The organism is Pedococcus sp. P2_E4 (assembly GCF_056403935.1).
Genome location: NZ_JBFUEO010000027.1, coordinates 1 through 48,805, shown reverse-complemented (window position 1 = coordinate 48,805; position 48,805 = coordinate 1). Strand labels below are relative to the sequence as shown.

General features: G+C 71.9%; 50 protein-coding genes and 1 tRNA gene. 19 read left to right on the top strand and 32 right to left on the bottom strand.

The window, feature by feature from the left end; translation table 11 throughout:
- From AC1DV7_RS13120 to AC1DV7_RS13100, 5 genes are all read right to left on the bottom strand, one after another.
- Nucleotides 1-1,187: hypothetical protein (locus tag AC1DV7_RS13120; RefSeq protein WP_477597577.1), on the bottom strand; the 1,187-nt coding region annotated here is incomplete at its 3' end.
- A 112-nt stretch (nucleotides 1,188-1,299) separates the two neighbouring features.
- Nucleotides 1,300-2,067: a DUF998 domain-containing protein gene (locus AC1DV7_RS13115; RefSeq protein WP_477597576.1), complete on the bottom strand. Its 768-nt coding sequence runs from the start codon at nucleotides 2,065-2,067 to the stop codon at nucleotides 1,300-1,302.
- 15 nt (nucleotides 2,068-2,082) lie between these two features.
- A complete protein-coding gene (locus AC1DV7_RS13110) occupies nucleotides 2,083-3,192 on the bottom strand; it encodes a flavin-containing monooxygenase (protein WP_477597575.1) in 1,110 nt (369 codons plus the stop codon).
- A gap of 95 nt (nucleotides 3,193-3,287) precedes the next feature.
- The gene (locus AC1DV7_RS13105; protein WP_477597574.1) at nucleotides 3,288-3,896 is read right to left on the bottom strand and encodes a dihydrofolate reductase family protein; all 609 of its coding nucleotides are present in this window, start codon (nucleotides 3,894-3,896) and stop codon (nucleotides 3,288-3,290) included.
- Nucleotides 3,897-3,962: 66 nt separating this feature from the next.
- Nucleotides 3,963-4,388, bottom strand: coding sequence for an SRPBCC family protein (locus tag AC1DV7_RS13100; RefSeq protein WP_477597573.1), 426 nt, complete (start codon nucleotides 4,386-4,388; stop codon nucleotides 3,963-3,965).
- 47 nt (nucleotides 4,389-4,435) lie between these two features.
- On the opposite strand from AC1DV7_RS13100, the gene AC1DV7_RS13095 reads away from it, so the two are divergent.
- On the top strand, nucleotides 4,436-5,587 hold the full coding sequence (locus AC1DV7_RS13095; protein ID WP_477597572.1) for a winged helix DNA-binding domain-containing protein: 1,152 nt from the start codon (nucleotides 4,436-4,438) through the stop codon (nucleotides 5,585-5,587).
- 21 nt (nucleotides 5,588-5,608) lie between these two features.
- Here AC1DV7_RS13095 and AC1DV7_RS13090 read toward each other — a convergent pair whose 3' ends face one another.
- Together AC1DV7_RS13090 and AC1DV7_RS13085 are read right to left on the bottom strand one after the other, a co-directional pair.
- On the bottom strand, nucleotides 5,609-6,103 hold the full coding sequence (locus AC1DV7_RS13090; RefSeq protein ID WP_477597571.1) for a hypothetical protein: 495 nt from the start codon (nucleotides 6,101-6,103) through the stop codon (nucleotides 5,609-5,611).
- 142 nt (nucleotides 6,104-6,245) lie between these two features.
- Nucleotides 6,246-6,656 carry a LysM peptidoglycan-binding domain-containing protein gene (locus AC1DV7_RS13085; RefSeq protein ID WP_477597570.1) on the bottom strand — a complete coding sequence of 137 codons (411 nt, stop codon included), beginning with the start codon at nucleotides 6,654-6,656 and terminating at the stop codon, nucleotides 6,246-6,248.
- Between the two features lie 220 nt (nucleotides 6,657-6,876).
- On the opposite strand from AC1DV7_RS13085, the gene lexA reads away from it, so the two are divergent.
- Complete coding sequence (gene lexA, locus AC1DV7_RS13080; protein WP_477597569.1) at nucleotides 6,877-7,602, top strand: transcriptional repressor LexA; 726 nt, start codon at nucleotides 6,877-6,879, stop codon at nucleotides 7,600-7,602.
- 63 nt (nucleotides 7,603-7,665) lie between these two features.
- Here the strand turns inward: lexA and AC1DV7_RS13075 are convergent, their stop codons facing one another.
- From AC1DV7_RS13075 to AC1DV7_RS13065, 3 genes are all read right to left on the bottom strand, one after another.
- On the bottom strand, nucleotides 7,666-7,875 hold the full coding sequence (locus AC1DV7_RS13075) for a hypothetical protein (protein WP_477597568.1): 210 nt from the start codon (nucleotides 7,873-7,875) through the stop codon (nucleotides 7,666-7,668).
- Between the two features lie 70 nt (nucleotides 7,876-7,945).
- Nucleotides 7,946-8,362 (bottom strand): DUF4259 domain-containing protein, encoded by a 417-nt coding sequence (locus AC1DV7_RS13070; RefSeq protein WP_477597567.1) that lies wholly within the window; start codon nucleotides 8,360-8,362, stop codon nucleotides 7,946-7,948.
- A 75-nt stretch (nucleotides 8,363-8,437) separates the two neighbouring features.
- Entirely contained in the window at nucleotides 8,438-8,959 is a 522-nt protein-coding gene (locus AC1DV7_RS13065) for an N-acetyltransferase family protein (RefSeq protein WP_477597566.1), read from the bottom strand.
- 47 nt (nucleotides 8,960-9,006) lie between these two features.
- Here AC1DV7_RS13065 and AC1DV7_RS13060 point away from each other — a divergent pair, with 47 nt between their 5' ends.
- Entirely contained in the window at nucleotides 9,007-9,729 is a 723-nt protein-coding gene (locus AC1DV7_RS13060) for a class I SAM-dependent methyltransferase (protein WP_477597565.1), read from the top strand.
- A gap of 13 nt (nucleotides 9,730-9,742) precedes the next feature.
- Here the strand turns inward: AC1DV7_RS13060 and AC1DV7_RS13055 are convergent, their stop codons facing one another.
- The gene (locus AC1DV7_RS13055; RefSeq protein WP_477597564.1) at nucleotides 9,743-10,636 is read right to left on the bottom strand and encodes an NAD-dependent protein deacetylase; all 894 of its coding nucleotides are present in this window, start codon (nucleotides 10,634-10,636) and stop codon (nucleotides 9,743-9,745) included.
- 25 nt (nucleotides 10,637-10,661) lie between these two features.
- The gene (locus AC1DV7_RS13050; RefSeq protein WP_477597563.1) at nucleotides 10,662-11,924 is read right to left on the bottom strand and encodes a patatin-like phospholipase family protein; all 1,263 of its coding nucleotides are present in this window, start codon (nucleotides 11,922-11,924) and stop codon (nucleotides 10,662-10,664) included.
- A gap of 106 nt (nucleotides 11,925-12,030) precedes the next feature.
- Between AC1DV7_RS13050 and AC1DV7_RS13045 the strand changes: the two genes are divergently transcribed.
- Nucleotides 12,031-12,960, top strand: coding sequence for a LysR family transcriptional regulator (locus tag AC1DV7_RS13045; protein WP_477597562.1), 930 nt, complete (start codon nucleotides 12,031-12,033; stop codon nucleotides 12,958-12,960).
- Between the two features lie 12 nt (nucleotides 12,961-12,972).
- On the opposite strand, the gene AC1DV7_RS13040 is transcribed toward AC1DV7_RS13045, so the two are convergent.
- From AC1DV7_RS13040 to leuS, 5 genes are all read right to left on the bottom strand, one after another.
- Nucleotides 12,973-15,306, bottom strand: a complete 2,334-nt coding sequence (locus AC1DV7_RS13040) for a ComEC/Rec2 family competence protein (RefSeq protein ID WP_477597561.1) — start codon at nucleotides 15,304-15,306, stop codon at nucleotides 12,973-12,975.
- Entirely contained in the window at nucleotides 15,303-16,031 is a 729-nt protein-coding gene (locus tag AC1DV7_RS13035) for a ComEA family DNA-binding protein (RefSeq protein WP_477597560.1), read from the bottom strand. Before AC1DV7_RS13035 ends, AC1DV7_RS13040 begins: the two co-directional genes overlap by 4 nt.
- 446 nt (nucleotides 16,032-16,477) lie before the next feature.
- Entirely contained in the window at nucleotides 16,478-17,170 is a 693-nt protein-coding gene (gene plsY / locus AC1DV7_RS13030; RefSeq protein WP_477597559.1) for a glycerol-3-phosphate 1-O-acyltransferase PlsY, read from the bottom strand.
- A gap of 19 nt (nucleotides 17,171-17,189) precedes the next feature.
- Nucleotides 17,190-18,047 (bottom strand): DegV family protein, encoded by an 858-nt coding sequence (locus AC1DV7_RS13025; RefSeq protein WP_477597558.1) that lies wholly within the window; start codon nucleotides 18,045-18,047, stop codon nucleotides 17,190-17,192.
- A 39-nt stretch (nucleotides 18,048-18,086) separates the two neighbouring features.
- Nucleotides 18,087-20,984 carry a leucine--tRNA ligase gene (gene leuS / locus AC1DV7_RS13020; protein WP_477597557.1) on the bottom strand — a complete coding sequence of 966 codons (2,898 nt, stop codon included), beginning with the start codon at nucleotides 20,982-20,984 and terminating at the stop codon, nucleotides 18,087-18,089.
- A 267-nt stretch (nucleotides 20,985-21,251) separates the two neighbouring features.
- Here leuS and AC1DV7_RS13015 point away from each other — a divergent pair, with 267 nt between their 5' ends.
- The 6 genes from AC1DV7_RS13015 to AC1DV7_RS12990 all read left to right on the top strand — a co-directional run bounded on the left by AC1DV7_RS13015 (nucleotide 21,252) and on the right by AC1DV7_RS12990 (nucleotide 26,722).
- Entirely contained in the window at nucleotides 21,252-21,779 is a 528-nt protein-coding gene (locus AC1DV7_RS13015) for a hypothetical protein (protein ID WP_477597556.1), read from the top strand.
- Between the two features lie 91 nt (nucleotides 21,780-21,870).
- Nucleotides 21,871-22,578, top strand: coding sequence for a GAF and ANTAR domain-containing protein (locus tag AC1DV7_RS13010; protein ID WP_477597555.1), 708 nt, complete (start codon nucleotides 21,871-21,873; stop codon nucleotides 22,576-22,578).
- Nucleotides 22,579-22,720: 142 nt separating this feature from the next.
- Nucleotides 22,721-23,806 carry a glycosyltransferase gene (locus AC1DV7_RS13005; RefSeq protein WP_477597554.1) on the top strand — a complete coding sequence of 362 codons (1,086 nt, stop codon included), beginning with the start codon at nucleotides 22,721-22,723 and terminating at the stop codon, nucleotides 23,804-23,806.
- Nucleotides 23,794-24,858, top strand: a complete 1,065-nt coding sequence (locus AC1DV7_RS13000; protein WP_477597553.1) for a glycosyltransferase — start codon at nucleotides 23,794-23,796, stop codon at nucleotides 24,856-24,858. The genes AC1DV7_RS13005 and AC1DV7_RS13000 overlap by 13 nt, the downstream gene beginning before the upstream one ends.
- Entirely contained in the window at nucleotides 24,855-25,880 is a 1,026-nt protein-coding gene (locus AC1DV7_RS12995) for a glycosyltransferase (protein WP_477597552.1), read from the top strand. The genes AC1DV7_RS13000 and AC1DV7_RS12995 overlap by 4 nt, the downstream gene beginning before the upstream one ends.
- A gap of 20 nt (nucleotides 25,881-25,900) precedes the next feature.
- Entirely contained in the window at nucleotides 25,901-26,722 is an 822-nt protein-coding gene (locus tag AC1DV7_RS12990; protein ID WP_477597551.1) for a glycosyltransferase family 2 protein, read from the top strand.
- A gap of 31 nt (nucleotides 26,723-26,753) precedes the next feature.
- On the opposite strand, the gene AC1DV7_RS12985 is transcribed toward AC1DV7_RS12990, so the two are convergent.
- Both AC1DV7_RS12985 and AC1DV7_RS12980 read right to left on the bottom strand, forming a co-directional pair.
- Complete coding sequence (locus AC1DV7_RS12985; protein WP_477597550.1) at nucleotides 26,754-27,644, bottom strand: NAD(P)H-hydrate dehydratase; 891 nt, start codon at nucleotides 27,642-27,644, stop codon at nucleotides 26,754-26,756.
- Nucleotides 27,641-28,399: a histidine phosphatase family protein gene (locus AC1DV7_RS12980; RefSeq protein WP_477597549.1), complete on the bottom strand. Its 759-nt coding sequence runs from the start codon at nucleotides 28,397-28,399 to the stop codon at nucleotides 27,641-27,643. Before AC1DV7_RS12980 ends, AC1DV7_RS12985 begins: the two co-directional genes overlap by 4 nt.
- 219 nt (nucleotides 28,400-28,618) lie before the next feature.
- Here AC1DV7_RS12980 and AC1DV7_RS12975 point away from each other — a divergent pair, with 219 nt between their 5' ends.
- The 4 genes from AC1DV7_RS12975 (at nucleotide 28,619) to AC1DV7_RS12960 (ending at nucleotide 31,452) form a co-directional block, all read left to right on the top strand.
- Entirely contained in the window at nucleotides 28,619-29,488 is an 870-nt protein-coding gene (locus AC1DV7_RS12975; RefSeq protein WP_477597548.1) for a DUF72 domain-containing protein, read from the top strand.
- A gap of 106 nt (nucleotides 29,489-29,594) precedes the next feature.
- Nucleotides 29,595-30,464: a hypothetical protein gene (locus tag AC1DV7_RS12970; RefSeq protein ID WP_477597547.1), complete on the top strand. Its 870-nt coding sequence runs from the start codon at nucleotides 29,595-29,597 to the stop codon at nucleotides 30,462-30,464.
- Entirely contained in the window at nucleotides 30,461-30,877 is a 417-nt protein-coding gene (locus AC1DV7_RS12965) for a phage holin family protein (protein ID WP_477597546.1), read from the top strand. Before AC1DV7_RS12970 ends, AC1DV7_RS12965 begins: the two co-directional genes overlap by 4 nt.
- Nucleotides 30,874-31,452: a DUF3618 domain-containing protein gene (locus AC1DV7_RS12960; RefSeq protein WP_477597545.1), complete on the top strand. Its 579-nt coding sequence runs from the start codon at nucleotides 30,874-30,876 to the stop codon at nucleotides 31,450-31,452. Before AC1DV7_RS12965 ends, AC1DV7_RS12960 begins: the two co-directional genes overlap by 4 nt.
- Before the next feature lie 76 nt (nucleotides 31,453-31,528).
- On the opposite strand, the gene AC1DV7_RS12955 is transcribed toward AC1DV7_RS12960, so the two are convergent.
- From AC1DV7_RS12955 to AC1DV7_RS12940, 4 genes are all read right to left on the bottom strand, one after another.
- Complete coding sequence (locus tag AC1DV7_RS12955; protein ID WP_477597544.1) at nucleotides 31,529-32,167, bottom strand: lysoplasmalogenase; 639 nt, start codon at nucleotides 32,165-32,167, stop codon at nucleotides 31,529-31,531.
- Nucleotides 32,168-32,187: 20 nt separating this feature from the next.
- On the bottom strand, nucleotides 32,188-32,658 hold the full coding sequence (locus AC1DV7_RS12950) for a DUF4396 domain-containing protein (RefSeq protein ID WP_477597543.1): 471 nt from the start codon (nucleotides 32,656-32,658) through the stop codon (nucleotides 32,188-32,190).
- 103 nt (nucleotides 32,659-32,761) lie between these two features.
- Nucleotides 32,762-33,403 carry an FMN-binding negative transcriptional regulator gene (locus tag AC1DV7_RS12945; RefSeq protein ID WP_477597542.1) on the bottom strand — a complete coding sequence of 214 codons (642 nt, stop codon included), beginning with the start codon at nucleotides 33,401-33,403 and terminating at the stop codon, nucleotides 32,762-32,764.
- A gap of 5 nt (nucleotides 33,404-33,408) precedes the next feature.
- Nucleotides 33,409-34,341, bottom strand: coding sequence for a DMT family transporter (locus AC1DV7_RS12940; RefSeq protein WP_477597541.1), 933 nt, complete (start codon nucleotides 34,339-34,341; stop codon nucleotides 33,409-33,411).
- Here AC1DV7_RS12940 and AC1DV7_RS12935 point away from each other — a divergent pair.
- Nucleotides 34,340-35,764 carry an aminotransferase-like domain-containing protein gene (locus tag AC1DV7_RS12935; RefSeq protein WP_477597540.1) on the top strand — a complete coding sequence of 475 codons (1,425 nt, stop codon included), beginning with the start codon at nucleotides 34,340-34,342 and terminating at the stop codon, nucleotides 35,762-35,764. The genes AC1DV7_RS12940 and AC1DV7_RS12935 overlap by 2 nt on opposite strands.
- 116 nt (nucleotides 35,765-35,880) lie before the next feature.
- Nucleotides 35,881-36,900: an anti-sigma factor RsbA family regulatory protein gene (locus AC1DV7_RS12930; protein ID WP_477597539.1), complete on the top strand. Its 1,020-nt coding sequence runs from the start codon at nucleotides 35,881-35,883 to the stop codon at nucleotides 36,898-36,900.
- 115 nt (nucleotides 36,901-37,015) lie between these two features.
- Here AC1DV7_RS12930 and AC1DV7_RS12925 read toward each other — a convergent pair whose 3' ends face one another.
- From AC1DV7_RS12925 to AC1DV7_RS12900, 6 genes are all read right to left on the bottom strand, one after another.
- Nucleotides 37,016-37,480: a hypothetical protein gene (locus AC1DV7_RS12925; RefSeq protein ID WP_477597538.1), complete on the bottom strand. Its 465-nt coding sequence runs from the start codon at nucleotides 37,478-37,480 to the stop codon at nucleotides 37,016-37,018.
- A 188-nt stretch (nucleotides 37,481-37,668) separates the two neighbouring features.
- Nucleotides 37,669-37,741 (bottom strand) — tRNA-Ala (locus AC1DV7_RS12920).
- 100 nt (nucleotides 37,742-37,841) lie between these two features.
- A complete protein-coding gene (locus AC1DV7_RS12915) occupies nucleotides 37,842-38,486 on the bottom strand; it encodes a histidine phosphatase family protein (protein WP_477597537.1) in 645 nt (214 codons plus the stop codon).
- Nucleotides 38,483-38,857 (bottom strand): ribosome silencing factor, encoded by a 375-nt coding sequence (rsfS, locus tag AC1DV7_RS12910; protein WP_477597536.1) that lies wholly within the window; start codon nucleotides 38,855-38,857, stop codon nucleotides 38,483-38,485. The genes AC1DV7_RS12915 and rsfS overlap by 4 nt, the downstream gene beginning before the upstream one ends.
- 7 nt (nucleotides 38,858-38,864) lie before the next feature.
- Nucleotides 38,865-39,470 carry a nicotinate-nucleotide adenylyltransferase gene (gene nadD, locus AC1DV7_RS12905; protein WP_477597535.1) on the bottom strand — a complete coding sequence of 202 codons (606 nt, stop codon included), beginning with the start codon at nucleotides 39,468-39,470 and terminating at the stop codon, nucleotides 38,865-38,867.
- 2 nt (nucleotides 39,471-39,472) lie between these two features.
- Nucleotides 39,473-39,679, bottom strand: coding sequence for a hypothetical protein (locus AC1DV7_RS12900; protein WP_477597534.1), 207 nt, complete (start codon nucleotides 39,677-39,679; stop codon nucleotides 39,473-39,475).
- Between the two features lie 761 nt (nucleotides 39,680-40,440).
- Here AC1DV7_RS12900 and AC1DV7_RS12895 point away from each other — a divergent pair.
- Nucleotides 40,441-41,421 carry a glycosyltransferase family 2 protein gene (locus tag AC1DV7_RS12895; protein ID WP_477597533.1) on the top strand — a complete coding sequence of 327 codons (981 nt, stop codon included), beginning with the start codon at nucleotides 40,441-40,443 and terminating at the stop codon, nucleotides 41,419-41,421.
- Here AC1DV7_RS12895 and AC1DV7_RS12890 read toward each other — a convergent pair.
- Complete coding sequence (locus AC1DV7_RS12890) at nucleotides 41,375-42,070, bottom strand: class I SAM-dependent methyltransferase (protein WP_477597532.1); 696 nt, start codon at nucleotides 42,068-42,070, stop codon at nucleotides 41,375-41,377. The genes AC1DV7_RS12895 and AC1DV7_RS12890 overlap by 47 nt on opposite strands.
- Before the next feature lie 66 nt (nucleotides 42,071-42,136).
- Nucleotides 42,137-43,417, bottom strand: a complete 1,281-nt coding sequence (locus tag AC1DV7_RS12885) for a glutamate-5-semialdehyde dehydrogenase (protein ID WP_477597531.1) — start codon at nucleotides 43,415-43,417, stop codon at nucleotides 42,137-42,139.
- Nucleotides 43,418-43,497: 80 nt separating this feature from the next.
- On the opposite strand from AC1DV7_RS12885, the gene pdxY reads away from it, so the two are divergent.
- Together pdxY and AC1DV7_RS12875 are read left to right on the top strand one after the other, a co-directional pair.
- Entirely contained in the window at nucleotides 43,498-44,349 is an 852-nt protein-coding gene (gene pdxY / locus AC1DV7_RS12880) for a pyridoxal kinase PdxY (protein WP_477597530.1), read from the top strand.
- 121 nt (nucleotides 44,350-44,470) lie between these two features.
- Nucleotides 44,471-48,196 carry an ExeM/NucH family extracellular endonuclease gene (locus AC1DV7_RS12875; RefSeq protein ID WP_477597529.1) on the top strand — a complete coding sequence of 1,242 codons (3,726 nt, stop codon included), beginning with the start codon at nucleotides 44,471-44,473 and terminating at the stop codon, nucleotides 48,194-48,196.
- A gap of 97 nt (nucleotides 48,197-48,293) precedes the next feature.
- On the opposite strand, the gene AC1DV7_RS12870 is transcribed toward AC1DV7_RS12875, so the two are convergent.
- The coding region (locus AC1DV7_RS12870) for a PUA domain-containing protein (protein ID WP_477597528.1) at nucleotides 48,294-48,805 on the bottom strand (512 nt) is incomplete at its 5' end.

The window sequence follows — 48,805 nt, the reverse complement described above, 5'->3', positions numbered from 1 at the left end:
CGCACCGCCCCGGCTGCGTCGTGCGCCTCCGCGGTGACGGCCGCACAGCCGAAGGCCAGCGCGACCGTGCCCAGCTCGCCGGCACACTCCTGCGCACCGTCGATGTCGCCCGCCGCGAGCAGCACCTGCACGGCCGCTGGCAGCAGCCGCGAGCGACTCACCGCGCTCTGCTGCTCGGCGAGCATCCGGCTCACGGCGGCATGGGCGGCCTCGGTGCGACCCTGCGCGAGCCACAGCAAGGCCATCCCCGGCTGGGCCTCGTGGCCGTAGGTGCCGGCCTGCGCATAGGCGGCGTCAGCGGCGGCATACTCTCCGCGCAGCCGGAACAGGTCTCCCTGCTCGGCGAGGGCCAGGCCGCACGCCTGCGTGGCGTCGGCGACGACGTACCGGTCGACGGCCAGCCCGAACTCCTCGAGCGCCTCGGCCCACGCACCGCGCAGCGCCATGATCTGGCCACGGTGGACGGCGCACTGACCGGTGTAGAGCACGAGCCCAGGCTGACGGTCGCACCACTGCGTGAGCGCCTCGGTCCACTCGGCGGCCCGACCGAAGTCCGAGACCTCCTGGCAGCCCTCGATCATGAGGCAGTAGATGTCGCCCGCCCAGACCGGTGACACCTCCCCCGAGGCGACCGACGTCATCGCCTCGTCGAACAACGCCAGCCCTGCGGGGACCGATCCGGTGTAGAGCGTCAGCCTGCCCTGCGCAGCGAGCCCGAGTGCCGTGAGGTCGGCGTCGCCGAACCGCTTGCCCGTCGCGGTCGCCTCGACGGCGCAGGCGAAGGCGTCGGCCCACTCGTGCTGGCCGATGTGACGGTGCATCTGCAGGAACGTGAGGTAGCCGCGCTCGACGACGTCGCCCGCCTCGGCGAGCAGTCCCTGCGCTCGCGCCGCCCAACCGCCACCCACCGACAGCTCGCCGGACCGCGAGTGCACCATCGCGAGCCAGATCGCGCAGTGGGCGGCCGACGCTGCCTCACCCGCGTCGACCTCGGCCTTGAAGGCCCGTTGCAGCGCGGCGAGGCACTCCTCGCGACGACCGAGCAAGTATGCCGTGTAGGCCAGCCGGGTCTGGTCGGCGGCGTCGAGGGACCCCGGTTCGACCTCGGACCACGTCTGGAACGCGGCGACCCAGTCGCCACGCTCGTACGTCTCGCGGGCCCTGAGCAGCTCGTCCACGACGCCCATCGCGGGTACCTCCACTCGGAGGATACGCGCGACCCGTCGTCCGCGGGTCAGCCCTTCGGCTCCCGAGGGCGTCCGGCACCGACCCGACCCGTTGTCGCATCCATCCCGCCTGTCAGTGATCCGAGGCGGCGACTCGGTGCAGCCGGGCGGCGAGCACGACCAGGCACGGGAACGTGACGGTGACGATGACCACACGCTGGGCCACGCCGGCATACGGGTGCAGGGGCGCACCGTCGGGGATCACGAACGCGCCCATCACCACGAAGCCCGCGAAGGCCAGCAGGCCCGCGACCAGCGCGTAGCGCGGTAGCCGGCCGAACCGGGCGTCGCCGGCCAGGCCGCGCGACAGGGCCAGCAGGGCCAGCCCGGAGCTGAGGAAGAAGGTCACCCCTGCCACGAAGTGCAGACCCGGGTCGTACACCACCCCGTGCCCGTCCTGCTCCAAGGGGAATACCGCGGCGAGGAACAACCCGGCACTGGACAGGCCCAGGAGGGCCGGACCGACCCGGGGCAGCCACCCGCCGACCCCACCTGGCCTGCCCCCCGCCACACCCTGCGCCGTACCCGGCGCCCTACCCGGCGCCACACCCGACGCCCTGCCGGGCGCCATCGCCCGCGCCATCCCCACGGCGAAGGCGGCCATCAGCACGCCGAAGACCACGAAGTTCGCCTGCTGGACCCAACCGTGCGGGCCCGCCTCGAGGTTGCTCACCGGCTCGGCGACCCAGTCGTAGGTGTCACGTCGCGCCCACTGCTGGGCCAGGAAGGTGGCCGTAAACAGGACCGGACCGACGATGCCGGCCCGCGCCAGCCAGCGCAGGGTGGGGTCGTCGCCGCCGGTCCGGGTCAGGGCCGAGGTCGAGGTGCGGGTGGTGGTCATCGCAGACACCCCCACTCAGGCCGCGGCGCGCGAGTCCCGGACCGCCCGGGACGACCGTGCCGCGATCTGGCGGGCCACGTGGGCCGCATCGGCCCCGACCCCGCCGATGAGCATCGAGCGGAACGAGCTCTGCATCGACAGGCCGCAGAAGTACAGGCCCGACGCGTCGGCCACCACGCCCCGCTCCTCGCGGGGCCACCCGTCGTCTCCGACCACGCCCGGCACGTCGATCCAGCCGAACTCCTGGCGGAAGCCAGTGGCCCACACCACCGTCGCGACGTCGACCACCCGGTCGCCACCGAGCACTGGCCGGCCCCCGTCGACACCCGTGACCCGGTCCTCGACGCGCTCCACACCGCGACTCGAGAGGTCCTCGCTGCGCACCCGCAGAGCCGGTCCACCGTGGAAGCGGATCTCCTCCATCTCCTTGCGCCCCACCGGGTTCCGCCGGTTCAGGACATGGCCCCAGACGAACCAGATCGCGGGAAGCATGAGGTTGAACCGGCGCGACCCGTGCGGGACCGGGATCTGCCCGTGGCCGCGCCCGGCGAGGATCGTGGGGTGGTCGAGGGCGACCTCGTACGCCACGTCGAAGCCGGAGTGCGACGCCCCCACGACGAGGACGGGGCCGTCAGGGAGCTGCGACGGGCGCCGGTAGGAGCTGGAGTGCAGCTGGTGGATGCCGGGGTCGAGGTCGGCGGCGAAGCCGGGCACGTTCGGCGTCCGCCCGAACGTCCCCGTCGCGACCACGACGTTGTCGGCCAGGTAGTCGCCGGCCTGGGTCTCGACGAGGTACTCGCCGCTTGGAGCCACCGACAGCCGGCTGACCCGGGTGTCGAGGCGGACGGGCAGCGCGTGCTGGCGCGCATAGGTCTCGAGGTAGTCGGCCACCTCGTCCTTGCCCGGGAAGTGCCACGGGTCGCCGGGGAACGGCAGCCCGGGCAGCGAGTCGTAGCGCGCGGGGCTGTACAGCCGCAGGGAGTCCCACTGGTGCCGCCAGTGGTCGCCTACCCGGCTCGCGCCGTCGAGGACGAGGCAGTCCCGCCCCGCCTGCCCCAGCTCGTAGGCCGTGGCGAGCCCAGCTTGGCCGGCTCCGATCACGATGGTTTCGAGGTGTGTGCTCATGCCTCGACGCTAGGAACGCGGAGGGCCGCGCCGCGTCGGGAGAACCATCCACCCTGCCCCGGCGCCGCATGGGTCATCCGACCCATCGGGAGGGTTCAGCGCTTGACGGCGTAGTCGATGAACGTGGCGTACTGGGACTGGCGCACGCCCAGGTGCTCGAGCTCGAGGTCCTTGGTGAACCCCTCGAAGAGCCGCTTGCCACCCCCGAGCACCAGTGGCGCGATGACGATCGACAGGTCGTCGACGAGGCCGAGCTCGAGCGCCTGGCGGATCACGTCGGCCCCGCCACCGAGGCTGACGTCCTTGTCCCCCGCGGCGGCCCGGGCCCGTTCGACCGCCTCCGCGAGTCCGTCGACGAACACGAAGTCGTCGCCCTCCGGCTGGTCCTCGGGGCGATGCGTGACGATGAAGCACGGGACGCCCCACGGGTTGGTGTCGCCCCAGTGCCCGGCTGCCTCGTACATCGTGCGCCCGGCAACGGCCGCCCCCATCCGGCCGAACGCGGCGTCCATCCACTCCTTCTCGACCCCACCGAGCGTGGCGCCCGGCTCGCCCTCGGGCTCGGCGTCATACGACCACGGGCCGCCGAACACCCAGTAGTGCAGCCGCTCGCCGCCCTCGCCCAGTCCCTTGCCGGGGCCGTCGTCGGGTCCGGTGACGTAGCCGTCGACCGAGGTGGTGATGCTGGCGAAGACCTTGCTCATGTGGTGCCTCCTGGTGGGCTGTTCCCTGCTGGCGTCACCCCTACCGACCCGACCAGTGGCCGGAACTCATCGCTCGCCCTCGCTGCGCGCCTTCAGCCCGGCGGCCTCGTTCGCCAGGTAGCGGTCGGTCAGCCCGCGGTAGAACCGGCCCATCACCGACCCGAGCCAGCCACTCAGCTCGACAGCCAGCCGCACCCGGCTGCCCCCGCCCGCCAAGGCTTCGACCTCGTGCCGAGCCGTCGTGGTCGTCCCGGGTCCGGTGGCGACCCAGGTGAACGACCGCCCCGGCTCGAGCTCCGTGACGACGTACTCGGTCTCCGGGATCTTGGGCTGGAGGATCCTGGCCCGCGACCCCTGTCGCAGGGGGCCCTCGTCGAGCCGGCGCACCCAGGTCACCGTCTCGGTCCACTCCGACCAGTACTCCACATCGGTCAGCACCTCCCAGACCCGCTCCGGTGGTGCCGCGATGTCGACCGTGACGCTCTGCTCCATCCCTCCATCGTCGCGCACCTGTCGGTGGACTTCGAGAGGATGCCGCCATGGACACCGCACGAGTCCTCGCCCAGCGCCTCGGCACGCAACGGCTGTCCTCGGCTCGCCTGCCGCGGGCAGCCGATGCCGTACGGCTGCTCACCTGCGTCCAGAGCCAGGAGCGCGACCACGCGTTCTTCTCCCTGTCGCTGCGCACCAAGCGCGACACGTATGCCGCGGTTCAGCGCGAGTTCGACGCCGGCGCCTTCGTGCGCACGCACATCCTGCGACCCACGTGGCACTTCGTCGCCCCCGAGGACCTGCGGTGGATCCTCGAGCTGACCTCCCCCAGGGTCCTGTCGAGCATGGCGGCCAGGCACCGACAGCTGGGGCTCGACGAGCGGCGACGCATGTCGGACGGGATCGACCTGCTCTGCACCCTGCTGCAGGACAAGCAGTTCCGCACCCGACCCGAGCTCGGCGAGGCCTTCGTCGACCGCCGCTCGCCGATCAAGCCGGGCGAGCAGCTGGGTCACCTCCTGCTGGTCGCCGAGCTCCAGGGCCTGGTCTGCTCCGGGCCGATGAAGGGCGTCCACCACTCCTACGCCCTCGTCGACGAGGTCATCGCGCCGACGCCGACGCGCACCCGCGACGAGGCCGTGGTCGAGCTCGTCCGGCGCTACGTCGCCGGTCACGGTCCGACGACGATCAAGGACTTCACCCGCTGGGCCACCCTCACCATCAGCGACACGAAAGCCGCGCTGGCCGAGATCGGTGACGACCTCGAGCAGGTCGAGGTCGAGGGCATCCCGCACTGGTTCGACCCGGCGCAGGTGCGCCGCACCAGCTCGGCCGCGCCCGCGGCATACCTGTTCCCGACCTATGACGAGGTCGTGCTCAGCTATCCGCAGGTGAACTTCCCGTCCCTGCCCGACCACCCCTATGCCGAGCACACCGATCCGTTCTGGGCGTGGGTCGTCCTGGACCGCGCGAATGTCGGGCTGTGGAAGCGTACCGTCCGCCCGGACGTGGTCGACGTCGAGGTGCGGCTGGCGCCCGGCGTCGACGCCGAGGGGCGTGAGCACGTGGGGCTCGCCGCCGGGCGGCTGGCCCGCTTCCTGGGGCGTGACCTGTCGTACGTCGAGAACGAGGGCACGCCCCACCTCTGGGGTGGCGAGCTGGGCCACCCGGCGCGACGGCCGCGCCGCGCCGACCGCTGACGGGGCAGATGCCGCGACCGCTCAGGAGACGACGCCGCGGAACGAGTCGGTGATGCAGCCGACAGAGCCCTCGTCGAGCGTGCAGGTCCGGTTGTCGCCGGTGAGCTTCCCGCCACCGGAGGAGACCCCGGGGAGGGTCGAGGCGATGACCCACCAGTCGCCGATCGTCCTGTAGCCGCCACCGGCGGGAACGACCTCGGTCTGCAGCGCCGGCAGCGTGATAAAGGCGCGGTAGCCCACCGTGACCGTGGCGGTGCCGCAGGTGAGCTCCTTGACCCCCGAGAACTCGATCTGGTTGTGGGACTTCTGCTCGCCGAAGTTCTCCAGGTCGGAGACCTGGGTGCATACCGCCAGCGGGCCGGTCGCGGCGACGATGTCGCTGGGTCCGTCGACGAACTGGGTGTCGACGGTGAACGACGTCCTGGTGCCGCTGTCGGCAAGGGCCGGCGTTCCCCCGATGAGGGCCAGCCCGGCAGCTGCGGCAACGGTGGCCGCTGTGCGAAGTGTGGTGTGCATGCACCCACAGTCCTCGGGCTCAACCACGGGCACATCGGGGACAACGCGTAGTACCGCAGGCGTACGCGGCCTTCGGCCCAGTCGTCTATTCGGCCGACGCGTCCGCCGACGTCATCTGCTCAGCAGCTGCTCGGGTGACGGATCAGCCTATGGCGGGGATGAGCAGCGTCTGGCCGGCGTGGATGTTGGAGCTCGTGAGGTCGTTGGCGACCTGGAGACGCGCGACCGCGTCGGCGACAGGGAGCTGCGGGAGCTCGCGCACCGCGATGTCGGACAGCGTCTGACCGGACGTCACCGTCGTGGAGTGGTCGATGACGGTCGCAGACGCGCCGCCGGAGAACATCGTGATGGCGAGCAGGAGGACCACCGCCGCGACGGTCGCGGTGATCGCGAGCCGGCCGGCCCTGGTGAGCCGAAGCGAGGTGGAGGGCGCAACCGGCGCCTGCTCCTGCGCCTGCGGTCCACACGGCACGGCAACCAACCGCGGACGAGCCGGTCGGACCGGCACCCGCAGGGGTGCGGGGGCGACGTCCCAGGCGACTGCTGCACTCATCGGATCCTCCATCTGCCGGCCGATCGAACGGATGTCCGAAAGACTGTGTGACTGATTTCTAGCACGCATGTTCGAACGAATCAAGACACGCGTCGAACACATGTTTGGCACAGGCGTTCGAACGCCGTAGGCTGTGTTCATGCCTCACAGCACACCAGAGGCCACTGACAGTGGGGTCCGACCGCACGTCAGCGCACCCGACGCGAGAGTGAGGAGCACCATGAGCGAGGACAACGTCAAGCAGCTGCCCGACCGCGACGGCGGCGACGGTCTCACCGTCCGGCAGCGACGGGTGCTCGAGGTGATCCGCAACTCGGTCGACCGCCGGGGCTACCCGCCCAGCCTGCGCGAGATCGGCGAGGCCGTCGGCCTCACCTCCCCCAGCTCGGTCGCCCACCAGCTCTCGACGCTCGAGCGCAAGGGCTTCCTGCGCCGCGACCCCAACCGGCCGCGCGCGATCGAGGTCGTGTCGCCCGACGCGCCGGCCGACACCCGGGGCTATCGAGGCGGCGCGGCTCCCGACGACGACAGCGCCACCTTCGACGAGACCGGCTCGGGCGACGCCCGACCCGAGGCGTCCTACGTCCCCGTCCTGGGCCGGATCGCTGCGGGTGTGCCGATCATGGCCGAGGAGTCCGTCGAGGAGGTCTTCCCGCTGCCCAAGCAGATCGTCGGCGAGGGCCAGCTCTTCCTGCTGCGCGTCGTGGGTGACTCCATGGTCGACGCGGCCATCTGCGACGGGGACTGGGTGGTCGTCCGCCAGCAGCCGACCGCAGACAACGGCGACATCGTCGCGGCCATGCTCGACAACGAGGCCACCGTCAAGACGTTCAAGCGCAAGGACGGCAAGGTCTGGCTGATGCCGCACAACGAGGCCTTCGACCCCATCGACGGAGACCATGCGACCATCCTCGGCAAGGTCACCGCGGTCCTGCGCCGCGTCTGAGCTCCCCAGGTCGGCGTGACACGGGCCATCGGCCGTTCGGACGAGGGCAGATCAGCCGAACGGTCACATCCACGCCCCGCGCCGCGCGTGGCCATAACGGCCGCCCGCGGCGCGCGTTGTGCCGACATGGAGACCCAGCCCGACCCGGAGCTGACCGACCACGCCCTCGGCAGCGAGATCGAGCTGCTCGCCGACCTCATGGAGGCCGCCGCCAGGTGCACGGCGCACCTGCGGCAGGACGAGGTCGACGCCGCGCTCCACCTGAAGCCACATCTTGTCCAACCCCTCGGCGGTTCGGCCGAGTCGGCCGGACCGCCCGGGTCGGCCGGATCGCCCGGGGCGCCTACTCCCCCAATGCATCCAGGTAATGGGTCACCCGCGACGTGAACCTCTCGCCGCCGTCGCGGGCGTCGGCCCACAGCTCGTAGAGTTCGTTGTCGTCGGGGTCCAGGACGCGGCGCAGCAGCGCGGTCGCCAGCTCCTCGAGGCGGTCGTCGACATCGAGGGGCTCGTCGTCCACCCAGGCGGGCACGTTGTTCTCCCCCGCCACCGACTCGAAGTCGTCGCAGGCCGAGACGAGGACCGCCGCGGCCAGCGCCTGGGACATCACCGGCGCCTCGATGTAGTCCTGGGAACGCACGACCTGACCCATCGCCGACTCCACGAGTCCTCGGCGTTCACTTGGGTCGGCGTCCTCGAGCTCGTCGAGGAAGTCGAGTGCGTCGTCGTTGTCGAACGGTCCGGGTCCGGTCGCGCCCATCACTGCTCCTTGTCGTCTGCCGCACGCCGTCATCACGAGAGTGCCGCGCAAGAGCGCGACACGCCAGTGGTGTCCTCAGGACTGACCGGACGGAGGAGGCATCCTCTGGTACCAGGCGGTGTCCACCCATCGGCCGAACTTGCGACCCACCTCGCGCAGCACGCCGACCTGCTCGAACCCGAACGCCCGGTGCAGGGCCTCGCTGGCGTCGTTGGGCAGGGCGATCACGGCCACCTGCGTGTGCACGTGCGCCAGCCCATCCAGCCGCTCCAGCAGGGTGGCGTACAGGACCCGCGCCACACCTCGGCCACGGGCCGTCGCGGCCACGTAGACCGACACCTCCTTGGTGCCGTCGTAGGCGGGCCGGGGACGGAACGGCCCCGAGAAGGCGTAGCCGAGCACCTCGTCGCCAGCGTGGGCCACGAGGACGATGTCGCCGCCTCCTGCGTGGGCGAGCTTCTCGCCGAGGTAGGCCGCGCCGCGCGGCTCCGTGTCGAACGTCGCCACCGACGTGCGGACCTGCTCGTCGTAGATCGTGGCCATCGCCGGCAGGTCCTCGGGGGCGGCGTCGCGCACGCGGACCGGCGCAGCGCTCATGTCTCGCTCCCACTGGCGGTGCTCGTCATATCGGCGATGCTAGGGGGATGGACACGGAGGGTTCGCACCCGACCGGCGCCACGGACTCCACTGAGCCCGGGCCGGTGCACCCCGACGACCACGAGCACGGGCACCGGGTCCAGGACCGCCACGGCCACGACCACGGCTCGACGTCGACCGGACCGGTGAACCGCCAGGAGCTGTGGGACGAGCGGTACGCCTCGACCGACCGCGTGTGGAGCGCGACCCCGAACCTCGAGGTCGCCCGGATCGTCGGCGACTGGCCACCGGGGCGGGCGCTGGACCTCGGCGCGGGTGAGGGACGCCACGCGGTCTGGCTGGCCCAGAAGCGCTGGCGGGTGACCGCCGTCGACTTCTCGGCGGTCGGTCTGGCGAAGGGCGAGAAGGAGGCCACCAACCGCGGCCTGCGCGTCGACTGGGTCGTGGCGGACGCCCGCTCGTGGCACCCCCCGAGCCACGCGGCATACGACCTCATCCTGGCGGCCTATCTGCACCTGTCCGAGAACGTGCTCACCCGCACGACCACGTGGCTCGCACCGGGCGGCGCGCTGGTCGTGGTCGGTCACGCGCTGCGCAACCTCACCGAGGGTGTCGGCGGCCCGTCCGACCCGTCGCTGCTGCAGACGGTCGAGGGGTTGCGGGCCGCGGCGGTCGGCCTCGAGGTCGAGCGCTGCGAGGAGATCGTCCGCCCCACCGACGGTGGCGACGCCATCGACACCGTGCTCGTCGCGCGCCGCCCCACCGGCTGACCCGCCTCTGCCGTCAGGCGGCGAGGCGTTGGACGAGTGCGGTGAGAGTGGGCCCGAGCGGCGCGTCGAGCTGGAGGGTGGCCTGCGCGTCACCGCGGGTGGGGCCGCGCGTGATGATCGCGACCGGTATGCCGTGTGCGGCCGCCCTGCGGACGAACCGGTAGCCGCTCATGACCTTGAGGCTGGAGCCGAGGACGAGGATCGCGCTGGCCGCCTCGGTGAGCTGGAAACAGCTCTCCACCAACGGTTTCGGGACCGACTCACCGAAGAACACGACCTCGGGCTTGAGGGTGTCGCGCCCGCAGACGAGGCACAGCGGGGTCTGGAACGTCGACACGTCGAGCTCGTTCAGGACGATGTCGCCGTCGGGACGGATCTCGTCGCTGGTGACCTCGAAGGAGGGGTTGGCCACGCGCATCCGCTCGTCGAGGTCCCAGCGCGAGGTGCGGTCCCCGCAGGTGAGGCACACGACCTTGGCGAGCGAGCCGTGCAGCTCGGTGACGTCGGTGGCCCCTGCGGCCTGGTGGAGGCCGTCGACGTTCTGGGTGATGACCGGGCCGACGAACCCGGCCTGCTGGAGCGCGGCGACGGCCTCGTGCCCGGCGTTGGGCCTGGCCCGGTTGAAGCGCTGCCAACCGACGTAGCTCCGCGCCCAGTAACGCTGGCGCGCCTGGGAGGACCCGGTGAACTCGGACAGCTGCATGGGCGTCACCCGGCGCTCGCCGTCCGGCCCCCGGTAGTCGGGGATGCCCGACTCGGTCGAGATGCCGGCGCCGGTCAGGGCCAGGACGTTGCCCGCGGAGACCAGCTCGGCCACCGCCTCGAGCGAGGCGGCGGCTCGGGGCGCCACAGCGACGTCGAGAGCCGCCGTGGTGACGGGCGCGGCGCTGGTGACGGGCTGGGACACCTCAACAGGGTACGTGCGGCGCGGCTCAGGGGCTCATGCGGCCGAGGAGGCGGCGGCGCGCGGAGTCCCGCAGGGCAGCGTCGGCCACGGCGGGGTCGGCGACAGCCGGGTGAGGCGGGGCGGGCGGGGCGTCACGGGTGACGAGGTGCGGGACGTGGTCGCGGACGTGGTGGTCGGCGACGAGGTAGCCGTGGCGTTCGAGGACCTGCTGCTCGTGGGTCGAGAACGCGTCGAGGTCCGTGCGCACCGCGTTGATCAGCTCGGTGGTCTCGCGCGGGTAGCACCCCTCGACCACGGCATCGAGCGCCCACGACGTGCCTGCGACGACGTCCCTCGCGAACGAGGCGTGCAACCAGCGGCTCCGCACGGACTGGCCGCCGGTGGTGGCGATGCCCAGGATCCGCAGCATCCGGCCGACCACCGTCCGCTCCGTGCGCGCCCGGAACACCGCGCCGCCGTCGCTGACGAGCACGGTGCGGTGGGACTTCCAGACCGGTTCGAGGCCCAGGTTGTCGTAGATGCCGCCGTCGGTGAGCCGGATGTGTCGCAGGATCGCCTGTCGCGCCTCGGGCGACTCGAGTCCCTTGCTGCCGCCGGTGAGCCGCATCGCCGCGCCGTCGAACACCATGGGCGCGAAGAACGGCGGGAAGGCACAGGAGGCCGCCACGACGTCGGCGATCCGCACGTCGGCCAGCGGCGCGGCATACCCCAGGCGGTAGTCCCCCACCCGTCCATGGGGACGGTGGGCGGTGGGGTCCTCGAAGACCCAGTTGACGCCGTAGCCGATCTCGGTGGCCCCGGTGATGATGGCCGGTCCGGCAACGCCGTTGTCGCGCAACGGGGTCGACCACCAGGGCACGCTCTCGACGAGCTCGTCGGCGAGCGCCCGGATGGCTGCGTCGGGCGCGGCCCAGCGCCACGGTCGGAGCTTGGACAGCAGGGCTGGGGTGCGGATGTTGCGGGAGGCGAGCCGGCGCAGGGGCTCGGCGACGAGCTCGTCGAAACCGCCGACGACGCCGCCCGCGGGGAACTCGAGCCGCGGGTCGGCCAGGAGGTTGGCGACGATCGACCCACCGGAGACGCCGCTGACCGTGGTGAGCCCCGCGAGTACGCCCAGCTCGCTGAGCCGTCGTACGGCGCCGAGGTGGAACAGCGCCGCGCGGTAGCCCCCACCGGACAGGCACAGGGCCGTGCCCTCGCGGTGCCTCGGCCGGGCACCGGGGTCGGCGGCGTCGGCCTGGGCATCGGCATCGCGGGCCTGGGTCGTGGCGGTGGGTTCGGGCTTCATCGTGCCCCGATGAAAGCAGACGTGTGGGACATCCGCGCACCGTCCGACCCATCACGTGCGCGTCACAATGTGTTCACTTGGATAACCATCGGTTATGCTCTGCGCCATGATCGACGCTGCCGGCCTGCGGGTCATGAAGGCCATCGCCGACGAGGGAAGCTTCACCGGGGCTGCCCTCGCGCTCGGGTACTCCCAGCCCGCCATCTCGCAGATGGTTCGCCGCCTCGAGCAGCGCACCGGCACCGTGCTGGTCGAGCGGGTGGGCCGCAACGTCCGGCTCACCGAGGCCGGACAGGTGCTCGCCCGGCATGCTGTCACGGTGCTCGCCGCCCTCGACGCCGCCGAGGAGGAGGTCGCCGCGATCGCCGGTCTACGGGCCGGCCGGGTGCGCCTCATGGCCTTTCCCTCCAGCTCGGCCACCCTCGTGCCGCGGGCCCTCGCGCTGGTCAAGCAGCGCTTCCCCGACGTGCAGGTGACCTTCACCGAGGCGGAGCCGCCCGAGTCGCTCGCCGCGCTGCGGGCCGGTGAGTGCGACCTGGCCGTCGCCTTCGCCTACGAGGGCACCGACCTCGGCCGTGGCGAGGAGGACATGGACCTGTTCATCACGGAGAAGCTGCTCGACGACGACGTGAAGCTCGCTCTGCCCCGCAGCCACCCGCTGGCCGACTGCGACGTCGTCGAGCTCTCGGCGCTCGCGGGCGAGAACTGGATCGCGGGCTGCCCGCGCTGCCGCGGACACCTGCTGCAGATGTGCTCGGCCGCCGGCTTCTCGCCGCACGTCGGGTTCGAGACCGAGGACTACGTCGCGGTGCTCGGCCTGGTCGCCGAGGGCCTGGGGGTCGCGCTCATCCCCGACCTCATCCTGCGCACGGCCCACCACCACGACGTCGTCACGGTGCCGATCGAGCCGGCCTCGCGACGCACCATCAGTGTCGTCACGACGGCCGACCTGCAGCGGGTGCCTGCCGTGCAGGCCACGATGCAGGCCCTGTCGGAGGCGGCGACCATGCCGCCCCGCGTCCTCGCGAGCACCTAGCCCCACGTCAGGTCACCGCCGTCGCCAGGTGACGGCCGGCTGGCCGTCGACCGAGAGCACCGCGATGTCTCCGCGCTGGTCGGTGCGGAACACCGCCGAGCCACCCCGACGGAGCACGGCCAGCGCCTTGTCGGACGGGTGCCCGTAGTCGTTGTCCTGCCCCACGCTGACCACCGCCACCGGCGCCGGCGTCTGCGCCATGACGTCCTCGTCGAGGTTGGCCGAACCGTGGTGGGGTGCCTTGACGACGTCGAAGGAGCGCGCGGCCATGTCGGGGTCGCGGCGCAGCTGGAGCAGGACGGCATGCCCCGCCTCGCGTTCGACGTCGCCCCAGAGCAACAGGTCGAGGTCTCCCGAGCGAACGGCCAGCACCACGCTGGCGTTGTTGGGCACCGAGCCCGCCGCGATGCGCCGGGCCGGCCACCACACGTCGGCCGAGACCCCCTGCCAGCGCAGGTGGTCGCCCGCCGCCACATCGCGGATCGGTATGCCGCGTGCGCCGGCCAGGCGTTGCACCTGCGCCCACTGCTCGGGCGGGTCCCGCACCGGGGACGCCAGGATCTCCCTGACCTCGCGACCGCTGACGGCCCCGACCAGGCCGTCGACGTGGTCGGCGTGGAAGTGCGTCAGCAGGACCGAGTCGAGCACGTCGACCCCGAGCCGCGTGAGGCACTGGTCGACCGGGGCCGGGTCGGGACCTGCGTCGACGAGCACGGCGTGGCCGGGGGTCGTCGCGAGCACCAGCGCGTCGCCCTGCCCGACGTCGCAGGCCACAAACCGCCAGCCCTGCGGCGGCCACGTCGCCGATGATGTCGGTGCCGCCGCCGCGGTCACCAGCAGGCAGAGGCCGAGAGCCCGGACCGGGTGTCGGCGGGCCCCGGCGGCCCACCACGATCCGGTCACGAGGATGCCGGCGGTCACGACGGCCAGCAGCACTGCGCCGACCGCGCCGTCGGGCCACGGGAGGGTGCCACCGGGAATCGTCGCGCAGGTGCGGGCGACCCAGGCGATCCCGAGGGCGGGGAGCGCGCCCACCCAGCACAGCACCGTCGCGGCGAAGGGCCAGATCGGAGCCACCGCGGCGGCTGCGGCCCCGGCGATCGTCGCGGGTGCGACCAGCGGGGCGGCCAGCAGGTTGGCCAGGACGCCCACCACCGACACCGACCCCTGCAGCAGCACCACGACAGGCGCACACATGGCCTGTGCAGCGACGGGGATGGCGATCGCCTGCCCCCACGACCGGACGCGAGCAGGCAGGACGCTGCCGATGGCGTCGCCCCATGACCGCACGAACAGCAGCAGGCCCAACGTCGCCAGCGTGGACAGCGCGAAGCCGTACGACCGGCTCAGCCACGGGTCGACGCACAGCAGGACGAGCACAGCACCCGCGAGGACCGGGACTCCCGCGCCCCGCCGGGAACGACTGAGGCCGACGAGGCCGATGGCGCCCATCGTGGCCGCACGGATGACGCTCGGCTCGGGGCGAGCCAGCACGACGAAGCCCGCGAGCACGATCGCGGCGACAGCCGGTCGCCAGCGGCGTGGCACCCCGAACACGGCGCAGCCGCCCAGCGCGAAGGCCAGGATGACGGCGACGTTGCTGCCGCTGACAGCCGACAGGTGGGTCATGCCCGTCGCGAGCATGGCGTCGGTGAGGTCCTGCGGGGTCCGACTCGTGTCGCCGATGACAAGGGCCGGCAGCAGTCCCCGCGCGTCATCCGGCAGTGGAGTTGCGGCGCGGCGCAGCCCGGCGCGCAGGTGTTCGGCACCCCGCGCGACGAGGCCGGGGGCGGCCAGCCGCTGCGGTGCGCCCCGCGCTCGCAGGTCGGCGACCACGTCGTCGCCGGGCTCGGCCGCGGTCAGCTTGCCGGTGACGCGCACGCGCTCCCGCCAACGGACCGACTGCCAGTCAGCACCGCCCGAGACGAGCACGGGCGTGGCCACGGTCGTCCTCGTTCCCCGTCCGGTCACGGAGTCCACGTGGAGCGTGAGGCGCACCAGGGGTTGCTGCGCTCCCCTGCTGCGCAACACCATCGGGTCCGTGGCGACCACGCCCTCGAGGGTGACGACGGCGTGCTCGGCAGCCAGGCCGGGCACCGGCCCCGACTCGCGGACCGCCGCATGGCTCGCCGTCGCGACCAGGACCAGGGCGACGGCGCCGAGACCCAGCTGTGGCAGCTGCCCCCAGCGGGCTGGTCCACGCCACACCAGGAGCGCAGCCCCCAGGGCGGACACCCCCGCACCGACCAGGACTGTCGATGCCGGTTGCGACAGCGCGACCGCACCGACGCTCCACGCCGCCAGGGCGGGGAGCAACAGCCGCAGGTCGAGGACGCGCGCCCTCACACGGTGACCTTCGACTGGAGCTGGGCGAAGATCTTCTCGCCGATGCCACTCACCTCGGCGAGCTCGTCGACGGTGGCGAACCTGCCGTGCTCAGTGCGCCAGTCCACGATCCGGCTCGCCAGCACGGGTCCCACGCCGGGGAGCGTCTCGAACTCCGACGCCGTGGCGGTGTTGAGGTTGACCAGTCCCCCGGCTGCGGCAGCACCGCCAGCAGCACCGCCGCCGCCACCAGCACTGCCAGCCGAGCCGGTCGCCCCACCGTCGCCGCCCGCCGCGCCACCAGCCCCGCCGGACACCACCCCTTGGGGTGGCAGCACCTCGCCCGGCTTGGGGATCCGCACCTGCTCGCCGTCGACGAGCAGCCGCGCCAGGTTGACCGTGCCGAGGTCGGCGCTCGGCCGCGCGCCACCGGCCTTGGCCACGGCATCGGCAACCCGCGAGCCCTGGGGCAGCGTCAGCACGCCCGCGGCACGAACCTCGCCCACCACGTGCACGGTGACCTGGGCCGGCGGACCGCCCCCACCCGAGGCCGTCGGCGACGAGGCCAGGGCGGCGTGCGCAGGCCCCCGGGTCGCGAGGGCTGACCCGGACGGCCCGGCCGGCCCCGGAGCCACGACCTGTGGGCTGCTCGCCGACCTCGCCCAGGCGACCCGCACCCCGAAGCCGAGCGCCGCGACCAGGACGACGAGCGCGAGCCCGAACACCGCCGCTCGGGGACCCTGCACCCGGGCACCCCTCAGCGCAGTCGGCAGCCGCACGAACGCAGGACCCGGTGGCTGTGGCCGACGGTGCCGCCCGCCCTCGGTCCCCCGCCCGCCCTCGGTTGCCCGCCTGCTCTCAGTCGCCCGCCTGCTCTCAGTCGCCCGCCTGCCCTCGGTCACCCGCCTGCCCTCGGGCCCCCGCCTGCCGTCGGACCCCCGCGTCCGCCGCGTGCTCCCGCGGCTCGCCTGCTGCTGGGGACTCACCTCGATCCACTCGCGCTCAGGCAGCCACGGGCTCACGCCGGTGGCACCCCCCGGTCCCGTGCCCGCACCGGTGCCTTCGAGCAGGGCACGCAGGCGAGGGGACGGTTCGGACGGTGGTCGGCGCAACGGCATACCGGCACGGTAGGAAGGCCCCCGCGCAGCGCGCGCCCCGGCCGCACCCCCTGTGGACAACGCCCGCTTCGGGGTCAGCCTGTGGACGACGCGTCTCGCCGCGCCGAGATCCAGAGCTCGATGTTGCGGCGGTGCCGGTAGATGACCACGAGGGCGAGGACGACGCACCACGCCCCGGTGTCACGCGTCCCGAACGGCACCCACCGCAACCACGTCAGCAGCCCCAGCCCCAACAGCAGCAGGCAGGCAGAGACCGATGCCCCCGCCACCCACCGCAGCCGCCAGACGAGCAGCGCGAAGACCACCACCATCCCCAGCCCGAACCACGGCTCGACCGCGAGGATCGCGCCCAGCGAGGTCGCCACGCCCTTGCCGCCCTGACCCTTGAGGAACGGCGACCAGATGTGCCCGAGCACGACCGCGAGCCCGACGCACAGCGCTGTCACCGTCCCGAGGAGGTGCTGCGCCACGATGACCGGCAGGAGGCCCTTGAGCACGTCGAGGACGCCGACGACCACGCCCCAGCGGGCCCCCAGGACCCGGCCGGCGTTCGTCGCGCCGGGGTTGCCCGACCCGGCCTTGCGCAGGTCCTTGCCGAGGATCGTGGCCAGGATGGTCGCCGGGTTCACCGCCCCGATGAGGAACGCCGCGGCCGACGCCAGGGGCACCTTGGCCAGCTCCCAGAACGACTCGTGGTCGACGGTCACCAGCGACGCCAGCGTCCGGGACACCAGCACCTGCGACACGAGCGCCTGCCCCGCCGTCATCGGGACCCCGCCCCGCCGGTCATGGCCCCGACCGGGGTACGACCGCCACCGCGATCGTCCCGGGGCCGACGTGGGCACCCACCACGGCACCCAGCTCGACGACCTCGATGGACGCCTCGGGCACCCGCTGCGCGAGCTGCGCGGCCAGGGCCTCGGCGCGGGCCTGCGAGTCGAGGTGGTGGACCGCGATGTCGACGCCGTGCTCGACCCGGGGCGCCAAGGCGGCCGTCGCCGCGAGCTCCTCGAGCCGGCTCAGGGCACGCGTCGAGGTGCGCACCTTCTCGAGCGGCCGGATGCTCCCGTCGACGAGACCGAGGATCGGCTTGATCGCCAGCGCCGACCCGAGGAACGCCGACGCCGACCCGATGCGCCCACCCCGTCTCAGGTGCTCGAGGGTGTCGACGTAGAACACGACCGTCGCCGCCTCGCAGCGCGAAAGTGCATGGGCTGCAACGTCTTCCAACGATGCACCGTCGGCGGCGAGGGCAGCGGCCGACACGACGGCATACCCCATCGCCATGCCGAGCGACCGCGAGTCCACGACGCGCACCGGAACCGGGGAGTGCTGCGCTGCGAGGTGGGCGGACTCCACCGTCGACGACATGTCGGCGCTGATGTGCACCGACACGATGCCCTCGGCGCCGTCGGCGGCGGCCTTCTCGTAGGCGTCGAGCAGGGCCTGCGGCGAAGGTCGCGACGTCGACACCGGCTTGAACGAGCGCAGCGCAGCAGCCACCTCTGCGGTCGACACGTCGACTCCCTCGCTGAACTCGGTGCCGCCGATGATGACGTGCAGGGGCACCACGTGGATGCCGTGCGCGTCGACCACCGACGCAGGCAGGTATGCCGTGCTGTCGGTGACGATCGCGATGCCCACGTGCGCAGGCTATCCAGTCGGGGCCATCGGGCGGGCGCCCTAGACCGGAACGACGTTGACGAGCTTGGGAGCGCGCACGATGACCGTGCGGATCCCGCCCTCGGTGGCCGCGACCACCTTGGGCAGCGCCAGCACCTGCGCGCGCAGGTCGTCCTCGCTGATGTCGGCCGGCACCTCGAGGCGGTCGCGCACCTTGCCCTTGATCTGGACGACGCACGTGACGGTGTCCTCGACGAGCAGGGCGGGGTCGGCGACCGGGAACGAGGTGTACGTGATCGAGTCCTCATGGCCCAGCTTGGCCCAGAGCTCCTCGGCGATGTGCGGTGCCAGCGGCGCGACCATGACCACCAGGGCCTCGGCCGCCTGCCGCGGCACGGCGTCGAGCTTGGTGAGCGTGTTGTTGAACTCGATCATCCGCGCGATGGCGGTGTTGAACCCCAGAGAGGGGTAGTCGCGCGTCACGGCGTCGATGGTCCTGTGCATCGCCCGCGTGGTCGCGTCGTCGGGAGCCTGGTCGACCACCCGCAGTTCGCCGGTCTCCTCGTCGACGACGTTGCGCCACAGTCGCTGGAGGAACCGCTGGGCGCCGACGACGGCTCGCGTCTCCCAGGGCTTGCTCAGCTCCAGCGGCCCCATCGACAGCTCGTAGACGCGCAGCGTGTCGGCGCCGTACTGCTCACACATCTCGTCGGGGCTGACGACGTTCTTGAGCGACTTGCCGATCTTGCCGAACTCGCGGGTGACCGGCTTGCCCTGCCACGTGTAGCTGGGCTCGCCACCGGAGTGGTCCGGCACCTCGACGACCTCGCTCGCCTCGACCGGCTGCCCCCGGTCGTCGCGGTAGGCCGGGGCCTGGATGTAGCCCTGCGAGAAGTACTTCCGGAACGGCTCCGCGCTGCTCAGGTGACCCAGGTCGAACAACACCTTGTGCCAGAAGCGGGCATACAGCAGGTGCAGCACCGCGTGCTCGACCCCACCGATGTACAGGTCGACGCCACCGGGGTCGACGGTCCCTGCGGGTGAGCCGCCCACGGGGTCGGCCTGCGGCCCCATCCAGTACTTCTCGTTCTCGGGGTCGACGAACGCCTCGTCGTTGGCCGGGTCGAGGTATCGCAGGTAGTACCAGCAGGATCCGGCCCAGTTGGGCATCGTGTTGGTCTCTCGGCGGTACCTGCGCATGCCGCGCCCGTCCCCCAGGTCGAGCTCGACGTTGACCCACTCCTCGACCCGCCCCAGCGGCGGCTCGGGCTGGCTCGAGTCGTCCTGGGGGTCGAACGTCTTCGGCGCGTAGTCAGGGACGTCCGGCAGCTCGACGGGCAGCATCGAGTCGGGCACCGCGTGGCTGACGCCGTCCTCGTCGAAGACGATGGGGAACGGCTCGCCCCAGTAGCGCTGCCGGCTGAACAGCCAGTCGCGCAGCTTGTAGTTGACGGTACCCTCGCCGAACCCCTTGTCGGACAGCCAGTCGATGATGCGCGACTTGGCCTCGGCGACCCCGAGCCCGTCGAGCGACACCTCGTCGTTGGCCGAGTTGATGGCAGGGCCGTCACCCGTGAAGGGCTCGTCCTCCGGGTGGCCCTCCGACGGCTGCACGGTGCGGATGATCGGCAGGCCGTACTGCTGCGCGAAGTCCCAGTCGCGCTGGTCCTGCCCCGGCACGGCCATGATGGCGCCCGTTCCGTAGCCCATCAGGACGTAGTCGGCGATGAAGATCGGGATCCGTTGCCCGTCAACGGGATTGGTCGCCCAGGCGCCCGTGAACACACCGCTCTTGTCCTTGCCCTCGGTCTGGCGCTCGAGGTCGCTCTTGCGCGACGCCGCCAGCCGGTATGCCGCGACCGCGGCCACCGGGGTCGCCTCGCCACCGGTCCAGGCGGGATTGGTGTCGGCGACCCAGTCGCCCCGGGACACGATGGTGTCCACCAGTGGGTGCTCGGGAGCCAGCACCATGAACGTGGCGCCGAACAGCGTGTCGGGGCGCGTCGTGAAGACCTCGATGGAGGCGTCCTGACCCACCACCGCGAAGGCGACCCGCGCCCCCTGGCTGCGCCCGATCCAGTTGCGCTGCATGGCCTTGACCTTCTCCGGCCAGTCCACGCGGTCCAGGTCGTCGGCCAACCGGTCGGCGTACGAGGTGATGCGCATCATCCACTGGCGCAGGTTGGCCTTGAACACCGGGAAGTTGCCGCGCTCGGACCGGCCGTCGTTGGTGACCTCCTCGTTGGACAGCACCGTGCCCAGGCCGGGGGCCCAGTTGACCGGCGCCTCGCTGGTGTAGGCCAACCGGAAGTCGTCGAGGATGTCGGACTGCTCGACCGGCGACAGGGCCGCCCACTCGCGCCCGTTGGGGGTGGGTCGCGCGCCGGACTCGAACTGCGCGACGAGCTCGCCGATCGGGCGCGCCTGTCCGCTGCCGCCGTCGGGCCGCACCGCCTCGGGGTCGTACCAGGCGTTGTAGATCTGGGTGAAGATCCACTGCGTCCACTTGTAGTAGCCGGGGTCGATGGTGGCGATGGTGCGGCGGTCGTCGTGGCCCAGCCCCAGCCGTCGAAGCTGACGCTTCATCACGACCATGTTGTCCTCGGTCGTCTTCCGCGGGTGCTGGCCGGTCTGGACGGCGTACTGCTCCGCCGGCAGCCCGAACGCGTCGTAGCCCAGGCAGTGCAGGACGTTCTTGCCCGTCATCCGGTGGTAGCGGGCGAAGACGTCGGTGGCGATGTAGCCGAGCGGGTGGCCGACGTGCAGGCCTGCGCCACTGGGGTACGGGAACATGTCGAGCACGAGCAGCTTCTCGCGGCCGGCGACCTTGTCCGGCTCGGCCCACGGGCCTGCCGGGTTGGGGGCGTGGAAGGTGCCTTCCTGCTCCCAGCGGTCCTGCCAGGCCAGCTCGATCTGCTGGGCCAGGGCGGCGGTGTAGCGGTGCGGCGTCTCGCTCATCTCATCCTCGTGTTCGCTGGTCGTGCTCGTGGTTCCCGTGTCCGCACACCGACCTCGATGGTGTCTCCACACAGAAAAACCCCTCACGCAGGAGGGGTTGGCCGCGGTGACGTGACCCGGTGGGTCCGGGGCGTCAGCGCGGCTTCCTCAGGAGCAGCGACCGTGCCATGGCGACAGGTTACCGCAGCGCCCCGCGCGACCAGCCTCCACCGCCCCCTGCGTCTTTCGGATGAGGCGCGGACTAGGGGCTCGTCGTACGTTCGGGCCATGGGGCGGATTGGCCGAGCGGCGGACCTGGTCGACGAGATGACGCCCTCGATGGGCGTTGCCGGGGGCCTGTTGTTCTTCGGGTACTGGATCGTCCGTGCCCGCGAGATCGTGCTGCCGAACGGTCTCGGGGTGCTCCTCGACGTCGCCACCATCGCGCTGCTCGGGACGGCCGTCCTCGGCTACCAGCTCGCCCAGGGCATGCGCCCCGGCGCCTGGGTCGGGTGGGCTGGAGTGGCCGCCGTGCTCGAGGGCCTGGTCACCTCGCCGCCCGGCGTCTGCCTGGGGCTGCTGCTGCTCGGCATCGCCATCGCCCGGTGCGGCGTCCACCCGCGCGTGCCCGGCATCATCATGGCGGTCAGCGGTGCCGCGCTCGCGCTGTCCTACTTCCTGTCGGCCGGCTTCGGCCGTGGCTACGGCGACCCCGGCCCGCTGACCCGCGTCGTCACGGCGATGGCCCTGGTGGGGATCGCTGCCTCCATGCTCGACCTGCTGGTCCTCGAACGCGTCCCGAAGACCGCCCGCTGAGGCGCCGCCCCCCAGCGGACCACCCCCGCGCCGAGGACGCCCACCGTGGACGCGGCACGCGCAAGCGGCAATCCGGGTGATACTGGGCACCATGGAGACACGCATTCCCCGCGAGGCCACCGAGGCCTTCAACGCCCTCGCCGCGCTCGTCTATGCCGGTACCGGATCGGCGGAGATCCTCACGGCCATCTGTGAGACGGCCGTGAACGTGATCCCCGGCGCCGACCATGCGTGCATCTCCACCCTCGACGACCACGAGCAGCTGCGGACCCAGGCCGCCTCGGACGACGTCGCACGCCAGATGGACCGCCTCGAGTCCGAGGCCCACGAAGGACCGTGCGTGGACGCCATCGTGGAGGACTCCGTCCAGCACGACACCGACATCCGCTCGGAGTCGAAGTGGCCACGGCTCGCCGAGCTGACCCTCGCGAGCACCCCGGTCCGGGGGATGGTCGGCTACCAGCTCATGGACGGCCTCGGCGCGCGAGCGGCGTTCAACGTCTTCTCGGACACCCCCGGCGCCCTCACCATCGAGTCCGTGGACGTGGGCGCCGTGCTCGCGGCGTTCACCTCGGTTGCCCTCGCGGCCGCCGAGCGCCAGACCACGGCGGAGAACCTTCGCAAGGGCCTGGAGAGCAACCGTGAGATCGGCAAGGCCGTGGGCTTGCTCATGGCGGCGCACAAGGTGAGCGACGCGGAGGCCTTCGAGATCCTGCGCAGCGCCTCCAGCCGCACCAACACCAAGCTCGCAGCCCTGGCCGACAAGATCAACGAGAGCCACCGCGCCTCGCTGACCTGACCCTTCGGAGGCGACGGGGGTCGCCAACGTCCGCGCAAGGGGCTACGTTGGCCCGAGAAGTCCAGAGCCGGTCAAACCACGCGCCAGCTGCCCCAGTCGGGCCGCCCACGGCGCGCTCGACGCCCCTTTCCGAAGGTCAGCCTTGAGCATCGTCGTCGCCTCTGTCCCCTCCGGCCACGTCTACGTGCGTCACCTGTCGCCGCCCGCACCCGACTCGACGAGCGTCGTCCGGCTCCCGGACCCTCCCGCCGACAGCTCCCCCGACAGCCCGTGGTGGCCGCCGCGCATGTTGACGAGCGCCTGGGTCGAGGAGCACGCCGCCGACTTCGACGTCATGCACGTCCACTTCGGCTTCGACGCCCTCTCGCCGGACGACCTGCGTGGCGTCGTCGACGCCCTGCATCGCCACGACAAGCCGCTCGTGCTCACGGTGCACGACCTGCGCAACCCCCACCACGAGGCCGCCGAGCTCCACGACGCCCAGCTCGGCGTGCTCGTCAGCTCGGCCGACGCCCTGATCACCCTCACCCCCGGAGCGGCTGCGACCATCCGCGAGCGCTGGGGCCGCGACGCCACCGTCCTCCGCCACCCCCAGGTCGTCCCTGACGAGTGGCTCGCCCGACCGCGCGCCGCGCGCGAGGAGTTCGTGGTCGGCCTGCACGCGAAGAGCCTGCGCGCCARCATGGACCCCCTCCCCCTCGTCGACGCCCTCGTCGAGGCCATGCCGGGTATGCCGGGTGCCCGGCTGCGCGTGGACGCGCACACCGACGTCATGACGGCAGGGTTCCCGCGCCACGACGCCGCATTCGCAGCCCACCTCACGACGCTGGACCGGCGGGGTGCCCTGGAGCTGCAGGTGCACGACTACTTCCCCGACGACGAGCTCTGGGCCTACCTGCACGGCCTCGACGTGTCCGTCCTGCCCTACCAGTTCGGCACCCACTCGGGCTGGCTCGAGGCGGGTCACGACCTCGGAACCTGGGTCGCCGCACCGGACTGCGGCTTCTACGCCGAGCAGCGTCCCTGCCTCACGTACGCCGCGAACGGCCCCGAGAGGACGTCCTCCCTCGTCTCGGCCGTACGGACGGCCCACGGCCGCTGGCTGGCCGGGGGGACCGCGCCGCGCGCGTCGGTGACGACCCGGCATACCGAGCGTCGGCTCCTGGCCCGGGCGCACGAGCAGGTCTATGCAGCGGCCCTGGACCGGAGGCTCGCATGCACGTCGTGATCCTTGCCGCAGCCAGGCACCCGCTGGTGCAGCCCTTCGCCGGCGGCCTCGAGTCGCTCACGTGGGCGCTCGTGCGCGGTCTTCGCCAGCGAGGCATCGACGTCACGCTGTTCGCCGGGCCGGGGAGCGACCCCGAGCTGGGTGCGCGGGAGATGGTCGTCGCGCCGCTGGAGCTGAGCGCGGCGGCCGCGGCTGACGTCTCGATGCCCCCGGTCCCCTGGCTGCAGGAGCACCACGCGTACCTGCAGGTGATGCTCGAGCTGAGGGACCGCCACGACGTCGACGTCATCCACAACAACAGCCTGCACTTCCTTCCCCTCGCCCTCGCCCAGTCCTGTGCCGCGCCGATGCTCACCACGCTGCACACCCCGCCCACTCCCTGGCTGGAGCCGGCCATCGCCCTGATGGACCAGAGCCGCAGCCGGTTCGTCGCGGTGAGCCGCCACACCGCCGTGCAGTGGTCCCACGTGACCGACGCCGACGTGGTGCACAACGGGGTCGACACCGACGTGTGGGAACCCGGAGCCGGTGGCGACGACCTCTGTTGGGTGGGCAGGATCGTCCCGGAGAAGGCACCTCACGAGGCGCTGCGGATCGCCGCGGCGAGCGGCCGCCGCATCCGCCTGGCCGGCCCGGTGGGCAACCCTGACTACTTCACGGAGCGAGTCGCACCGCTGCTCGGGCCGCGGGCGGAGTACGTCGGGCACCTCGGCGTCCCTGCACTGACGGCCCTCGTCGGGTCCAGTGCCGCCACGGTCGTCACTCCGGAGTGGGACGAGCCCTACGGCCTGGTCGCAGCCGAGTCCCTGGCCTGCGGGACTCCGGTCGTGGGCTACCGGCGAGGTGGTCTGCCCGAGTTCGTCAGCGCCGACTGCGGTGCCCTGGTCGAGCCCGGTGACGTGGCCGCCGCGGCGGCCGAGGTCGAACGCGTCTGCGCGATGGACCGCCAGCGCTGTCGGGACCACGCGGTCACCAGCTGTTCGCTCGACACCATGGTCGACGACTACGTCGAGCGCTACCTCCAGAGCACGAGGGTGGGGCGGGCCGCGTGATCGGCTACTACGCGCACCACCAGGGCGCGGGGCACCTCACCCGCATGCAGAGCATCGCCTCCGCCATGGACGAGCCCGTCTGGGGTCTCAGCTCCGTCCCCGCACCGGCGGGCTGGAGCGGCGCGTGGACCCAGCTCGCGCGCGACGACGACACCGACCCGGCGCAGCAGGGACAACTCGACGACCCGACCGCTCACGGCGTCCTGCACTGGGTGCCCCGCGGGCACCCGGGTCTGGCCCAGCGGTCGGCCCAGCTGGCCGAGTGGGCCGCGGTGCACCGGCCTCGGTCGCTCGTGGTGGACGTCTCAGTGGAGGTCGCCCTCCTGGCGCGACTCTGCGGGGTGCCGACGGTGGTCGTCGCGATGCCGGGGGTGCGCGAGGACAGGGCGCACCGCCTCGCCTACGACACTGCAGACGCATTGCTGGCACCGTGGCCGCGCGGGTCCCACGACCTCGGATGGCCGCGCGAGTGGACCGACAAGGCGTGGTTCGTCGGTGGCATCTCCCGGTTCGACCACCTCACCCCCACCCGCCCGGTTCCCACGCCGGCTGCACCAGGCGGCGGCACGGTGCTGGTGCTGTGGGGTGCCGGTGGCCGCACGACGACCGACGCAGACCTCGAGGCAGCCCGGGCGGCGACGCCGTCGTGGACCTGGGTCGAGCGCTCCCCCGGCATCCACTCCGACACGCCGCTCTGGGAAGACCTCCAGCGGGCAGACGTGGTCGTGACGCACGCCGGGCAGAACGCCGTGGCCGAGGTGGCGGCGGCCCGACGTCCTGCCGTCGTGGTCGCCCAGCGACGCCCGTTCGACGAGCAGTCCGCGACCGCCCAGGTGCTCGACCAGCTGGGCATCGCCGTGGGTTGCACGACCTGGCCGGCCCCGGGATCCTGGCCGGACCTGCTCCAGCTCGCGCTCGCCCGCGGCGGCGACGGCTGGCGCCTGTGGTCGACCGGCACCGGCGCTTCCGACGCCGCAGACCACCTGCGCACGGCCGGCCTGCCGTCGCTGGTGACCCAGTGAGCCGCCCCCGGACTGCCGTCGTGACCATCGCGCACGGCCGGCACGAGCACCTCCGCGGCCAGGGCTGGGGCCTGCACCAGCAGACGTGGCCCGCCGACGACTACGTCGTCGTCGCGATGGGCGACACGGGGATCGCCGCCGTGGCACACGAACAGCATCCCGACGCCCTCGTCGTGGAGCTGCCCGCCGTCGCCACGGACCTCCCCCTGGCCCGGGCCCGCAACGCCGGGGCCGAAGCCGCGATCGGGGCCGGGGCCGACGTCCTGGTGTTCCTCGACGTGGATTGCATCCCCTCACCGACGACCGTGCAGCGGTATGCCGCCGTGCTGAGTCCCAGGCCGGCGCCAGGGCCGGTCGTGGCGTGCGGTGACGTGCACTACCTGCCGCCGGTGCAGCACCCCGCGGACTACCGTGCCCCGGGTCTTGCCGAGCGTGCCGAGCCGCATCCCGCACGACCTTCACCAGCGCCGGACGTCGTCCTGCCAGGAGGTGACGTGAGGCTCTTCTGGTCGCTGTCGTTCGCAGTGACGGCGCTCGACTGGCAGGACCTCGGAGGGTTCGACGAGGTGTACTCCGGCTACGGCGCGGAGGACACCGACTTCGGGCAGCGCCTTGCCGCTGCGGGCGGCGAGCTGATCTGGGTCGGCGGCGCGACGGCATACCACCAACACCACCCGACCCAGACCCCTCCCATCGGGCACCTGCACTCGATCGTCCACAACGCCAACCTCTTTCGTGACCGGTGGGGCTGGTTCCCGATGGAAGGCTGGCTGGCCGAGTTCTCGGCACGCCACCTCGCCGAGCTCGACGCGGCGACGGGTCGCTGGCGCGTCACGGCCTGACAGCGCGGTTCGCGGCGAGTCGACCCAGCCGTCAGGAGGCCCTCGACGAGAGCTGCGCCATCACCCGCGGGATCCACGGGAGCAGCTCCCGGGCCAGGAACCCCAGAGGGGCATCGTTCTCGCTGACCGCCCGGCCGGCGCCCACGTGGAGCATGACGCCCCAGGCCGCCGCCCCTTCGGCAGGAACCCCGCGGGCAAGCAGGCCCGCGACGATCCCGGCCTTCACGTCGCCCGACCCGGCCACCCCGAGGCCGGGCACACCCGGATGACGCCATACGACCTGCGAACCAGGGGCAGCGATGTACGTGGTCTCGCCGCCGGCGACCACCGTGGCACCGCACCGGTCCGCGAGCTCGACGCAGCACTCGGCAAGGCAGTCCGCGACCTCGGACTCGCTGCGCCCGAGGGTCTCGGCGAGCTCAGAGTCGTTGGGCGTCAGGACCACCCTCCCCCCGAGGTGAGCCACCCCGTCAGGCTGCTCGGTCAGGTAGGCCATGGCCAACGCGTCCAGGACCACGGGGCAGTCCAGCTTCGGCACGACGGCGTCGAGCAGCTCGCTGGCCGACTCCGGAGACAGCAGCCCGGGGCCCAGCAGCAGGGCGTCGCAGCCGGCAGCGAGGTCGAGGACCTGGTCGGCTGCCCTTGATGCGATCTCGCCGTGACCGGTCTCGGGAAGGTCGGTGACGAGCGCCTCCGGCAGGGCGACACTGACCGCGACTGCCACGCTCTCCACGGTGGCGACCTGCGGCTTGCCGGCTCCTGCCCGGACGGCGGCCTCTGCCGCCAGCAGGACCGCTCCGGGCGTGCGACGACTGCCACCGACGACCACCACCCGACCTCGCCCTTCCTTGCCGCCCCCCGGGTCCGGGAGGGGCCAGCTGCCCAGCTGGCCGGCGTCGAGGTCGCGGACCGTGCGGTTCACGACGCCTTCCCGCGCCCTGCCTGATCGGGCTCGTGCGTGGCCGTGGTCCCTCGGGACTCCACGGCCGAGGTCGAGGCATAGTCGACCAGCTCGGGGACGCCAGCCGGTCCGCGACGGTAGGTGGTCGTCGAGGCGTTGGGGACGGTCACGGTTCGGTCCAGCTCCAGGACGGCGGCCTCGTCCATCCCCTCGAGCACGTAGCGGAAGCACGTGATCACCGCCTGGTGGGTGAAGATCCACAGGCGGTCCGTGGCCGGCCGGGTGCCCACGTCGCGAAGGAACGACCGCACCCGCAGGGCGACATCGCACCAGCTCTCGCCGCCGGGCGGCCGGTAGTAGAACTTCCCGAGGTGCTCCCGCCGCTGCGCCTCCGCGCCGTACTCGGCCCGGATGCCGGTGCCGGTGAGTCCGTCGAAAACGCCGAGCTCGCGTTCGCGGAGCCTTTCGTCGTGCATGAACGGAGTGCTCAGCCCGGCGGTCGCGACGGCCAACCGGGCGGTGTCGGCGCTGCGCCGGTAGGGCGAGCTGACCACGGCCGTGGGTCTCGCGGTCGCGTCCAGGCCCTGGAGGTGGCGACCCAGGGCGTCCGCCTGCTCCCGCCCCGTGTCCGAGAGCGGGACGTCCGCGTCGCGGTCCTGGAGGTCGAGCCGCGCGGCCCCCGCCTCCCTGGCCGCGCGGTCCGCCAGGTTGCCGATGCTTTCGCCGTGACGGACCAGAACCAGGCTTGCCGGTCCGAGCCGCTGCATGTCGAGCATGGGGCTTCCTCCTCGCGGCGTCGCCGTCGCCGCTCTCGGGTGTTCGGTGTGGCTGCGTGCTACCCGGTCGGTCACGGCGCAAAACGAGCCCCGTCGTCGGGTGGCCGCTCGGTCACCCCGGAGGCTGGTCCCGTGTGGTCCGTTTCCAGCCCGGAGGCCACGGGTAGGTGCTGGGGTAGGGCGTCGTGCGAGTGCACCGCCCCGACCTCGAGGAGGAGCGTGACCACTCCCACCGTCCCGACCGGCGATGCGGGCGGGGACGTCCGCGTGGGGACCTCGGGGTGGCGGTACCCGTCGTGGCGCGGTGACTTCTATCCCGTCGGGCTGCGCCAGCGGGACGAGCTCGCCTACCTGGCACGCGAGCTCGGCGGCGTCGAGCTCAACGGCTCCTTCTACTCGCTCCAGCGCCCGAGCAGCTACGCGTCGTGGGCGGAGCAGGTGCCTGACGACTTCCTCTTCGCGGTCAAGGGTGGGCGGTTCATCACGCACCTGCGGCGGCTCGCCGGGGTGGAGCCTGCGCTCGCCAACTTCTTCGCCTCCGGCGTCCTCGCCCTCGGGTCCAAGCTGGGTCCCGTCCTGTGGCAGCTGCCCGCCAACCTGCCGTTCGACGAGCAGCTGCTGAGCGCCTTCTTCGACCTGCTCCCGCGGACGACGAAGGCTGCAGGTGAGCTCGCGGAGCACCACGACGAAAAGCTGCCCGAAGGACGCACGCTGACGACCCCGCTCGTCGAGGCGGACGTCCGCCACGCGCTCGAACCCCGACATGACAGCTTCGGCTCGCCGCAGGCTCGAGCCCTGCTGGAGCGCCACGGGATCGCCATGGTGGTGTCGGACAGCGCCGGCACGTGGCCACAGTTCGACGTGGTCACGTCCGACCTGGTCTACGTCCGCCTCCACGGCGACACCGAGCTCTACCGCAGCGGCTACTCGCAGGCTGCGCTCGAGCACTGGGCGCGTCGGGTCGCAGGTTGGGCGGCCGAGGGGCTGGACGTGCACGTCTACTTCGACAACGACGCCCACGGACATGCGCCGCACGACGCCCGGGCGTTGCTCAGGCTCCTGCGTCCGGATACCGACCAGATGCGATAAATGCGACGTTTTGACGTTTGCGCAGGTCAGGACCGGGCAACCACCTGACATAGGCGGTCGCACAGACCGCCCGTCCAGCACTCGTTGACAGAACAGGAATGGACACATGAGCGACATCTACGGAACGACCAGCACACCCGAGGACACCACCCGCGAGCTCGGCACGCTGGATGCCTCCTCCGCGGCGGGCACCGACAGCTACGGGACTGACAGTCACGGCACCGACAGCCCCGTCGGCGGCGCCGCCACCAGCACCGGCGACACGAAGCAGGTCGCCAAGGACGAGGCCCGCGCCACCGGCCAGCAGGCCAAGGAAGGCGCCAAGCACGTCGCCGAGGTCGGCAAGGACGAGGCCAAGAACGTGGTCCAGGAGACGGGCCAGCAGGCCAAGGAGCTGTGGCAGCAGACCCGCAGCCAGCTGCTCGACCAGAGCGCGCAGCAGCAGACCCGGGTGGCCGACGGTCTGCGGTCGCTGAGCCAGGAGCTCTCGGGCATGGCCCGCAACAGCGAGCAGCAGGGCGTCGCCAGCGACCTCGCGCAGCAGGCCTCGCAGCGCATGGGTGACGTGGCGGGCTGGCTGGACCAGCGCGACCCGGGCTCCCTCGTCTCCGAGGTCAAGCAGTTCGCACGCCAGCGTCCCGGCGCCTTCCTCGCCGCCGCGGCCGTCATCGGGCTGGTCGGCGGCCGGCTGAGCCGTGGGCTCGTGGCTGACCACCAGGACCAGGCAGCCGCGGACGAGAGCGCGCAGGCCGCGGCCTACGCGGGCACCCACACCGGCGCCTCCACCGGCAGCTACACCGGCTCCACCGGCGGCTCCACCGGTACCACCACGGGCTCCACCGGCGGCTACACCGGTACCACCACCGGCTCCACCGGAACCTCCACCGGCGGCTACACCGGAACCTCCACCGGCTCCACCGGAGCCTCGACCAGCGGCCAGTCGGCCACCGCCGACCCGGACGCCTTCCCCGCATGAGCCAGGAACCACGGCTCGACGAGCAGCCGCGGTCGCTGAGCAACGTCGGCGAGCTCTTCGCCGACATCAGCCGTGACCTGTCGACCCTGATCCGTCAGGAGACCGAGCTGGCCAAGGCCGAGCTGCGCGAGTCGGCCACCAGGGCAGGCAAGGGCGCCGGCATGTTCGGTGGGGCCGGTGTCGCGGGCCACTTCGTGTTGCTCTTCCTCTCGATCACCCTCTGGTGGGGCCTCGGCAACGAGATCGGACGCGCTTGGTCGGCGCTCGTGGTGGCAGCCGTCTGGGCCGTCATCGCAGCCGTCCTGGCCAGCATCGGCCGACGAGAGATGAAGCAGGTCAAGGGAATGCCACAGACGAAGCAGACCGCCCGGGAGATCCCGGACGCGCTCAAGGGAAACGAGGACCAGCGATGACGAACAACCCGGACCAGATCCGTCGTGAGATCGAGGACACTCGAGGCCGGCTGAGCAGCGACGTCAACGCGCTCACCGAGACGGTCAGCCCGTCCAACGTCGCCCGCCGACAGGTCGACAAGGTCGCCGACGCGGCATCGTCGGTCAAGGACCGCGTGATGGGCACCGCCGAGGACCTGCGCAGCAGCGGGTCCGATGCGGCCTCCACCGTCGGACAGGCGCCCGGTGCGGCGGCAGACAAGGCTCGCAGCAAGACGCAGGGCAACCCCCTCGCCGCGGGCCTGATCGCCCTCGGCGCTGGCTGGCTCGTCGGCTCGATGCTTCCCGCGAGCGAGAAGGAGAAGCAGGCAGCGAGCACCCTGAAGGACAAGGCGCAACCGCTGGTCGACGAGGCCAAGTCCGTGGCGCAGGACACGGCCCAGGAGCTCAAGGAGCCCGCGAAGCAGGCGGCCCAGAGCATCAAGGAGACCGCGACCGACGCCAAGGACACCGTGGTCCAGGAGAGCCAGAGCACCGCCGAGGACGTCAAGTCCCAGGCGCAGGACTCCACCGACGCGGTCCGCGCCACCCAGTAGGGCCGCGGGCCACGACCCGGCGAGGGGKGGGGGCWGGTGCCCCACCCCWCGCCGCCTGCTGGGGGGTCCACAGAGGTCAGGCCTGGAGCAGCCCGACCACGAGGAGAACCTGCGCCACGTGGTAGGTCACCATCACCGCGAGGGACCCGAACCGTCGCGGGCGCACGAAGCGGTCCAGCGCCAGGATCGCGTCGCTCACCATGAAGACGGTCGCGCCGAGCGCGACCAACGGCCTCCCCGTCGCCCACGCGGCGACGACCATGGCCCCGATCACCCCGACGTATGCCGTGACCGCACCGGCCAGGGGCGGCCCACCTTCGCGCGCGGCGGCGGGGACGACGCGGCGACCCACGACCGCGGCCAGGGCGGCCACGAGGACCAGGCCGACCAGCGCAAGGTCGCCGCGCGGCATACCGGCGTGGATGAAGGCGACGACGAACGCGAGGTGTGCCAGCAGGAAGCTCCCGAGGCCCAGGACGAAACGTCTCTCGCTGTCGGACAGCAGGGCCACGTCGCCGGTCAGGCTCAGGACCAGGGCTGCGAGGAGCCAGCGGCCAGTGGCCGAGTCGGCAGCACCCATGAGCACAGCGGCGACCAGGAGCGCGATGAGCACGAGGGGCTTGAAGGCCCACTCGCGACGGCGGCCACCGACGGCGACGGCCCACCAGTCGAGCGGGGCGGCGACAGCGACGGCAGCCCAGGCGAGGTCAGGCACGCGCTCAGGGTGGCAGATGCTCAGCCGTGGTGGGCGTGCACGACGGCGTGACCCCGGCCACGGCCGATCAGCCAGCGGTTGACGGGCACGGTCAGGACGAAGGCGATGGCGAGCGAGACCGCCAGGGCACCCCAGAAGAGGATGCTGGTCACACCGGACTCCATGGCGCCCGGGATGACGAGCATCAGGACGTTGTCGACGACCTCCATGACGGTGATGGAGACCGTGTCCGCCGCGAGGGCGACGCCGAGGGCCGCCACCAGGGAGAGTCCGGAACGCAGCACCGAGCGCATCGTCAGCGCATAGCCGAAAACGAAGGCCAGGGCGATGGACAGCAGCACGGTGGCCAGGTTGTGCCACCCGAGGGCGGTGCCGACGACCATGCCGAGCACCTCACCGATGGCGCAGCCGGTGAGGCAGTGCAGCGTCGCCAGGACGGCTTGCTGCCAGGAGGACGGCATCGTCGCGTGGTGGGGAGCTGTGGTGTCCATAGCACCTGCAACCATACCCCCCCTGGGTATATTCCCGCTCCACCGCGCGCTGCGCCGCCACGGCGGCTGTCGGTCCGGGTTCGTGTGCGGGTTTCTGTGCGGGTCAGCCCGCGTCGGTCTGGTCCAGCAGCTGCGACTCCATCTGCTGCGCCACTTCCGCGGCCTCCCGGGTGCCCTCAGCGGCCAGGCCCTCGACGACGCCCTCACGGTCCCGCTCCGACCGGTTCTGGCTGAGCTTGACCTTGCCCTCGACGCCCTCGACCGTGATCTCGAGACCGATGATCGCCCGAAGCTGCCCGGCGATGTAGCGCTCCGGCGCGTCGGTGCTGTGCCAGGGGTCCGGGCGGTGCGCCTCGTGCCGCTGGACGAGGCTGTCGACCGCCGCACGCAGCCACTCGGCGTCCTGGCGCACGTGGACGCGCCCGGTCAGGTACACGGCCGAGTAGTTCCAGGTCGGCACGACCCGTCCGTGTTCGGCCTTGCTCGCGTACCAGGTCGGTGAGACGTACGCCTGGGGTCCGGTGACCACCAGCAGGACCGGGTCACCCTGCTCGATCTGGGTCCAGTGCGGGTTGGCCCGGGCCATGTGGGCGACGACCCGGTCGCCCTCCCACAGGACCGGCAGCAGGGTGGCCAGCGGGACGCCGTCACGACCCACGGTGACCAGCTGCGCAGCCGCGACCGAGGCCACCAGGTCACGCGCCTCGGTGTCGTCCCGCATGGCGTTGAAGTGGGGCACGTACATGGCAGTCAGTCTGCCTTGGCCAGACGTACCCGCACCGCGGCGCCCGTGCACAGCACCACGGCCAGGCCGCCGCCCACGGTGGCGATTGAAAGGCGCTCCCCCAGCATCAGGCCGGCCCAGCACAAGGAGAGCACCGGCTGGACGAGCTGCACCTGGCTGACCTGTGCCATCGGTCCGATGGCCAATCCGCGATACCACGCGAAGAAACCCAGGTACATGCTCATCACCCCGAGGTAGGCAAAGGCCGCCCACTGCACCGGGGTCGCCGACGGGGGCCGATGGATCGCGGATGTCGCCACGAGACCGACCATGAGCGGAGCGCAGAGGACCAGCGCCCACGACACCGTCTGCCACGCCCCGAGCTCGCGGGCCAGGAGTCCTCCCTCGGCATAGCCGACCGCAGCCGCCAGGACCGCGGCGAAGAGCAACAGGTCCGCACCGTGGAGGCGCCCCCACCCACCGCCTTGGACCGAGGCGAAGCCGAGGGCCGCCACGGCGCCCAGCCCAGCGACGACCCAGAAGGCGGTCGGCGGTCGCTCGTGACCCCGCAGGACGGCCATCATCGCGGTGGCTGCCGGGAGGAGCGCGATGACGACCGCGGCATGGCTGGCAGGCGTCGTGGTCAGTGCGTACGAGGTCAGGAGCGGGAAGCCGACGACCACGCCAGCACCCACCACCGCCAGCCGCGCCCACTGCCCCGCCCGAGGGCGAGCGGCTCGGGTGAGCGCCAGGGCCAGCCCCGCGAGGACGGCCGCGACGACGGCTCGGGCCGAGCCGATGAACAGCGGCGAGAGACCTTCCACGGCCACCCGGGTGAACGGCACCGTGAAGGAAAAGGCGACCACCCCGGCCAGGCCCCACCACAGCCCGTGCGCGCGCGACACGGCTGCCGATACCACTGGGCCGCTCGTGAGAGTAGCGCTATCGTGATGACTCATGAACAACGATAGCAGTTCACGGATTGCTGCGGAACTGCGCGCGTGGATCGCCACGGCTCCCCCCGGTGCCCGCCTGCCATCCACCCGGGCACTCGTCGCGCACCACCAGGCAAGCCCTCTGACGGTGCAGAACGCCCTGCGCGACCTGCGCGCCGAGGGTCTCATCGACAGCCAGCCGGGGATCGGGACCTTCGTGCGAACGGTTCGCTCGCCCCGGCCCTCCGACTACTCGTGGCAGACCACAGCCCTGCGCGCACCGCATACCGGGTCTTCGTCGCTCCCGACCGCCTTGCGAAGCGCACCGAACGACGTCATCGCCCTGCACTCCGGGTACCCCGACCGCGAGCTCCTCCCCGAACGGCTGGTCCGCTCTGCCCTGACCCGGGCGGCTCGCAGCGAGAGCGCCCTCTCGAGGTCACCCGTCGCGGGACTGCCCGAGCTCCAGTCGTGGTTCGCCCGCGAGCTCGGGGTCGCCTGCCCTGACGGCGTCACCCCGCCCACTGCCAGCGACGTGGTCGTGCTGCCCGGCAGCCAGAGCGGTCTGTCGACGCTGTTCAGGGCGCTGGTGGCGCCAGGGCAGCCGCTGCTCATGGAGTCCCCGTCGTACTGGGGCGCCATCACAGCCGCGGCCCAGTCAGGGTTGCGCGTCGTCCCCGTGCCCGTGGGCGTCGACGGTCCCGACCCGGAGGACCTCCACCGTGCCTTCGACGAGAGCGGCGCGCGCGTCTACTACGCGCAACCCACGTACGCGAACCCGACGGGCGCGCAGTGGTCGACCGAGCGGGCGGCCCAGGTCCTCGACGTGGTGCGGGCCCACGGCGCCTTTCTCATCGAGGACGACTGGGCACACGACTTCGGCATCAGCACCACCCCGCGTCCCGTCGCGACCGGAGACGATGCCGGTCATGTCGTCTATCTCCGCTCCCTCACCAAGAGCGTCTCGCCCGCCCTGCGGGTCGCCGCGGTGATCGTCCGAGGCCCGGCGCGCGAGCGCATCGTGGCCGACCGCGGTGCCGACTCGATGTACGTCAGCGGCGTCCTGCAGGCCGCCGCCCTGGACGTCGTCACCCAGCCGGCGTGGCAGACGCACCTGCGACGAGTCCGCGAGCAGCTGCGGGACCGGCGCGACCTGCTCGTCGCCGCGCTCGCGGAGCATGCACCGCACGCGCACGTGGACGCCCTGCCCGCCGGTGGCCTCAACCTGTGGGCACGGCTGCCCGACGGGACCGATGTCCCGAGCCTGGCCCAGGACTGCGAGCGCGCGGGGCTGCTGGTCGCCGGGGGCAGGGAGTGGTTCCCGGCGGAGCCGACGGGGCCCTTCCTGCGGCTCAACTACTCAGGGCCCAACCCTGCGGCCTTTCCCGACGGTGCCCGCATCCTCGGCGAGGCGATGGAGCGGGTCACGTCCCACCCACCACGCTGACCGTCACTTCGAGGCACTCGAACGGGGTCGGACCAGACGATTCAGGCGTAGCCTCGACCCAGGATGTTCGGCACGCCGGTTCGCCGCATCGAGGCGGTGAACCCCTCCCGGAGGGAGTGCCCACGTTAGACGAGGGAGCCGATGGTGGCCCCGCCTCACCGGCGGACCCGAGCTCTCTCGATGACTCCCGTGCTGGTGCCCTGCGCCGCACGCATGATGGGTTCCGGCACGAGGCGTTCTTCTGGGCCGGCGACGAGCAGTTCCTCGCCGGGACCGTCCCGTTCATCCGGGAAGGAATCGCCGCGGGGCAACCGGTCATGGTCGCGGTCACGCCGGCCCGCCTTGGCGTGCTGCGCGAGGCGTTGGATGGCGAGGCGGCCGGGGTCGCGTTCGTGGACATGGCTCAGCTGGGCTCGAACCCTGCACGGATCATTCCGGCGTGGCGGCTCTTCACCGACGAGCACCCGGGGCAGCCGATCCGCGGCATCGGCGAGCCGATCTGGCACGGCCGCCGGCTGGCCGAGCTCGCCGAGTGCCAGATGCACGAGGCCCTGCTCAACATGGCCGTCCACGCGGACACTCCGCTGTGGCTGATGTGTCCCTACGACACCGGGACGCTCCCAGACGACGTCGTCGCGGAGGCGCACCGGTCCCATCCCGTGGTCGTCGACGTCGAGACCCACCGTGGCAGCACCACATACGGCGGAGCGCACCACCTGGGCAAGATGTTCAAGACGGAGCTGCCGCGGGTCGAGGTCCAGGTGGTGGTCTCCCACCGCGCATTCGGGGCGGACGACTACACCGCGGTGCGCGCCGACGTCACTGCGCACGCCGCGTCCGTGGGCCTGTCCACCGAGCGCACCGCCGACCTCGCCCTAGGGGTGCACGAGGTTGCCGTGAACAGCGTGCGGCACGGTCGCGGGGCCAGTGAGCTGCGCATCTGGGTGGAGCACCACGCGCTGGTCTGCGAGGTGCGTGGAGCCGGCCGCATCACCGACCCCATGATCGGACGCCGCCCACCGTCGCCAGGCGACGACCACGGGCGTGGGTTGTGGATGGCCAACCAGCTGTGCGACCTGGTCCAGGTCCGGTCCGGCAAGGCCGGCACCACGGTGCGCATCCACACCTGGCTGTAGCAGAGCACCGACGTCACTGTGGGCCGACTGCCCCCGAAGGCATTGGGCCGAGCCTCCGAAGGGACTGGGCCTAATGCCCCCGAAGGGACGCTCGGGGGCAGGGGCCGTGGTGAGGTCAGTGGCAGTGGAAGAACTCGCGGACCGTGCCGTCGGGGCGCTGGTTGAAGTGCTCGACGTTCTGGTTGGAGAAGGTCGAACCGTCGGAGCCCGTTCCGCGCACGCTGAAGGTGAACGTCCCGTTCACCGTCGACCCGTTCGCGTTGAAGCCACCCCAGACGGTGAACGTGCCGGTGTAGCTCGGCAGGGTCGGGTCGTTCAGGGGTACTGCCGTGAAGGTGCCGGTCCCCGTGAACGTCTCGTGGACCCGGCCGTCCGGGAAGGCGGTCTGGTGCTCGATGGCGTTGGAGGTCGTGGTGATCGTGTACAGCGGGCCACCGCCTTCGCACGAAGGGACGACGTCCACGAAGGTCTCGACGAGGCCCTTGACGGTGTTGGTGGTGTTTGTAGGTGCCGCGTACGCGGGACCTGCGAGGAGGACGAGGAATCCCGTGAGTAGAACAAGCGAAAGTCGCCGCAGCATGATGGCCTCCCAGGTGGTAGCTGCACCCCCCTGCGTATCGCAGTCTTCGCCGCCCGGACCGCGCAGTTCAATAGCCCCTTCTGACCATCTCCGCCGGTCGCGGCGCCCGGCGGACGAATCCCCCCATGCACATCCTTCAAAAGCAAGAAGGACCAGGCGACCTGCGTGCCTGGTCCTTCTTCGGTTTGTGGAGCTGAGGGGATTCGAACCCCTGACCCCTTCCATGCCATGGAAGTGCGCTACCAACTGCGCCACAGCCCCGGGATCTCCCGAGTGGGATGCCCCCCGAAGGGGACTGCGGAAGTTTACCCAGTGACCCACCCGTTTCACCAAATCGGGTGCTGGGCCCAGGGGCCGGCCGTCAGGCGGAGACGTTCCAGGTCTTGATGCGCCACCCCGAGGAGCCCTCGACGACCTCGGCCCAGTGGCAGTTCGAGAGCCCGGCCAGCCGCAGCCAGGCGTCCTGCTGGTCCATCCCGATGAGCTCGGCGACGAGGGTGCGGCCGGTGACGCCGTGGGTCGCGATCACCGTGCAGTCGCCGGGTGCCATGTCGGCGAGGAGCGCGTCGAGGGCCGCCCGGACCCGGTCGGCGACCTCGGCCACCGACTCGCCCGTGCCACCCCGGCGGAAGTCCTCGCCCCTCAGCAGCAGGTCCTGCTCCTCGGGGTACTGCTCGCGCACCTGCGCCCCGGACAGCCCGGCCCACTCCCCCACGTGGATCTCGCGCCACCGCTCGTCCAGCTCGATCGGGAGCCCGCAGACGTCGGCGACCTCCTGACCCGTCTGCGCGGCTCGGCTCAGGTCGGACGCCACGACGCGCGTGGGGCGCAGCTCGGCGATCGCCGCGGCCGCGGCCTTGGCCTGCTGGTGACCCAGCTCCGAGAGCTGGCTGTCGAGCTGCCCCTGCCACAGGCCGGCGGCGTTGTGGTCGGTCTGGCCGTGCCGCAGGACCAGCAGCCGTCGCGGCGAGCCGCCGTCGGCCACCGACCGAGCTGCCTCGGTCATGCCTCGCGGCGCTTGGGCACGCCCAGGTCGATCTCGGGGCAGTCCTTCCAGAGCCGCTCGAGCTCGTAGAACTCGCGCTCCTCGTCGTGCTGCACGTGGACGACGATGTCGCCGTAGTCGAGCAGGACCCATCGGCCGTCGCGCTCACCCTCTCGGCGGACCGGCTTGGCGCCCTTGTCGCGGAGCTGGTCCTCGACCTCCTCGACGATGGCACCGACCTGGCGGTCGGTGCTCGCGGAGACGATGACGAACACGTCGGTGATGGCGAGCTGCTCGCTGACGTCGATGCCGGCGACGGTCGTCGCGAGCTTGTCGTCGGCAGCCTTGGCGGCCGTCTTGGCCAGTTCCAGGGAACGTTCGGTGGCGGGCACTGCTCTCCTACTCGGCCGCTGCAGCGGCGGGGGACCCCGCGGCATACAGGCGGTATTTGTTGATGTACTGGACCACGCCGTCAGGGACGAGGTACCAGACGGGTTCGCCCCGCTCGACGCGGGCACGACAGTCGGTGGAGCTGATCGCCATGGCGGGGACCTCCTGCAGGGTCACCCGGTCGGCCGGCAGGCCCGACTCGGACAGGACGTAGCCGGGCCGGGTCACCCCGACGAAGTGGGCCAGGTCGAACAGCTCGTCGGCGTCCTTCCACGACAGGATCTGCGCCAGGGCGTCGGCACCCGTGATGAAGAACAGCTCCGCGCCGGGGCGTTCGGCTGACAGGTCACGCAGCGTGTCGATCGTGTAGGTCGGCCCGGGCCGGTCGATGTCGACCCGGCTCACGGTGAACCGGGGGTTGGACGCCGTCGCGACCACCGTCATGAGGTAGCGGTGCTCGGCGGTGCTGACCTCGCGGGTGTCCTTCTGCCACGGCTGCCCGGTCGGGACGAAGACGACCTCGTCGAGCCCGAACCGGGTCTGGACCTCGGAGGCGGCCACGAGGTGACCGTGGTGGATCGGGTCGAACGTCCCGCCCATCACTCCGAGCCGCATGGTCAGTGGTGGCTGCCCTGGTGGTCGGTCCCGTGCCCGTGGGCGCCGCCGCTCGCGACCTTGGCGGCGACCCCGCGGAAGAACCACAGCACACCGAGCAGGGCCAGGAAGCTCGCCATCGCGAGCGCCCCGAAGGCCAGCGGCGACATGGGCAGCTCGCGGAGGTGCTCTTCGGTGGAGGCGAAAACGTGCGACAGCGACGACGACATGGGGCACAGCGTACCTGCTCGCTGTCCACGGATGTTGTGCACAGGGCTGGGGACAAACCCCCTGTCGAGCACCGCACGGTGTGGACAAGGGTGTGGGAAACCCGTGGACGAAAAAAGTTTGCCGAAACCCATTGCGGGGCAACGAATCGGGGCACTAGAAATCTCTCACGCGCTCCGGACGGAGGGTCGGAACGGGGAGACCCGGGATGACCTGAAGGGCGGAGCACAGGTCAGCCGGATAACGGTGGACCGCCTCGGACGGGTTCGCTCGCGAGAGGTCCCCGACCTTCGGGTCAGGGTTCGCGGGCGACGCCGCGGAGGTACTCCGAGACCGCTGACCAGATCGCATCGACCTGGGTGGGCCGGCTTGCCGACGCACATGGGGAGCCACCGTCGCAGTGGACGTCGTTGTCACCGGTTCGCCGGGGACGCGGGGCGATTGAACGGGCGCAGGGTCGCCGACCGGTTCGCCGGACGGGGGCACTGCACCAGCGCGGGACGCGAGTCCTGCGCAGTGGGACTCCGGTCCCACACCGTGACACCTCGGTGTCACACCCGTGAGGCCAGGAACGCTTCGGCGAACCGAACCCCACACGTGGGACTCCGGTCCCACACCGTGACACCTCGGTGTCACGGTCGCAGGGCGGAAGTCCTGCACCCGAGGACCCCTCGTACTCATACTGCGAGGGGTCCTCACCTTTGTGGCCGAGCGCCGGGCGCGCGGCATCTGCCCCGCCCCTCCCCCACGTACCCTTGGTGCCATGACCCCCGAGCTGAGCATCGTCATCCCCGTGTACAACGAGGAAGACGTCCTGCCCCTGCTGGCGCAGCGGCTGCGCCCGGTGGCGCAGGCCCTCGACACGTCATACGAGGTCGTCACGGTCGACGACGGGAGCACCGACCAGTCCCCCGTCGTCCTGCAGCGCCTGCTGCGCGAGTGGCCGCAGCTGCGCATCGTCCGGCTGCGTGCCAACGCCGGCCACCAGGCGGCGATCTCGGCAGGGCTGGCTGCCGCCCGCGGGGACTACGTGGTCACCCTCGACGCCGACCTGCAGGATCCCCCCGAGGTCATCACCGAGATGCTGGCGCAGGCCAGGTTGCACGGGGTCGACGTCGTCTACGGCGTGCGGTCCGACCGCTCCACCGACTCGGCGTTCAAGCGCCTGAGTGCCCGCGCGTTCTACCGGGTGATCCGCACCCTGTCGGGCACGCACGCCCAGGTCGACGCCGGCGACTACCGGCTGATGTCGCGGGCGACGGTCAACGCCATCAACGCGTTGCCCGAGCACCACCGGGTGCTGCGCTTCGTCGTGCCCGCGCTGGGCTTCCCGTCGACGACGGTGACCTACCGGCGCGAGGAGCGTGCCGCCGGCACGTCGAAGTACCCGCTCGCGAAGATGGTCAAGCTGTCGCTCGACAGCGTCACCGGGTTCTCCACGGCGCCGTTGCGGGCCGCCACGTGGCTCGGGCTGCTGGGCGGTGTGGCTGCGCTGGGCCTGCTGCTCTGGGCGCTCATCGGGATGGCGAGGGGCACCACCCTGCCCGGCTGGACCTCGACCGTCGTGGCCGTGGCCGGGGTGGGCGCGGTGCAGCTGCTCTGCCTCGGCATCCTGGGTGAGTACGTCGGCCGGATGTACGCCCACCTGCAGGCGCGCCCGGCCTACTTCGTCGCCTACGACTCGCTGACCGGTCCGGTCACGTCCTCGGACGCGCCGCTACCAGCAGAGTCACACCGGGCATAGCCTTCACCGGCAGGTAGCGCTCGGCGGTGATGATCGCCCGCAGGCCGAAGTTGACGACCGGGTGGAGGTCCTCGAGGTCCGAGCCGCTCGAGGAGCGGCGGCGCATCGCGACCACAGGGCGGAGCAGGACGTTCCACGAGTCCATCGACTCGAGCTCGAAGCCGCCACGCTCCAGCACGTCGCGCAGCGTCACCCGCGTGTAGCGGCGGACGTGGTCGACCGCGACGTCGTGCTCGGACCACAGCCGCGGGTCGGCCGGCACGGCCACGAGGAAGAGGCCGTCGGGCCGCAGCGACCGGTGCACCTCGGCGACCGCGGCGTCGTGGTCGACGATGTGCTCGAGCACGTCGAACGCCACCACGAGGTCGAGGCTGTGGTCGTCCACGGGCAACGCCGTGGCGTCGCCGCGCACGACGGCCAGTCCGCGCTCGGCCGCGACCTGCGCGCCGTCGGCGCCGTACTCCAGTGCGGTGACGGACCAGCCCGCGGCCTTGAGGACCCGCGTGTTGCCACCGCCTGCAGCGCCGATGTCCATCGCCCGGCCGGGGGCAAGGCCCTTGATCGCCCGCCCCAGCAGGTGTCGCCGTTCGCGATACCACCAGTGCGCGTCCTCGAGGGCCGCGAGCTTGCGGACTTCAGTGCCTTCCACGGGCGCTCATCCTGCCAGTCAGGGGCCGTGACGGCCCAATCCTCGACCGTATGGCGCCGGGCGGCCTCAGCTGCGGACCTGCCCGTCGCCCTCGACGATCCACTTGGTCGTGGTCAGCTCGGGCAGCGCCATGGGGCCGCGCGCGTGCAGCTTCTGGGTCGAGATGCCGATCTCGGCCCCGAAGCCGAACTCGCCGCCGTCCGTGAACCGCGTCGACGCGTTGACCATCACCGCGGCAGCGTCGACCTCGCTGGTGAACCGGCAAGCGGCCGCCCGGTCCTCGGTGACGATGGCCTCGGTGTGACCGGTGCCGTGCTCGGCGATGTGCTCCATGGCGGTCTCGAGGTCGGGCACGACGCGGACGCTCATCTCGAGCGCGAGGTACTCGGTGTCCCAGTCCTCGTCGGTCGCATCCAGGTGGGGCACCCCGGCCCGCTCCGCCTGCGCGCCCGAGGACTCGTCGGTGTGGAGGACGACCCCTGCGCCGGACAGCTCTGCCAGCACCTTGGGCAGGAAGTCCGCCGCGACGGCCTCGTGGACCAGCAGCGACTCCGCGGCGTTGCACACGCTGGGCCGGTGGGTCTTGGCGTTGACCGCGATCGCGAGCGCCTTGTCGAGGTCGGCAGCGGCGTCGACGTAGACGTGGCAGTTGCCCACCCCCGTCTCGATGACCGGCACCGTGGACTCGGTGACGACGGTCTGGATCAGCCCGGCACCACCGCGGGGGATGATGAGGTCGACGAGGCCACGCGCCGTGAGGAGGGCCCGGACGGAGTCCCGGCCACCCTCGAGCAGCGACACCGACTCGGCAGGCAGACCCTGTGCGACCAGCGCCGCCCGCATCACCCGGACCAGCGCGCCGTTCGTGGACTCGGCTGCGGAGCCACCCCGCAGGATCACGGCGTTGCCCGACTTGAGCCCGAGGCCGGCGGCGTCGACCGTCACGTTCGGCCGCGCCTCGTAGACCATGCCCACCACGCCCATCGGCACCCGCACCTGGCGGATCTGCAGGCCGTTCGCGAGCGTGGATCCGCGCACGACCTCGCCCACGGGATCGGGCAGCGCGGCGACGTCGCGCAGGGCCTGGGCCACCGAGCCCACCCGCGCGGAGTCGAGAGCCAACCGGTCGAGCAGGCCCTGCGGCATACCGCCGGCCCTGCCCCGCTCCAGGTCCTCGGCGTTGGCCCGCACGATCTCGTCGGTCGCCGCGACGAGCGCGTCGGCCACCGCGAGCAGCGCGGCGTCCTTGTCGGCGCGCGACAGCAGCGCCAGCCTGCGGGATGCGACGCGGGCGGCGCGCGCGACGGTCGCCACCTGCTCGACCGCGAGGGGATCGATCTCAACCATGGCTCAAGGGTATGCCGCCCGATGCCGTCCCGGACGACGTCGTCCGGTAGGCGGCCCCGGCCGCTGGTTGAATGGGGCGGGTGAGCATCCTGTCGATCCAGTCCTCGGTCGCCTACGGCCACGTCGGCAACAGCGCCGCCGTCTTCCCCCTCCAGCGGCTGGGGGTGGAGGTCTGGCCGGTCCACACGGTGCACTTCTCCAACCACACGGGGTATGGCGAGTGGCGCGGGCCGTTGCTGCCGGCCGACGACGTCCGTGCGGTGATCCGGGGGGTCGAGGAGCGGGGCGCGTTCCCCGGCGTCGACGCCGTGCTGTCCGGCTACCAGGGCGGCGAGGACATCGGCGACGTGATCCTCGACGCCGTCGCACGGGTCAAGGCCGCGAACCCCTCGGCGATCTACGCCTGCGACCCCGTCATGGGCAACGCGCGGAGCGGCTGCTTCGTCCACCCGGCCATCCCGGTGCTGCTGCGGGAGCGCGTCGTGCCCGCGGCCGACCTGATCACCCCGAACCAGTTCGAGCTCGGCTTCCTCACCGACACGCAGCCACGGACCATCGAGGAGACGCTCGCGTCAGCCGACGCCGCGCGCGCGATGGGCCCGAGCACCGTGCTGGTGACCAGCGTCGAGCGCCCTGACGCCCCCGCCGACACGATCGAGATGCTCGTGGTCCACGCGGACGGTGCCTGGGTCGTGCAGACCCCACGCCTGCCCATGAAGGCCAACGGGTCGGGAGACGTCACGGCGGCCCTGTTCACGGCCCACCTGCTGGAGTCCAAGGACCCTGCGGTGTCGCTGGGCCGCACCGCGAGCAGCGTCTTCGACCTGCTGAAGACCACCCACGAGTCCGGCGAGCGGGAGCTCCAGCTGGTCCAGGCACAGGAGTCGATCGCCCACCCGAGACCGCAGTTCGAGGTGCGCCAGCTCCGCTGAACCGTCGATTCGGCGCGCAAAGCCGGAGTTCCCGAAAAATTTGCAAACTGAGTACAGACTTTGGCGGCCCGAGGGTGCACCCTTGGACGATTCCGCCGACTTTCAGTGCTCAGGAGACCCCATGATCCACCCGCGATCCGTCCGGCGCGCCCTTGGCGCAGGCACGGCATGTGCCCTCATCACCACCGGACTGGTCGCCGTGGCGACCCCCGCCAGCGCCACCGGGAGTGTGGCGCTGGCGGGGCTCGACACGGCATACACGCAGAACTTCGACACCCTCCTCGCCAGTGGCGCCGGGGCCGAGGCAACGGACACCCCGGCCGGCTGGACGTTCGTCGAGTCGGGCACGGCCGCGAACGCGTCGTACACCGCCGGGACCGGGTCGGCGACGGCCGGTGACACCTACAGCTTCGGCAGCGCAGGCTCCAGCGAGCGCGCCTTCGGCAGCCTCAACAGCGGCAGCAACTCCCCCACCGTGGGTGCGCTCTTCACCAACGGCACGGGTGGCACGATCACCTCCCTCGACGTCGCGTTCGCCAGCGAGCAGTGGCGGCTCGGCGGCGCGACGACCCCCCGCACCGACAAGCTCGCGTTCGCCGTGAGCACGGACGCGACCAGCCTGACGACGGGCAACTGGACGTCCCTCACCTCCCTCGATGCGTTCTCTCGCGTCACGAGTGGCGGCGCTGCAGCACTCGACGGGAACGCCGCAGCGAACAAGGCGGCCGTGACCGGCAGCATCGGTGACCTGTCCGTGCCCGCCGGCGGAACCATCGCCCTGCGCTGGAGCACGACCGACGTCTCCGGGTCCGACGACGGGCTCGCCATCGACGACGTGTCGATCACCCCCCACGGCATCCCCGGCGGCACGCCCACCAACCCCTCGGGCTCCGGTGCCGCCGACCCGTCGTCGGTCATCCAGGGCGGGACGACGACCCTGACCGTCGACACGACTCCCGGCACCAACCCGGACAGCACCGGCCTCGCCGTGAGCGCAGACCTGTCGGGCATCGGTGGCTCCGCCTCGACCACCCTGCTGGACGACGGCGTCGCACCGGACGCGACGGCCGGAGACGGTGTGTTCTCGGTCTCCGCCACGGTCGACGCGGCCACCTCGGCGGGTGCCAAGAACCTGCCCTTCACCGTCACGGACGGGCAGGCCCGGTCCGGCTCCGGCACGATCGCCCTCACCGTCACGCCGCTCGCGCCGTGCGCGGCAGCGGACCAGACCATCGGCTCGGTCCAGACCGACGGGCTGACCGGCACCACCGGCCAGGTGACCGTCCAGGGCGTCGTGGTCGGTGACTACGAGGGCCAGACCCCGGCCCTTCGCGGCTTCTACCTGCAGGACGCCGGCGACGGTGACGCAGCGACGTCCGACGCGATCTTCGTCTTCGAGGGCGACAACGGGAACCGCGTCTCGGTCGGCGACGTCGTGCAGGTGACGGGCGGCGCGACCGAGAACCAGGGCCAGACCCAGATCAGCTCGACGACCGGCGTGGCCCCGTGTGGCACGACCGGCACCGTCTCCCCCACCGAGGTCACCCTGCCGGTCGCCACGCCGGACTCGCTCGAGCGCTACGAGGGAATGCTCGTCGCCTTCCCGCAGGCGCTCTCGGTCACCGAGCACTTCCAGATCGGCCGCTTCGGCCAGGTCACCCTCGCGGCCGGCGGACGGCTCCAGCAGCCGACCAACGTCGTGGCGCCCGGCGCCCCGGCACTCGCGCTCCAGGCAGAGAACAACCTGCGCAAGATCATCCTCGACGACGCCAACCAGGCGCAGAACGCCGACCCGATCGTGTTCGGACGCGGTGGACAGCCCCTGTCGGCCAGCAACACCCTGCGCGGCGGGGACACGGTCACCGGCCTCCACGGCGTGCTCACCTACACCTGGGGTGGCAACGTCGCGAGCCCGAACGCCTACCGCGTCCGGCCGCTCGGCTCGCTGGGCGGGAGCGCGCCTGACTTCCAGCCGACCAACGCACGGCCGAGCTCGCCTCCGGCCGTCGGCGGATCGCTGCGGGTCGTCGGCATGAACCTGCTCAACTACTTCAACACCTTCGGCACGACCGCCTGCACCGGCGGCACCACCGGCCCGGTCATGGAGTGCCGCGGAGCGGGGAGCCAGGCAGAGTTCGACCGGCAGTGGCCCAAGACCGTGTCGGCCATCGAGGCCCTCGCGCCCGACGTCGTCGGCGTCAACGAGATCGAGAACGACGGCTACGGCCCGACGAGCGCCCTCGCGAACCTCGTCGACCACCTGAACGACAGGCTCGGCGCCGGCACCTACGCCTACGTCGACGTCGACGCCCGCACCGGCCAGGTCGACGCCCTCGGCGGCGACGCGATCAAGATCGGCGTGCTCTACAAGCCGGCCAAGGTCACCCCGGTGGGCACGACCGCGGTCCTCAACACCGCGGCCTTCGTCAACGGCGGCGACCCCTCCCCGCGCAACCGGGCGACGGTCGCGCAGGCCTTCCAGGAGAACGCGAGCGGCGAGCGGTTCATCATCAACGTGAACCACCTCAAGAGCAAGGGCAGCGCGTGCACAGCACCCGACGCGGGTGACGGGCAGGGCAACTGCAACCAGGTCCGCGTGAACGCGGTGCACGAGCTCACCCAGTGGCTGGCCGGCGACCCGACCGAGACGGGCGACAGCGACGTGCTGCTCGTCGGGGACTACAACTCGTACGCCATGGAGGACCCGATCAAGGCCCTCGAGGACGCGGGCTTCGTCCACCTCGTCAAGTCGCGGCTCGGTGAGGACGCCTACTCGTACGCGTTCGACGGGCAGTGGGGCTACCTCGACCACGCCCTCGCCTCCGCGTCGCTCGACGCGCAGGTGACCGGGGTCGCGGACTACCACATCAACTCCGACGAGCCGTCCGTGCTGGACTACAACACGGATTTCAAGACCCCGGCCCAGGTCGCGTCGTTGTACGCGCCGGACCAGTACCGGGTGTCGGACCACGACCCGGTGCTCATCGGGCTGGCCCTGGAGACCCCCAACCGCGCGCCCAGCGCCAAGGACGTCTCCGTCACGACTGCCGAGGACACGACGACGGCAGTCACCCTCGACGGGACCGACCCCGACGGTGACGACCTGACCTACTCGGTCACGTCGCAGCCGGCCCACGGGACGCTGAGCGGCACCGCTCCGAACCTGACCTACACCCCGGCAGGCGACTACAACGGTCCGGACAGCTTCACCTACACGGTCACTGACGGCGAGTTCACCTCGGCGCCGGCGACGGTCAGCATCACCGTCACGCCGGTCAACGACGCCCCGACGGTGGCCATCGTCGCCGCCGCCTGCGTCGGTGACGCCGCTGGCCAGCTCTCCGTGACGACGTCGGACGTCGAGGGTGCCAACCCGACGGTGACAGCGTCCTCGTCCAACACCACGCTGGTCCGGAACTCCGACGTGGTCGTGTCCGGCTCCGGGGCGACCCGGGCCGTCTCGGTCACCCCGGTCTCGGGGCGCAGCGGCGTCGCTGTCGTCACCCTGACCGCCGACGACGGGTCGGACAGCTCGACGACGACGTTCACGGTGAGGGTCGGCACCAACCAGGCCGACACCCTGACCGGTGGGCCGGGAGTCGACGTCATCATCGGCAACAACGGCGATGACACGCTGCGCGGCGCAGACGGCATCGACGCCCTCTGCGGCGGCAACGGCAACGACGCCCTGTTCGGCGACGGCGGCAACGACGCCCTCTCCGGCGGCGCTGGCGACGACCAGCTCACCGGCGGCACGGGCGCCGACCGCTTCGACGGTGGCAAGGGCCGCGACACCGCGACCGACGCCAACATCGCGACCGGAGACACCACGGTCAACATCCCGTGATGCCGACGCCGTGACGCACGGTGCAGCGGTCCCTCAGCCAGTGGCGAGGGACCGCTGCGCCGTTCCCGGCTCTGCTGTGCCGTTCCGGGGCGCTGGCTCAGAGCAGGGCGAGGTCGTCGCGGTGCACGACCTCGCGCTCGTACTCCGGCCCGAGCTCGTGCGCGAGGTCGCGGGTCGAGCGGCCCAGCATGCCCGGCAGCTCGGCCGAGGTGTAGTTGACCAGTCCCCGCGCCACGACGCGCCCATCGGGGGCACACAGGTCGACCGGGTCACCGTCGGCGAAGACGCCCTCGACCGCGGTGATGCCGGCCGGCAGGAGCGAGGTCCGGCGCTCGGTGACGGCCCGGACCGCTCCGGCGTCGAGCAGCAGCCGACCCATCGGCGTGGTGGCGTGAGCCAGCCACAGCTTGCGTGAGGTGCGGCGCGAGCCGGTCGGCACGAAGACCGTGCCCACGTCCTCGCCGGCGAGCGCCGAGGCGACCTGGGTCGCACTCGTCAGCACCGTCGTGATCCCGGCCGCGTTGGCGATCGACGCCGCCTCGACCTTGGTGACCATGCCACCGCTGCCGACGCTCGACCCCGTACCACCGATCGTGATCGCGTCCAGGC

Excerpts from the sequence above, each read along its gene's own strand:
- AC1DV7_RS13115 (WP_477597576.1), bottom strand. The coding sequence starts at position 2,067 with ATGACCACCACCCGCACCTCGACCTCGGCCCTGACCCGGACCGGCGGC.
- AC1DV7_RS13110 (WP_477597575.1), bottom strand. The coding sequence starts at position 3,192 with ATGAGCACACACCTCGAAACCATCGTGATCGGAGCCGGCCAAGCTGGG.
- AC1DV7_RS13105 (WP_477597574.1), bottom strand. The coding sequence starts at position 3,896 with ATGAGCAAGGTCTTCGCCAGCATCACCACCTCGGTCGACGGCTACGTC.
- AC1DV7_RS13100 (WP_477597573.1), bottom strand. The coding sequence starts at position 4,388 with ATGGAGCAGAGCGTCACGGTCGACATCGCGGCACCACCGGAGCGGGTC.
- AC1DV7_RS13095 (WP_477597572.1), top strand. The coding sequence starts at position 4,436 with ATGGACACCGCACGAGTCCTCGCCCAGCGCCTCGGCACGCAACGGCTG.
- AC1DV7_RS13090 (WP_477597571.1), bottom strand. The coding sequence starts at position 6,103 with ATGCACACCACACTTCGCACAGCGGCCACCGTTGCCGCAGCTGCCGGG.
- AC1DV7_RS13085 (WP_477597570.1), bottom strand. The coding sequence starts at position 6,656 with ATGAGTGCAGCAGTCGCCTGGGACGTCGCCCCCGCACCCCTGCGGGTG.
- lexA (WP_477597569.1), top strand. The coding sequence starts at position 6,877 with ATGAGCGAGGACAACGTCAAGCAGCTGCCCGACCGCGACGGCGGCGAC.
- AC1DV7_RS13075 (WP_477597568.1), bottom strand. The coding sequence starts at position 7,875 with ATGTGGCTTCAGGTGGAGCGCGGCGTCGACCTCGTCCTGCCGCAGGTG.
- AC1DV7_RS13070 (WP_477597567.1), bottom strand. The coding sequence starts at position 8,362 with ATGGGCGCGACCGGACCCGGACCGTTCGACAACGACGACGCACTCGAC.
- AC1DV7_RS13065 (WP_477597566.1), bottom strand. The coding sequence starts at position 8,959 with ATGAGCGCTGCGCCGGTCCGCGTGCGCGACGCCGCCCCCGAGGACCTG.
- AC1DV7_RS13060 (WP_477597565.1), top strand. The coding sequence starts at position 9,007 with ATGGACACGGAGGGTTCGCACCCGACCGGCGCCACGGACTCCACTGAG.
- AC1DV7_RS13050 (WP_477597563.1), bottom strand. The coding sequence starts at position 11,924 with ATGAAGCCCGAACCCACCGCCACGACCCAGGCCCGCGATGCCGATGCC.
- AC1DV7_RS13045 (WP_477597562.1), top strand. The coding sequence starts at position 12,031 with ATGATCGACGCTGCCGGCCTGCGGGTCATGAAGGCCATCGCCGACGAG.
- plsY (WP_477597559.1), bottom strand. The coding sequence starts at position 17,170 with ATGACGGCGGGGCAGGCGCTCGTGTCGCAGGTGCTGGTGTCCCGGACG.
- leuS (WP_477597557.1), bottom strand. The coding sequence starts at position 20,984 with ATGAGCGAGACGCCGCACCGCTACACCGCCGCCCTGGCCCAGCAGATC.
- AC1DV7_RS13015 (WP_477597556.1), top strand. The coding sequence starts at position 21,252 with ATGGGGCGGATTGGCCGAGCGGCGGACCTGGTCGACGAGATGACGCCC.
- AC1DV7_RS13010 (WP_477597555.1), top strand. The coding sequence starts at position 21,871 with ATGGAGACACGCATTCCCCGCGAGGCCACCGAGGCCTTCAACGCCCTC.
- AC1DV7_RS13000 (WP_477597553.1), top strand. The coding sequence starts at position 23,794 with ATGCACGTCGTGATCCTTGCCGCAGCCAGGCACCCGCTGGTGCAGCCC.
- AC1DV7_RS12980 (WP_477597549.1), bottom strand. The coding sequence starts at position 28,399 with ATGCTCGACATGCAGCGGCTCGGACCGGCAAGCCTGGTTCTGGTCCGT.
- AC1DV7_RS12970 (WP_477597547.1), top strand. The coding sequence starts at position 29,595 with ATGAGCGACATCTACGGAACGACCAGCACACCCGAGGACACCACCCGC.
- AC1DV7_RS12965 (WP_477597546.1), top strand. The coding sequence starts at position 30,461 with ATGAGCCAGGAACCACGGCTCGACGAGCAGCCGCGGTCGCTGAGCAAC.
- AC1DV7_RS12960 (WP_477597545.1), top strand. The coding sequence starts at position 30,874 with ATGACGAACAACCCGGACCAGATCCGTCGTGAGATCGAGGACACTCGA.
- AC1DV7_RS12950 (WP_477597543.1), bottom strand. The coding sequence starts at position 32,658 with ATGGACACCACAGCTCCCCACCACGCGACGATGCCGTCCTCCTGGCAG.
- AC1DV7_RS12945 (WP_477597542.1), bottom strand. The coding sequence starts at position 33,403 with ATGTACGTGCCCCACTTCAACGCCATGCGGGACGACACCGAGGCGCGT.
- AC1DV7_RS12935 (WP_477597540.1), top strand. The coding sequence starts at position 34,340 with ATGAACAACGATAGCAGTTCACGGATTGCTGCGGAACTGCGCGCGTGG.
- AC1DV7_RS12940 (WP_477597541.1), bottom strand. The coding sequence starts at position 34,341 with ATGAGTCATCACGATAGCGCTACTCTCACGAGCGGCCCAGTGGTATCG.
- AC1DV7_RS12925 (WP_477597538.1), bottom strand. The coding sequence starts at position 37,480 with ATGCTGCGGCGACTTTCGCTTGTTCTACTCACGGGATTCCTCGTCCTC.
- AC1DV7_RS12915 (WP_477597537.1), bottom strand. The coding sequence starts at position 38,486 with ATGACCGAGGCAGCTCGGTCGGTGGCCGACGGCGGCTCGCCGCGACGG.
- nadD (WP_477597535.1), bottom strand. The coding sequence starts at position 39,470 with ATGCGGCTCGGAGTGATGGGCGGGACGTTCGACCCGATCCACCACGGT.
- AC1DV7_RS12900 (WP_477597534.1), bottom strand. The coding sequence starts at position 39,679 with ATGTCGTCGTCGCTGTCGCACGTTTTCGCCTCCACCGAAGAGCACCTC.
- AC1DV7_RS12895 (WP_477597533.1), top strand. The coding sequence starts at position 40,441 with ATGACCCCCGAGCTGAGCATCGTCATCCCCGTGTACAACGAGGAAGAC.
- AC1DV7_RS12885 (WP_477597531.1), bottom strand. The coding sequence starts at position 43,417 with ATGGTTGAGATCGATCCCCTCGCGGTCGAGCAGGTGGCGACCGTCGCG.
- AC1DV7_RS12875 (WP_477597529.1), top strand. The coding sequence starts at position 44,471 with ATGATCCACCCGCGATCCGTCCGGCGCGCCCTTGGCGCAGGCACGGCA.